This window comes from Actinophytocola sp. KF-1, assembly GCF_054661535.1.
The window spans coordinates 674,432-732,102 of the sequence record NZ_BAAFVK010000001.1 but is presented as its reverse complement, the minus strand read 5'-3'; the positions used below and the strand labels follow the sequence as shown (position 1 = coordinate 732,102).

Below are 57,671 nucleotides of genomic sequence, written 5' to 3'. Positions count from 1 at the left end.
CTGACTCGTCAGTAACATTGATGGGTATGACCTCGGCGGACCAGCTGCGGCTGGCATCGGAGTTCGACACGGCGACCGTGGACCAGTGGCGGGCCATGGTCGACAAGGTTCTGCGCAGGTCAGGCGTGGACGTCGACAGTCACGACGGCCCCGTGGAGGACCTGCTCGCGAGCCCCACCTACGACGGGTTCGCGCTCAAGCCCCTCTACACCGCGGACGACACGGCCCCCGACGCCGGCTTCCCCGGGCTCCCCCCGTTCACCAGGGGCAGCAGGCCCGACGGCGCGGTCGCCACCGGCTGGGACGTCCGCCAGCGCCACGCCGACCCGGACGTCGACACGACCCGCCGCGCGGTGCTCGCCGACCTGGAGAACGGCGTCACCTCGCTGTGGCTGGTCGTCGGCGACGCCGGGCTGCCGCTGACCGCCCTGCCGGACGTGCTCGCCGACGTCTACACCGACCTCGCACCGGTCACGCTCGACGCGGGCGCCGACTTCACGGCCGCCGCCGACGCGCTGCTCGCCGTGCACGACGACAAGGGTGTGCAGGCCAGCGAGGTCCGCGGCAACCTCGGCGCCGACCCGCTCGGCCACCGCGCCCGCACCGGCACGCCCGCCGACCTCGACGCCGCCGCCGCGCTCGCGACCCGGATCGCCGAGCGGTACGCGAACCTGCGGTCGGTGGTCGTCGACGCGCTGCCGTACCACGAAGCGGGCTCGTCGGACGGCCAGGAGCTGGGCAGTGCGCTCGCGACCGCCGTCGCCTACCTGCGTGCGCTGACCAGCGCGGGGCTGACCGTCGAGCAGGCCGCCAGGCAGCTGGAGTTCCGGTTCGCCGCGACCGCCGACCAGTTCGGCACGATCGCCAAGCTGCGCGCCGCCCGCCGCCTGTGGGCGCGCGTGGCGGAGGTGTGCGGGGCGCCCGGCGCCGCCGTGCCGCAGCACGTGGTGACCTCGTCGACCATGACGACCCGCCGCGACCCGTGGAACAACATGCTGCGCACCACCCTCGCCTGCTTCGCCGCCGGTGTCGGCGGTGCGGACGCGGTGACCGTGCAGCCGTTCGACGCGGCCATCGGCCTGCCGGACGCGTTCGCGCGGCGCATCGCGCGCAACACCCAGTCGATCCTCCTGGAGGAGTCGCGGGTCGCCGGCGTGATCGACCCGGCGGGCGGCTCCTGGTACGTGGAACGGCACACCGACGAGCTGGCGCGTGCGGGCTGGGCGTTCTTCCAGGAGATCGAGAAGGCGGGCGGGATCGCCGCCGCGCTCGACGCCGGCCTGGTCGACGAGCGGATCGCGGCCACCCGCGACGCCAGGACCGCGCGGCTCGACGCGGGCGAGGAGGCGATCACCGGCGTGACCGTCTTCCCCAACGAGGACGAGAAACCCCTGACACGACGCCCGGAACCCGCGGTCCCGTCCGGTGGTCTGCCGAGGGTGCGGTACGCGGAACCGTTCGAGGCGGCACTGGAGGCGCGGTCGTGACCATCCCTGACTTCTCCGAGATCGCGCTGGGCGAGCCGGACGCCGGCGCCGCCGCCGACTGGCAGGCGGCCGTGCAGGACGCCACCGGCAAGGGCGCGGACGCGCTGGTGTGGGAGACGCCGGAAGGCATCGGCGTGAAACCCCTGTACACCAGGGACGACACGGCCGGGCTCGACTTCCTGGCGACCTACCCGGGCATCGTGCCGTACCTGCGCGGGCCGTACCCGACGATGTACGTCAACCAGCCGTGGACCATCCGCCAGTACGCCGGGTTCTCCACGGCCGAGGAGTCGAACGCCTTCTACCGCCGCAACATCGCGGCCGGGCAGAAGGGCCTCTCCGTCGCGTTCGACCTGGCCACGCACCGCGGCTACGACTCCGACCACCCGCGCGTCGCCGGGGACGTCGGCATGGCGGGCGTCGCGATCGACTCCATCTACGACATGCGGCAGCTCTTCGACGGCATCCCGCTCGACAAGATGTCCGTGTCGATGACCATGAACGGCGCCGTGCTGCCGATCCTCGCCCTCTACGTCGTGGCGGCGGAGGAACAGGGCGTGCCGCAGGAGAAGCTCACGGGGACCATCCAGAACGACATCCTCAAGGAGTTCATGGTCCGCAACACCTACATCTACCCGCCGCAGCCGTCGATGCGGATCATCTCGGACATCTTCTCGCACACCAGCCGGCACATGCCCAAGTTCAACTCCATCTCGATCTCCGGCTACCACATGCAGGAGGCCGGCGCGACCGCCGACCTGGAGCTGGCCTACACGCTGGCCGACGGCGTCGAGTACATCCGCGCGGGCGTGGACGCGGGCCTGGACGTCGACTCGTTCGCGCCGCGCCTGTCGTTCTTCTGGGCCATCGGCATGAACTTCTTCATGGAGGTCGCCAAGCTGCGGGCCGCGCGGCTGCTGTGGGCGAAGCTCGTGAAGCAGTTCGACCCCAGGTCCGACAAGTCGCTGTCGCTGCGCACGCACTGCCAGACCTCCGGCTGGTCGCTGACCGCGCAGGACGTCTACAACAACGTGATCCGCACGTGCGTCGAGGCGATGGCCGCCACCCAGGGCCACACGCAGTCGCTGCACACCAACGCACTCGACGAGGCGCTCGCGCTGCCGACCGACTTCTCCGCCCGAATCGCCAGGAACACGCAGCTGTTGCTGCAGAAGGAGTCCGGCACCACGCGCGTCATCGACCCGTGGGGCGGCAGCGCGTTCGTCGAGCGGCTCACCCACGAGCTGGCGCTCAAGGCGTGGGGGCACATCCAGGAGGTCGAGTCCGCGGGCGGCATGGCACGCGCCATCGACGCGGGCATCCCCAAGCTGCGCATCGAGGAGGCCGCGGCGCGCACGCAGGCGCGCATCGACTCCGGGCGCCAGCCGGTGATCGGCGTGAACAAGTACCGGCTCGCCGACGCCGACGAGCACATCGACGTGCTGAAGGTCGACAACGCCGGTGTGCGCGCACAGCAGCTGGCGAAGCTGCGGCGGTTGCGGGAGGAACGCGACCAGTCCGCGGTGGACCGGGCGCTGGACGCGCTGTCGGCGGCCGCGAACGGGGACGGCAACCTGCTCGCGCTGGCCATCGACGCGGCCCGCGCGAAGGCGACCGTCGGCGAGATCTCCGAGGCGCTCGGCAAGGTGTGGGGACGGCACTCCGCGCAGATCCGTACGATCTCCGGCGTCTACTCCGAGGAGGTCGGCGCTGTGTCCAATGTGGAGGAAGCGCGCCGGGTCGTCGACGAGTTCGCCGAGGCGGAGGGCCGCCGCCCGCGCATCCTCGTCGCGAAGATGGGCCAGGACGGCCACGACCGCGGCCAGAAGGTGATCGCGACCGCCTTCGCCGACCTCGGCTTCGACGTCGACGTCGGCCCGCTGTTCCAGACGCCCGCGGAGGTGGCGCGGCAGGCCGTCGAGGCGGACGTGCACATCGTGGGCGTCAACTCGCTCGCCGCCGGTCACCTGACGCTGGTGCCCGCGCTGCGCGACGAGCTGGCGTCGCTGGGCCGCGACGACATCATGATCGTCGTCGGTGGCGTGATCCCGCCGCAGGACCACGACGAGCTGTACTCCTCCGGCGCGACCGCGATCTTCGGGCCCGGCACGGTGATCGCCGAGGCGGCCACCGACCTGCTGCGGAAGCTCATCGATGCCACGGGACATTGACGTAGCGGGCTACACCAAGGGCGTGCTGGCGGGTGACCGCGGCACGCTGTCGAAGGCGATCACGCTGGTCGAGTCGCGGCGCCCGGACCACCGGGCGCTGGCGCAGCAGCTGCTGGTCGAGCTGCTGCCGCACGCGGGTGGCGCGCACCGCGTCGGCATCACCGGGGTCCCCGGCGCGGGCAAGTCGACGTTCATCGACGCGCTCGGCACCCAGCTCACCGGCGCCGGGCACCGGGTCGCCGTGCTGGCCGTGGACCCGTCGTCCACCCGCACCGGCGGCTCGATCCTGGGCGACAAGACCCGCATGGCACGCCTGTCGGTGGACCCGTCCGCGTTCATCCGGCCGTCGCCGACGTCCGGCACGCTCGGCGGCGTCACCCGGGCGACCCGCGAGACGATCGTGCTGATGGAGGCCGCCGGCTACGACGTGGTGCTGGTCGAGACCGTCGGCGTCGGCCAGTCGGAGATCTCCGTCGCCAACATGGTCGACTGCTTCCTGCTGCTCACGCTGGCCCGCACCGGCGACCAGCTGCAGGGCATCAAGAAGGGCGTGCTGGAGCTCGCGGACGTGATCGCGGTGAACAAGGCCGACGGCGACCACGAGATGCCCGCCCGCAAGGCGGCCCGCGAGCTGTCGGGCGCCCTGCGGCTGCTGCAGGCGTCGTCGGACGGGTGGACCCCGCCGGTCCTGACCTGCAGCGGCATGACCGGCGCCGGCCTCGACACCCTGTGGGAGCAGGTGAAACGCCACCACACCACGCTGTCGGAGTCCGGTGCGCTGGCGGAGAAGCGCAGGCGGCAGCAGGTCGACTGGACGTGGACCATGGTGAAGGACACGCTGCTGACCAGGCTGTCCGAGCACCCCGGCGTGCGTGCGCTCGCGCCGTCGCTGGAACAGCAGGTCGCCGACGGCACCCTCACCCCCACGCTCGCCGCCGAACGCATCCTGAAGGAGTTCGCGAACTGACCTCGATCGAGACGCTGCTGTCCGAACTGCGTGGCAAGGCCGACGTCCGGCCGTACTACGCCGAGGTGGACAGCTGGGCCGACGAGGTGCCGCGGCTGGAGGAGCTGGGGCACGCGCTGCTCGCCGAGTTCCCGCACCTGAGCGGCCTCTTCGACCGGGTGGAGGCGCTGCTGGCCGCGACGCCGTCCGCCGAGCGCGCGGCCGCGGTGGTCCGGCTGGCACGCGACCTGCCGCCGGAGCGTGTGCGGCGGACCGCGGCCCTGCTCGCGGCCGGGCAGGAGGCCTCGGTGCTGCTGTCGATGGACCTGCCGCTCGAGCTGGGCGCGTGCGTGGTGCACGAACTGGTGTTGCGCGGCGAGCGAGTGCCCGCTGGCTGGCGCTCGCGGCTGGCGGGACACCCGCTCGGCGAACTGCCGCTGACGCCACTGCCCGGGGAGACGGCGGCGCCCACCGCGCGGACGGAACTGATCACCGCGGCGGGCGTGGTGCCGTCCGCGACCCGCAGGACCACGCCGGGAGACGCCACCGCGGCCGTCACCACCTGGCTCACCGAGTCCAACGGACGGGCCGAGGCCGCGGTGTTCACGGTGAGCGCACCCCTGACGGCGGAGGACGTCGGCATCCGAACGGTCGAGTCGCTTGGTCTGGACTGCCTGGCCGGCGACGGGCTCGCGTTGCGGGCCGCGACGCTGTCCGACGTGGTGCGCGTGCTGTTCGACGCGGCCGCGAACGGCGGCGCCTACGACCGGGGACAGGGCGGCGCCTACGGCAGGCTCGCGGCGTGGCGGTCGGTGAAAGCCCTGGCAGGCGGGGGTGTCGAGGGCTGCGCGTGGTGGACGTTCGACGCCGCGAACGACTGGTTCAAGCGCATCGCGTGGGACCTCGGCGTGCTCTGCCTGCGTGCCGGCGGCCGCGGTCTCGCGGTGCTCGCCGCGACCGACGCGGACTGACGATCCGGCATCAATACCCACACGGCCGCTGATCCACTGCGTGCCTTGTCGATAGGCTTGTCGCATGCGCAGCGCCGTTCGACTACTCGTCGTGACCCTCATGGGGCTTCTCGTGGCGCTGCTTCCGGTTCACGCGGTCGCGGACTCGTACCCGTCCGACCGCGAGTACGGGCTCGTCGCCGGGCTACAGCCGACGCCGCCCCCCACCGGTCCGTCCACCGCGACGAGCGCGCCGACCGTGGAGCTCGACCCCGCCGAGACCGAGGCGGACCGGGCGGAGTCGCGCCGCAAGATCGTCATGGGCGTGGCGTCGGTAGTGCTGGTAGGCATCGTGATCTGGGGCCGCAGCATCCGGCGCAAGAGGGCCAAGAAGTGACGTCGGCCGTTGGCCGACGGTGATCGTTTAGCGAGGCTGAAGCCGCCGCACCGTTCGGCGCTTCGGTGGTACCGGCAACCGGTCGACCAGGAAACCTCGTGCGATCCACCACCATCGATGGTGCAGGATTGACCACATCATGAATCACTCACGGGACCTTGGGAGGATCGCGTGACAGTGCTCGACTCGCGATCCGACGTACCCAGGGACGGCGGCGCAACGGCTGCCGCGAACGGGGCCGGCGTGCTGATCACCGACGAGGGCGTCAGTATGCCCAGTGTGGATGACATCGGAGCCGGACGTGGGCCGGCATGGCTCGACGACTGGCTGACGCTGAACGCGCCGGACGTACTCGCCTGGTACCGGCACATCCACGCCAACCCCGAGCTGTCCAGGCGCGAGTACAACACCACCGAGATGGTGGCCGGCCTGCTGTCCTCGGCCGGTCTGCAGCCGAAGGTGTTCGACAGCGGCACCGGCCTGATCTGCGACATCGGCGAAGGCGACCGCTGCGTGGCGCTCCGCGCCGACATGGACGCGCTGCCGCTCACCGAGCTCACCGGCCTGCCGTTCGCGTCGACCGTCCCAGGCGCCGCGCACGCGTGCGGCCACGACGGGCACACGTCCATGCTGCTCGGCGCCGGTCTCGCGCTCGCCTCCGCGCCGGAACTGCCCGGCCGTGTCCGGCTCGTGTTCCAGCACGCCGAGGAGGTCATGCCCGGCGGCGCGCTCGACGTCATCGCGGCCGGTGGCCTCGAAGGCGTGGACGCGATCTTCGGCCTGCACTGCGACCCCCGGCTGCGCGTCGGCAGCGTCGGCACCCGGGTCGGCGCCATCACGTCGGCCACCGACCTGCTCGAGCTGCGCTTGACGTCGCCTGGTGGCCACACGTCGCGCCCGCACCTGACCGCCGACCTCGTGCACGCGCTCGGCACCGTCATCACCGGGCTGCCCGCGCTGCTGTCCCGCCGCATCGACCCCCGCTCGGGGACGGTGCTGGTGTGGGGTGCCGTGCATGCCGGTGAGGCGCCCAACGCGGTGCCGCAGGACGGGGTGCTGCGCGGGACGCTGCGCACCGGTGACCACGAGGTGTGGGCCGACCTGGAACCGCTGGTCGCGGGGCTGGTGCAGTCGCTCCTCGCGCCGACCGGGGTCGGGTTCGAGCTCGAACACCGCCGCGGTGTGCCGCCGGTCGTGAACGACGTCGAGTCCGAGGCCGTGCTCCGCGCCGGCGTCGAGGCCGCGCTGGGCGAGCAGGCCGTGACCGGGACCAAGCAGTCCTCCGGTGGCGAGGACTTCGGGTGGTACCTCGAGAACGTGCCCGGGTCGTTCGCCCGGCTCGGCGTGTGGTCCGGCGAGGGCACCCAGCCCGACCTGCACCAGCCGACGTTCCAGCTGGACGAGCGTGCCCTGCTGGTCGGGGTCCGCGTGCTGACGCACACGGCGCTGGCCGCACTGGCCTGACGGTGGCCCGGGGGTGGGCCCGCCTACCCCCGGATCACCTCGATGACCAGCTCCGATCGCCGCGACGGCTCGTCCGCGATCTCGTAGGCGCCGTCCAGCGACGCCAGCGCACCGTCCACCGCGTCCGGGGTGTCCGTGTGCAGCTCCAGCAGCGGCTCTCCCGCCACGACCGCGTCGCCCGGCTTCGCGTGGCAGAGGATGCCCGCGGCCGCCTGGACCGGGTCTTCCTTCCGTGCCCGGCCAGCGCCGAGCCGCCACGCCGCCACCCCGACGCCCAGCGCGTCGAGCCTCGTCAGCACCCCGTCGCGGGGCGCGGTGACCACGTGCACGTGCTTCGGTTTCGGCAGGTCAGCCGACGGGTCACCGCCCTGGGCGGCGATCATCCGCGCCCACGTCTCGTACGCGGCGCCCGACGCCAGCACCTGTGCCGGGTCCGCCGACACACCCGCGAGGGACAGCATCTCCGACGCCAGTGCCACCGTCAGCTCCACCACGTCCGACGGCCCGCCGCCGCGCAGGACCTCGACCGACTCCGCGACCTCGACCGCGTTGCCGACCGCCCGGCCCAGCGGCACCGACATGTCCGTCAGCAGCGCCGACACCTTCTGCCCGTGCGCGGTACCGATCGCCACCAGCGCCGACGCCAGCTCACGGGCGTCGTCCAGCGACCGCATGAACGCGCCGGAGCCGACCTTCACGTCCAGCACCAGCGCGCCGGCGCCCTCCGCGATCTTCTTCGACATGATCGACGACGCGATCAGCGGCACGCACTCGACCGTGGCCGTCACGTCCCGCAGCGCGTAGAGCTTGCGGTCCGCGGGCGCCAGGCCCTCGGTGGGCGCGCAGATGACGGCGCCGACCGACGACAGCTGTGCCCGGATCTCCTCCGTCGACAGCTGCGCCCGCCAGCCCGGGATCGACTCCAGCTTGTCCAGCGTGCCGCCCGTGTGGCCGAGCCCGCGGCCCGACAACTGCGGCACCGCAACACCGCAGGTCGCGACCAGCGGTGCCAGCGGCAACGTGATCTTGTCGCCGACGCCGCCGGTCGAGTGCTTGTCGACCGTCGGGACCGGCCAGGTCAGCCGCTCCCCCGAGTCGATCATCGCCTGGGTCCAGCGGGCCGTCTCCGCGAACGTCATGCCGTTCAGGAACACCGCCATGGCCAGCGCCGACATCTGCTCGTCGGCGACCTCGCCCCTGGTGTACGCGTCGACCACCCAGTCGATCTGGGCGTCCGAGAGGACACCGCCGTCGCGCTTGGTCCTGATGACGTCGACTGCCGTGTGCTTCACCGTGTCACGGTAGATCAGCCGGGCCGAACGCGTGCGGCAGCACCGACGACATCGGCAGCGGGCCGTCCGGGGTGTCCATGAGGCAGTCCGGACCGCCGAACTCGTACAGGATCTGCCTGCACCGGCCACACGGCATCAGCAGGTCACCCGTACCGGAACGGCACGCCACGGCCACGAACCGGCCGCCGCCGGTCAGCCGCAGCTGACCGGCCATCGTGCACTCCGCGCACAGGCCGACGCCGTAGGACGCGTTCTCGACGTTGCAGCCGGTCACGATCCGGCCGTCGTCGCACACCGCGGCCGCGCCGACCTGCAGGCCGGAGTACGGGCAGTAGGCGGCCTGGGCCGCCTCCACAGCGGCGGCCCGCAGCTTCTCCCAGTCGAGACCACGCACGACGTCAGCCATGATGTTCGCTCCGCCAGCTTCGCTCAGTCACCCTCACCTCGCCTGTAAGGAACACCGTCCGCTGCCGGTGGCCGCAGTCGCTGGGCGGCCAGTGCCAGCACCACCAGCGTGATGATGTGCGGCGTGTACGGCAGGAACTCGGTCGGCAGCTCGTCCGTGGCGAAGTACAGCACGTACACCACGACCGCGCCGATCGCGGCGAACATCGCGGGCAGCCACTTGCGGCGGAACAGCTGCCAGATCACCAGCAGACCGGCCACGATCACCGCCGCGTACAGCAGCGAGTGCACCGTCTCCGGGCCCGACGACAGCCGCAGGCCGTCCGCGTACCCGAACAGGCCCGCGCCCGCGAGCGTGCCCCCCGGCCGCCAGTTGCCGAAGATCATCGCGGCGAGGCCGATGAAGCCGCGGTTCGCGGTCTGGCCCTCCGAGTAGATCGACGGGCTCGAGCCGAGCACCAGCGCGGCGCCACCGATGCCCGCCAGGGCGCCGGACGCGATGACCGCGATGTACTTGTGCAGGTAGACGTTCACGCCCAGCGACTCGGCCGCCACCGGGTTCTCACCGCACGACCGCAGCCGCAGGCCGAACCGGGTGTGCCACAGCACCAGGTAGGTCAGGAACACCAGCAGGATGCCGATGATCAGCATCGGCGACACCCGCGTCACCAGGCCACGCAGCAGCCCGGCCACGTCGGAGATCACCGCGCGCTGCTCCGACTCCAGCTCGCCGAGCCAGTCCGACAGGCCCGGTGCGGAGAACGTCTCGAACCGCTCGATCGGCGGCGAGTCACGCGGGTTGTCCGACAGCGGCTGGAAGATCAGCGTCGACAGGTACTTCGCGACACCGGCGCCGAGCAGGTTGATCGCCACACCGGACACGATGTGGTTGACGCCGAACGAGACCGTCGCGATCGCGTGCAGCACGCCACCGACCGCGCCGAAGACCGCGCCGAACAGCACCGACCCGTACGGCCCGAGCCCGAGGACACCGGCCCACGCCGCGCCCCAGGTGCCGAGGATCATCATGCCCTCGAGGCCGATGTTGATCATGCCGGAGCGCTCGGCCCAGATGCCGCCGAGACCACACAGGAGGATCGGCAGGCCCAGCGTGACCGTGTTCTGCATCGTCGACGACGATGTCAGCGCGGGCTGGCCGGTCAGGTACGAGGTGGTGGCGAGCACGCCGACCACCGCCACGATCCCGAGCGCGAAGATGGCCCAGCCGGGCAGCACCCGCTTGCGCGGGGGCGGCGTCATCGTCATGCCCGCCGGCGCCGACGGCTGCACTTCGACCATGCTCATTTCGCAGCCACCTCCGGCTCGACCGCGGTGCCCGTGGCCTGGCCGACGCGCCGCTGCTCGGCGGCCAGCTCCATCCGCTTCACGATCTCGTACGCGACGACCACCGACAGCACGATCGTGCCCTGCATGATCGTCGCGATCTCCCTCGGCACACCCTCGTTGTCGAGCGCGCCCCTGGCCTTGTCCAGGAACGCCCAGAGCAGCGACCCGAACGCGATGCCGACCGGGTGGTTGCGACCCAGCAGCGCGATGCCGATACCCGCGAAGCCGTAACCCGACGCGAAGTTCAGCGTGTAGGCGTGGTCGCGGCCGAGGATCTCCGGCATGCCGACCAGGCCCGCGACGGCACCGGAGACCAGCAGCGACACCACGATCATCTTCTTGGCGTTCACGCCACCGGCCGCGGCCGCGGTCGGCGACAGGCCCGACGCCTTCAGCTCGAAGCCGAACCGGGTCCGGTTCATGACCACGCCGTAGACGGCTGCCGCGACGACCGCGAGAAACACGAGGCCGAAGAGGACGCCATCGAAGACGATCTCGAAGCCGAACAGGTTGACGTAGATGTTCAGCTCGATGCCGGGCACCTGGCCGGACTCGGCGATCGGCTCGGTCGAGACGTTGTTGCCGATCAGAATGCCGAACTGGTCACGACGGATCAGGTACGCGGCGAGACCGAACGCGATCGCGTTCATCATGATCGTGGAGAGCACCTCGTGCACCCCGCGCGTGACCTTCAGGATCGCGGGCAGGGCCGCCCACGCGGCACCCGCGACGGACGCGACCAGCAGGATCACCAGCCAGTGCAGCACCGGCGGCAGCACCAGCGCGCCACCGACGATCGCAGCGACCACGGCACCGACCCGGTACTGGCCCTCGATCCCGATGTTCAGCAGGTTCATGTGGAACCCGATGGCGGCGGCCAGCGCGGCGAGCATGTAGATGGCCGTCGAGTTGGCGATGTCGACCGTGACGCTGCCCTCTTCGAGCTGGCCGAACATCGCACCGAGCGCGCGGGCGGGGTTGGCCCCCGACACGAGCAGCACGACCGCGCACAGCAAGGCAGCGAAGAGCACCGCTAGCAGGGGCGCCAGCAGCGACGAGCGCAGCCGGGACGTCATGGGTTACCTCCAGTCTCCGTCACCAGCACGCCCGACTCGTCCACGACACCGGCGCCGGTCATGGCGGACCCGAGGTCCTCCGGCGTGACGGTCGCGGGGTCGGCGTCGGCGACGAACTTGCCGCGCAGCATGACCTTGATCGAGTCGGACAGGCCGATCAGCTCGTCGAGGTCCGCCGACACGAGCAGGACGGCGAGGCCCGCGGCGCGGGCGTTGCGGATGTGGTCCCAGATGGCGGCCTGCGCGCCGACGTCGACGCCGCGGGTCGGGTGAGAGGCGATCAGCAGCACCGGGTCGCCGGACAGCTCACGGCCGATCACGAGTTTCTGCTGGTTGCCGCCCGACAGCGAGGCGGCCGTGACGTCGATGCCGGGGGTGCGGACGTCGAACTCCTCGACGATCCGCCTCGTGTCCCTGCGGGCGCCCGCGATGTCGAGGAACGCGCCGTTCGACGTGGGCTTGCGGGTCTGGTAGCCGAGGATGCGGTTCTTCCACAGCGGCTCGGTGAGCAGCAGGCCGTGGCGGGTGCGGTCCTCCGGGATGTAGCCGATGCCCGCCTCGCGACGGGCCAGCGTGCCGGCACGGGTGAGGTTGCGGCCGTTCAGCGTCACGCGTCCGGCCGCGGCCTTGCGGATGCCCATGAGGGCCTCCACCAGCTCGGTCTGGCCGTTGCCCTCGACACCCGCGATGCCGAGCACCTCGCCGGACCGGACCACGAGGTTCAGGTCGTCGAGGATGCGGCGGCCGTCCGGGGTCTCCAGCACGAGGCCCTCGACCTGCAGGACCTCCTTGTCGGTGACCGTGGAGGTGCGGGTCTCCGGGCTCGGCAGCTCGGAGCCGACCATCATCTCGGCGAGCTGGCGGGAGCTGACCGTCTTCGGGTCGACCGTGCCGACGGTGGTGCCGCGGCGGATCACCGTGATCGAGTCGGCGATCGCGCGGACCTCGTCGAGCTTGTGGGAGATGAAGAGGAACGTGTAGCCGTCCGCCTGCATGGTCCGCAGCGTCTCGAACAGCTCGTCGACCTCCTGGGGGACGAGCACCGCGGTCGGCTCGTCGAGGATGACGATCCGCGCGCCGCGGTAGAGCACCTTGAGGATCTCCACGCGCTGCCGGTCGGCCACGCCGAGCCGCTCGACCAGCGTCGACGGGTCCTGCTCGAGACCGACCGAGCCGGCCAGCTCACGCACCCGCGCCCTGGCCCGCTTGCCGATCCCGAACATGTTCTCGGCGCCGAGCACCACGTTCTCGAGCACGGTCAGGTTGTCGGCCAGCATGAAGTGCTGGTGCACCATCCCGATGCCCGCCGCGATCGCGTCCGACGGGGACTTGAAGCGGACCTGCTCGCCGTTCACCGTGATGGTGCCCTCGTCCGGGGGCTGCATCCCGTACAGGATCTTCATCAGGGTGGACTTGCCCGCGCCGTTCTCACCGCACAGGGCGTGCACCTCGCCCGCTCTCACGGACAGGCTGACGTCGCTGTTCGCGACGACGCCGGGGAAGCGCTTGGTGATGCCGGCGAGCACGACGGCGGGCACGGGTCGCGCGTCCGCGTCGGTCGCCGCGTCGACCTCGGTGTCGGTCATGGAGACCCTTCCTCACAGGAAAGACCCGTGGGTGCGCGGCAACGCTCGCCACACACCCACGGGGGTCACACTTTCAGGGCTTCGTCAGCTGCTCGGAGTGTCCGAGACCTTGATCTTGCCCTCGATGATCTGCTGCTTGTACGCCTCGACCCACTCCTTGGTGTCGGCGTCGATCTTGCCGCCGGACTCGGAGTAGCCGACGCCGTCCACCTTCAGGTCGAAGACCTTCGGCAGGCCGGCGAGGTTGTTCGCGGCGACCGCGGAGATGTAGTCGAACACCGCGACGTCGACGCGCTTGAGCATGGACGTGATGATGACGTCCTTGTACTCGGCGACCGTCTTCTGGTTGTACTGGTCGGAGTCGACGCCGATGGCCATCACGTTGGCCTCCTTGGCGGCGGCGAACACGCCCTTGCCGGAGGCGCCCGCGGCGTGGTACACGACGTCCGCGCCCTGGTCGATCAGGCCCTTCGCGGCGACCTGGCCCTTGGGCGGGTCGGCGAAGCCGGTGAGGTCACCCGCCTCGGTGATGTACTTGGAGACGACCTTGGCGTCCGGCGCCACGGTCTTCACACCCTGCTCGAAGCCGGCCTGGAACTTCTGGATCAGCGGCACGTTCACACCGCCGACGAAGCCGATGGTGCAGCTCTCGCTCTTCAGCGCGGCGATGACGCCGACGAGGAAGGAGCCCTCCTGCTCGGCGAAGCCGAGGAAGGTGACGTTCTTCGGCGCGTTCTCGACGAAGCCGTCGACCACCGCGAACTGGGTGTTCGGGAACTCCTTGGCGATCTTGGCGGTGGCGTCGGAGTACGCGAAGCCCACGCTCACGATCGGGTTGCGACCCTCCTGGGCCAGCTGGCGCAGACGCGTCAGCTTGGCGTCCTCGCTCTCCTGGTCGGTGGCCGTGAGCTCCTTGGTGTTCTCCTTCTTGACCCCGATGTCCGAGATGGCCTTGTCCAGGCCGGCCGCCGCCGAGTCGTTGAAGGACGCGTCACCGCGGCCGCCGATGTCGAAGGCCAGACCGACCTTGAGCGCGCTGCCGTCCACCTGTGCACCGGCATCGGTGGTGGTCGTCCCTCCGGACGCCGCCGCCGGCTTGTCCACGGTCTTGCAGCCCGCAGCGCTGTTGTCGCCGCCTGAACCGCCGTTCGAGGATCCCGAATCCTTCGCACATCCGACCACGGACAGCACGCTGGTCAGCGCGATCGCGGTGACCGCGACTCCCCGCTTGAAGCGCAAGGCTTTCTCCCTCCGCCTTCACTTGACACGCCCGGCCGAGCGCCGGACGCCGACTTATTGGCGAGACCGTACTCTGCGGTCGCGGAAGTGCTACCGCCGCGTAGACCCGCGTGACCCAATCGTTCTTCGAGCGCGCGCAGACTAGTACCGAAAGTGATCGCGCGCGTGCGCAGCGGTCATTTGTGACGCCTTTGTTTCTTGATCGCCGGGCCCGTTCGCCCGATTCGGGCATAGGCCTGGGCCACCGCGGCCAGGCCTTCTTCCGCTATCCGCATGGCCAGCACGAAGTCCTCTTCAGTCTTCGCACGTGCAAGCGTGGCACCCGTCGTGTGGTACCGCTCGTAGGCCGTTCGCAGCAACGCCGTCGCCTGCTCGTCGTCCAGTTGTTCGACGCCGTCCTCGACGTAGTGGCCGAGCTGGTGGTACCGCGAACGGGCGGCCACCGCCTCGTCGTCGCTGCGCAGCCGGTGGTCCCGGCCTGCCAGCACCGGCACGAGGGCCCCGGCCGCCACGACCACCACGGCGATGCCGATCCACACCCAGATCACCCGGGCCGCCTCCTCCCGACACGCACGCGCCGCACCCTCTCACGCCGCGTACCACGGAGGACCGACAGTTCGCGGAATCACACCCGGTCGTGCGGCCCAGTTGTCCACAGCCACCCGACTTGTCCACAGATCGGCGCCGGACCCCGGCGCCCGTCGGCCTGCCGGGGCACGATCGACGGCATGCAGCTCACTCCACGACGCGGAACGTCAACCCGGCACGCACCAGCCTGCGGATCAACTTGTCCCCCATGGCAACGGCCGTCGTCACCTGACCCGAGGTCTTCGGCAGGTCGTCGAAGGCGAGGCAGAGCGCCGACTCGGCGAGCATCTTGGCGGTCTCCCCGTAGCCGGGGTCACCCCCGGACACCTCGGTGACCACCCGGCGCCCACCACCCGTGCCGACGAACCGCGCCCGGAACCAGGCCTTGTCACGGCGTTCCTCCGAGGGCCCGTCCCCGGAGGCCATGCGCGACAGCATCCAGTCGCGGGTCGGCGGCACCTGCGCGAGCACGACCGCGGCCCCGACCGCGCCGACGATCCCGGCGGCCACGGGCAGTTTCTTGACCGCCAGGTAGTGCCCGTAGCGGAACGCGGGCCCGTAACGGTCGAGCGCGCGGGCGGACCGCAACACGACCTGCGGGTCGATGGTGGGCGCGGGGAGCACCCACGCCTCGGCGTCCTTCTCGAACCGGGGCCGCCCCTTGGCGCCGCGGACGACCCGGCCACCCTCGGGCCTGCCCTCCACCTCCCGCCGCCTGCGGGCGATGGCCGACATCTGCCGCAACCGGGAGAACGCGGTGATCGCGGAGTGGTAGGTCCCGGCGGAGAAGGACGCCGAGGCGGACACGTAACCCTGCACGTCCAGCGGAACCCCCTCGGGCAGCTGTTCGACGGTGAACAGCACCCCGAGGTCGTACGGAATGGAGTCGAACCCGGCGGAGTGCACGAGCCGCGCTCCACTCGCGACAGCGGCGTCGTGGTGGTCGAGGTACATCCGGTCGACGAACTCGGGCTCACCGGTCAGGTCGAGGTAGTCGGTCCCGGTCTCCGCGCAGACAGCGACAAGTGGTTCCCCGTAACGCAAGTAGGGCCCGACGGTGGTGACGACCACCCGGGACCGCGTGACGACGGCCCGCAGCGATTCACGGTCGGTCACGTCCGCGACGAGCAAGTCGAGATCACCACACAAGGGGTTGATTTCGGCGAGCCGTTCCCGCACCGCCAAGAGCTTCTCCCGCGACCGACCGGCAATCGCCCACCGACAGCCGTTGGGCGCATGCGCCGCCAGGTACTCGGCTGTCAGCCCCCCGGTGAACCCAGTGGCCCCGAAGAGCACGACGTCGAACTCCCGCCCCACTGACATGCGCAAACACCCTCCGCGACCCAACCAACCTACCGACGAGTAACCACCCTACCGACAGAAATGTGAAGCCGCCCAGCGCGCCCACCCCGTAGTTAGGATCCGATCCCGTGGCCTTCTTCAGCACAGCCGCAGAGCTGACCCGCAGATGCGAACAAAACAAGAACGACATCGAGGAGATCTACAAGCAAGGCAAGAAAACCGATGCCAACGTCGAGCGGCTGACAACAGAAGTCGGCAATCTCACGACCCGAGTCGGGAGCGTTGAAACGAAGGTTGGCGACCTCACGACGCGGGTCGGGAGCGTCGAAACCAAGGTTGGCGACCTCACGACGCGGGTCGGGAGCGTCGAAACCAAGGTTGGCGACCTCACGACGCGGGTCGGGAGCGTCGAAACCAAGGTTGGCGACCTCACAACGCGGGTCGGAAACGTCGAAACCAAGGTTGGCGACCTCACAACGCGGGTCGGAAACGTCGAAACCAAGGTCGACAACCTCACGACCCGAGTCGACGAGCGATTCAACCGTCTGGAGCGGATTCTCACGCAGGCACCGATGGAAGACCCGTCATCGCCCCCCGACTTCCTGCCATCCGAACACGAACAGTCGTTGAGGCTCCTCGAGTCCAAGGTGAACCTCTTCAGCCATCAGACGCGAGAGAACACCGATGAACTCGCACGGCTCCGGCAGCTGCACGCCGCCCACGACGAACAGTTCACCAAACTCGACGGTCAGATGGCCGAGGTGCTCGAGATCCTGCGCGGCAAGTCCGCGTAGAACGGTCAGGTCCAGAAGACCGCGATACCCACGTTCACGACGACTAGCCCGACCAGCGACGGCGGCAACCACTTCGGGGCGGGCACGCGGCGGATCACGTACACGAGGGCCAGCACGCCGATCACCAGCAGGATCAGCGTCTTGATGCCGAGCTTCATCCCGTTGTAGTCCTGGTCGGTGGCCGGGGCCAGGAGCTGCAGCGCGAGCCCGGTGATCAGCTGGAGGGCGGCGACGTGCAGCCAGCCCTGGCTCAGCGGCGCGCCCGCGGGCTGCCGGCGCTGGACCAGGAACATCCCGATCAGCAGCGCCATGCCGAGCAGGTGCAGGAACACCAGAAGGAGGCGGACGAACTCCACGAGAACGATCTCCCTTGGTCGGCCAGGCCGCGGGTCAGCCCGTTGGTACGACCAGTTCTAGCAGGCGCGATATGTCCGACTCAGGCCGGGCGGCGATCCACGATCTTCTCCCGGGCCTCCGCGTAGCGCTCGCGCAGGCCTGGGGTCAGGTCACCGTCGACGCGCTGCGTCGCGCCCAGCCGCCAGTTGGGCGGGGCGTTGCCGCCCGCGAGGGTCCACGCGGCCTGGCGGGCGGCGCCGTCGGCCACGTACTCGCCCGGCTCCGGCACCAGCACCGGGCGGCCGAGGACGGTGGGGGCGATGCGGCGGACGGCCGCCGACCGCGCGCCCCCGCCGACCAGCAGCACCCGGTCGGTGCGAACGCCTTGTGCCACGAGGGCGTCCAGTGCGTCGGCGAGGCCGCACAGCATGCCTTCGACGGCGGCGCGGGCCTGGTGGGCCGGGGTCGCGTTCGCCAGGCGCAGGCCGTGCAGCGCGCCCGTGGCCTCCGGCAGGTTGGGGGTGCGCTCGCCCTCCAGGTACGGCACGAGGGTGAGGCCGTCGGCGCCCGGCGGGCCCGCCAGCGCGAGCTCGGCGAACCGGTCGTGGTCGACGCCCAGCATGCGGGCCACCGCGTCCAGCACGCGGGCCGCGTTCAGGGTGCACACGAGCGGGAGGAACCGGCCGGTGGCGTCGGCGAACCCGGCCACCAGCCCGGCGGGGTCGGCGCACGGCTTGTCGGCGACGGCGAACGCGGTGCCGGACGTGCCGATGGAGACGACCACGTCGCCTGGTTCGGCGCCCACGCCGAGCGCGGCGGCCATGTTGTCGCCGGTGCCCGCGCCGAGCAGGGCACCGGCCGGGGTGCGGCCCGCGTCGTCGGACGGGCCGAGCACCTTCGGCAGCTCGGGCACCGTGCCCAGCGCCATTTCGAGGAGGTCAGTGCGATATGTGTTGGTAGCGGGCGAGAAGTACGCGGTGCCGGACGCGTCGCCGCGGTCGGTGGCCAGGCGGTCGAGGCCGCCGCCGGACAGGCGCCACGTCAGGTAGTCGTGGGGCAGGCACACGGCCGCAGTGCGGGCGACCGAGTCGGGTTCGTGGTCGCGGAGCCAGCGGAGCTTGCTCGCGGTCATGGACGCCACGGGCACGACGCCGACCGCGTCCGCCCACGCGGCGCCGCCGCCGAGTTCGTCGACGAGGTCGGCCGCGGCCTGGGCGGAACGGGTGTCGTTCCACAGCAGCGCAGGCCGGACGACCTCGCCGGTCTCGGTGAGGCACACCATGCCGTGCTGCTGGCCGGCGACCGACACGGCGGCGACATCGTCGATGCCACCTGCCCGGTCGATCGCCGACCGCAGCGCGGTCCACCACGCCGCCGGGTCCACCTCGGTCCCGTCGGGATGCGGGGCGGAACCACTGCGCACGAGGGCGCCGGACTCCGCGTCACGCACAACCACCTTGCAGGACTGGGTCGACGAGTCGACTCCGGCCACCAGCGGCATGGTCAACACCTCCGAGATCGAGTCTATGCGGCTTCGGCCCGCGGGCGGGCCTGTCGCACCCGGCTTGCTAGAACCGCAGGTTGGCGAGGTAGTTGTAGCCCGTCTCGGCGCACTTGAGCGCGTCGACCGGCTGGTCGTTCTCGACGATGTACTCCTCGACCTCCAGCGGCCGGGTCGCACGGAAGATCCGCCGGAAGTCGATGGTGCCCTCGCCGAGGTCGGCGAAGCCGCCGTCGGGCGCGCGGTCCTTCACGTGGTACTGCTTCACGCGGCCGGGGATCCTGTAGAACTCGCGCACGGGGTCGGCCCCGCCGGTCACCACCCAGTACAGGTCCATCTCGAAGCTGACGTTCCGCCACGAGGTGCGCTGGGTCAGCACGTCGTACGGCCGCACGCCATCGACGAGCGCGAACTCCTGGTTGTGGTTGTGGTAGCCGAACCCGATGCCCGCGCGCCGGTACGCCTTGCCCGCGGCCTCGAGCCGGTCGGCGAACGCCTCCCACTCGGCGATCGTGCCGAAGTTGGCCCACGCGACGTTGCTGCGCAGGTTGCCGAGGATCTTCGCGTCGGCGATGGCCTGGTCGATGTCACCGTCGATGCCGACGTGCGTGGAGGTCGCCCGGATGCGGCGCGCGTCCAGGAGCTTGCGGAACTCGGTAGCACTGCGCCCGTAGGTGCCTGCGAGCTCCACCTTGCGGTACCCGATGTCGGCGAGCGCGTCGAGCGTGCCCTCGAGGTCGGTCTCGAGGATCGACCGCAGGGTGTACAGCTGGATGCTGATCTTGTCCTTCGGCACGCGCAGGCCCCAGTGCCCGCCCCGCCCGGCCCCCTCAGCCGACGCGACACCGGGCAGAGCCCCGGCGGCACCGACCGCGAGAGCCGCACCGGCGGCACCACGAAGCATGGACCTTCTCGAAATAGCCACGACAGATCCCTCCATTGGGACGGTGGAGATGTGGTGAACAACGAACCGGCTTGTGGCCGGACAGCTTGTACGAGGTTCGGGCGGCCACCGCGGTGGGAGCAGGAGGCGGGGCCGCGAAGCTCAGGGCAGGGAACGCAGGTGGGTTGGAGGGCAGGACATGCGGTTCGGATCGAGGGCGGGAAACGGGTCGGGTCGAAAGCAGGAAGCGTGGATCGGTTCGAGGACGGGAAACGTGGTCGGTTCGAGACCGGCAATGCGGATCAGATCGAGAACAACGCTGCCGATCGGCTCGAGGGGACAGGGACAGGGACGCGGATCGAGGTCAAGACTCATGCAGTGAGCGAGGCTCGCGAGTGAGCGAAACTCGCAGTGGGCGGGACTCGCGTACCGGGCGGAACTCGACGTAGTGGGCGGGACTCGCAGCGGGCGGGACTCGGGTACCGGGCGGGACTCGACGTAGTGGGCGGGACTCGCAGCGGGCGGGACTCGCGCACTGGGCGGAACCCGACGTACTGGGTGGGACTCGCAGCGGGCGGGACTCGACGTAGTGGGTGGGACTGGCAGCGGGTGAGACTCGCGCACGGGGCGGGACTCGACGTACTGGGCGGGACTCGCAGCAGGTGAGACTCGCGCACTGGGCGCGACCCGACGTACTGGGTGGGACTCGACGCAGCGGGTGGGACTCGCGGGGCAATGAGCGGACCCATTGCCCCGGCGGCCTGGGCGCGGTTGTCCTTGAGTTGCAGGCAGGGTGTGGACAACCGCGGCCTGGCCGCCGGGGAATGTCGGTGGGCTGGCGTAGGCTGGAAACCGGGGGCCGGAGGCCGAGCCCTGGTGGGGCAACCACTTCGGCGGCCCCACCAGCCGACCGGGTCAGTCCTTTGTGGAGAAAGCCGCGTCGAAGGCTGCTTCCGGCTTGTCGAAGAGGTGGGCACGGATGAACGTGACCGCTTCCTCGGCGCCGCGGAGGCGGTCCATGCCCGCGTCCTCCCACTCGACCGAGATCGGGCCGTTGTAGCCGATCGCGTTCAGGGCCCGGAAGGACTCCTCCCACGGCACGTCACCGTGGCCGGTGGAGACGAAGTCCCAGCCGCGCCTCGGGTCGGCCCATGCCAGGTGGCTGCCCATGCGGCCGTTGCGGCCGTCGAACCGCTTCTTGGTGTCCTTGCAGTCCACGTGGTAGATGCGGTCGGCGAAGTCGAGGATGAAACCGACCGGGTCCAGGTCCTGCCAGATGAAGTGGCTCGGGTCCCAGTTCAGGCCGAAGGCCTCGCGGTTGTCGACCGCGTCCAGCGTCTTCTTGGTGGTCCAGTAGTCGTAGGCGATCTCCGACGGGTGGACCTCGTGGGCGAAGCGGACGCCCACCTCGTCGAACACGTCGAGGATGGGGTTCCACCTGCGGGCGAAGTCGGCGTAGCCGTCGTCGATGACCTCCTGGCTCACCGGCGGGAACATGGCCACGTACTTCCAGATCTTGGAGCCCGTGAAGCCCACCACCGTGTTGACGCCGAGCTTGGCCGCGGCGCGGGCGGTGTCCTTCATCTCCTCGGCGGCCCGCTGGCGCACGCCCTCCGGCTCACCATCGCCCCAGATCCTCGACGGGAGGATGTTCTTGTGGCGCTCGTCGATCGGGTCGTCGCAGACCGCCTGGCCGACGAGGTGGTTGGAGATCGTCCAGACCTTCAGGCCGTGGGAGGCCAGCTGGTCCAGCTTCTTCTGGACGTAGTCGTCCTCCGCGAGTGCGCGGTCGACCTCGAAGTGGTCGCCGGAGCACGCGATCTCCAGCCCGTCGTAGCCCCACTGCGCGGCGAGCTTGCACACCTCCTCGAAAGGAAGGTCGGCCCACTGGCCGGTGAACAACGTGACTGGTCGACTCATCGTCGGACTCCCTCCGGAATTCCCTGCAACTGCAACAAAAGATCACGTACCTGCGTGGCGGACAGCGCGCCGCCGGGCTCGGCGTCGGGAACGGAGCACAGCAGCACCGGGCCGTCGTCGGCCGAGTCGGGCAGCCTGCCGTGCGAGCCGCGGACCGGGGCCGGGTCGAGCGGCACGACCTGCATCGCGTAGCGCAGGCCTGCCTTCTTCTTCACCAGGTTCAGCCCCGCCTTGGCCTTCGCCAGCTTGTCCGCCGGGTTGAAGAACAGCTCGGCCGGGTCGTAGCCGGGCTTGCGGTGGATCTCCACGCCCCGCGCGAAGTCCGGCGCGCGGTCGTCGTCCAGCCAGTAGTAGTAGGTGAACCACGCGTCCGGGTCCGCCACCACGACCAGCTCACCCGACCGCTCGTGGTCGATGCCGTAGCGCGCCTGCTCGGCGCGGTCCAGGACCTCGTCGACACCGGCGAGCGACGACAGCATGTCCTGCACGCGGGGCAGATCGGCGGGGTCCGCGACGTACACGTGCGCGACCTGGTGGTCGGCCACCGCGAACGCCCGCGACACCCACGGGTCCAGGTACTCCATGCCCGCCTGCGTGTACACCTCGAGCAGGCCCTCGCGGCGCAGCAACCGGTTGATGTCCACCGGCCTGCGCACGTTCGTGATGCCGTACTCCGACAGCGCCACCACCGTCGCGCCCGCGTTCCGCGCGTCGTCCAGCAGCGGCTTCAGCGCCGCGTCGATCTCGCGGGCGGCACGCACCGCCTCCGGTGCGTCCGGGCCGAAGCGCTGCAGGTCGTAGTCCAGGTGCGGCACGTACACCAGCAGCATGTCCGGGTGGTGCTCACGCAGGATCTTCCGGGACGCGCCGATGATCCACTCGCTCGACACCAGCGACGCCGTCGGGCCCCAGTACTGGAACAGCGGGAACTCGCCGAGCGCGCCGACCAGGTCGTCGTGCAGGGCGGGCGGGCGCACGTACGCGTCCGGCGACTTGCGGCCGTCGGCGTGGTAGATCGGGCGCGGCGTCACCGTGATGTCCGTCGTCGCACCCATCGCGTACCACCAGCACACGTTCGCGACCTGGAAGTCCGGGTTCGCGGCACGTGCGGTCTCCCACACCTTCTCGCCCAGCACCAGCTTGTTGTGCTGGCGCCACAGGTGCACCTCGCCGACGTCGCGGAAGTACCAGCCGTTGCCCACGATCCCGTGGTCGCGCGGCATGGCGCCGGTCAGGAACGTCGACTGCGCGCTGCACGTCACCGCGGGCAGCACCGTGCCCAGCTCGGCCTGCCACCCCGTGCGGGCCAGGGCCTGCAGGTTCGGCATGTGCTTCAGCAGCTTCGGCGTCAGGCCGACGACGTCTACGACGACCAGCTGTGTCATCGAACTCCCTCCGGTTCCAGCAGGTTCGCGGCGGCCCAGCGCAGTTCCGCGGCGATCCCCCTGATCAGTGCCGTGTCGCCACCGCCGCCCGCGGTCTCGGGCAGCACGCTCCACGTGTACGTCTCCACCTCGACGTGCGGCAGTGCACCGTCCACAGTAGACGCCAGGGTGGTGATCGCGGTGCGCAGCACGTCCGTCGTCGCCGACAGGGGCGCGGCGGGGCGGGCGTGCAGCGGCACGTGGAAGTGCACGCGCCACGGGTTGCGGCCGGGCAGCTCGGTCAGCGCCTGCGGCAGGTCGTCCGCCGCCAGCACCGCGCCGGACGGCGTGCGTTCCCGCACCTGGTGCAGGTAGCGGGGCTCGGTGAAGTCGGCGAGCGCCACCCGCGCCGGCGCGGTGTCCGGGTCCTCGACCTGCAGGGCCGCCGACGCCTGCACCTTCACGACCTCGAGCCCGGACCGGTAGATCTCGGCGACCGTCGCGGCCGGGTCGGCGAACGACACCGCGAGGTGGCAGGTGTCCAGGCACAACCCGATGTAGCGCGGATCGACGCGCGGGGCGAGCCAGGCCACGGCGTCGGCGACCGTGTCGAGCACGCAGCCCGGCTCCGGCTCGACGGCCAGCCGGATCGGCCGCCCGTTCGCGTCGGCCATCGCGGACAACGCGCTGGTCAGCGACGTGAGTGCGGCGGTCGCCGCCTCGTCGTCCTCGGCCGACCACGGGGTGCGCCACGCGAGCGGCAGCGTCGAGATCGAGCCGTAGGCCGCCGAGTCCGGCAGCAGGTCGGCGAGCACGGTGGCGCAGTCGAGCGTGTACCGCAGCCGCGCCTCGTCCGTCCACTCCGGACGGTAGACGGAGTGTTTGACCACGTCGTCGTGGAAACCGCCGTACGGGAAGGCGTTGAGCGTGTACACCTCGAGCCCTCTGGCGTCCAGTTCCGCACGCAACCTGGCCCGCAGCCCGGGTGCCGCCGCCAGCTCCCCGGCCAGCGCGGCGGGCAGCCACAGGCCGAGGCCGAGCACGTCCACGCCGACGAGGCGCCGGACGGGCTCGGCGTAGCGGTCGAGCTGCGCCAGCACACCCGCGAGGTCCTCGGCGGGGTGCACGTTGGTGCAGTAGGACAGGGGCGTCATGTGTTGCCGCCGCCCCGGAGCACGGAGTTGCCGGAGAACGTTTCAGCGGACGGCGTGAAGCCGGGCAGCTCGTCGAGTTCGAGCCGGTCGGACTGGCCGTAGAACTCGACGGGGTTCTGCCACAGCACCTTGTCGACGTCGGCCTCGGTGAACCCGGCGTCGAGCATGGCGAGCCCGGTCTTGTACGTCTTCAGCGGGTCGGACCGGCCCCAGTCGGCCGCCGAGTTCACGATCATGCGCTCGGTGCCGTACTCCTGCAGGATCGCGACCATCCGCTGCTCGTCCATCTTGGTGTCCGGGTAGATGGAGAAACCCATCCAGCAGCCGGACTCGTGGACGACGCCGACGGTCGGCTCGTTGAGGTGGTCGACGAGCACGCGGCCGGGCGCGATGCCGGACTCCTTCACCACGTCCAGGGTCCGCTTGGTCCCCGCCAGCTTGTCGCGGTGCGGGGTGTGGACGAGCGCGGGCAGCTCGTGCTCGATCGCGAGCGCCAGCTGCCGGGAGAAGACCTCGTCCTCCTCGGGTGTCATGGAGTCGTAGCCGACCTCGCCGACCGCGACCACGCCGTCCTTCGCGAGGTAGCGCGGGAGCACGTCGAGCACCTCGCGGCAGCGGGGGTCGTTGGCCTCCTTGGGGTTCAGCGCGATCGTGCAGTGGTGGCGGATGCCGAACTGCGCGGCACGGAACCGCTCCCAGCCGATCAGTGAGTCGAAGTAGTCGGTGAACGACGCGACGCTCGTGCGCGGCTGCCCGAGCCAGAACGCGGGCTCGACCAGCGCGCGGACGCCTGCGTCGAACATGGCCTCGTAGTCGTCGGTGGTCCGCGAGGTCATGTGGATGTGCGGGTCGAAGATCCTCACGGGCGTGCCTCCAGCAGTGTCACGGCGTCGGCGGGGACCTCGCGGCCCGCCGCCCTGCGTTCGTCGGCGTAGTCGCTGACCATGCGCAGCAGCTCGGCGTCGGCGCGGCTGTCCAGTTCGGCCACCGCGGCGAGCGGCACGCCGACGAACAGGCACTTCAGCACGCCGTGCCGCCAGCTGTGCGCGTCGAGGTGCTTCGCGGCGAAGTCACCCATGGCGGCCGCGACCAGCCGGATGTCGTTGGCGCGCAACGCGTCCTTGACCAGTTCCAGCCCGGTCTGGACGGTCGCCGACGGCAGCGCGGCGAGCCCGCGCAGCACACCGCGGCGCTCGGCGTCGTCGCCGTACCGGTAGAGCTGCGCGATCTCCTCGGCGAGCTTGCCCGCGTCGAGCACCTCGGCGAGCACGGCCAGCAGGCGCGTGCGGGCGAGGTCGTCGACGGTGCCGTGCACGAGGCCCTGCGGGTCGGCCTCCGGGCGCAGCGGCGCGCGGCCGACCTTGCGGCCGACGGCCGGGAACAGCGCGGCGATCGACGCCGGGTCGCGGCGTACTTTCTGCTCGGCCTCGACGAGCCAGGGATGGTCCACCTTGCTCACCCATTCCGGATCGGGGTAATCGCGGTTCTCCTCCGGCGCCAGCGCGTCCCGCAGTGCGCGGAGCGCGCGGGCGGCCACGACCGGCGCCGCGTGGCTGTGCCGTGGCAGCTCGACCGCCGCGACGCCGGTGTAGCCGATCTCGGTCAGCGCGGCCAGGGTGGCGCGCAGGTCGAGTTCGCCCTCGCCGAACTCGAGGTGCTCGTGCACCCCGGTGCGCATGTCGTCGAGCTGGACGTTGACGAGCAACTCGCCCGCGCGGCGGACGCACGTCGGCGCGTCGACCGGTTCGACGGCGACGCAGTGGCCGACGTCGAGCGTGATGCCGAGCAACTCCGGCGCGCCCAGTTCCTCGCGCAGGCGCAGCGCGTCGGACAGGTGCTCGACGAACATGCCGGGCTCGGGTTCCAGGCCGAGCGGCACGTCCACGTCGGCCGCGGCGTCGAGCACCTCGCTGACGCCGACCCGCATGCGCCGCCACGCCGTCTCCGGGTCGACCTCGGCCGGGCGGATGCCGGACCAGAACGACACGGCGTCGGAGCCGAGGCCCGCGGCGATGCGGAGCGCGCGGACGAGGAAGTCGATCCGCCGCTCCGGTTCGTCGGACACGAGCGTGGGGTGGTGCTTGCGGTGCGGGTCGAGCAGGTAGCGGGCGCCGGTCTCGACGACGCTGGCGAGGCCGAGCGCGTCGAGCAGGTTCGCCACGTGGTCGACCTGCCGCGCGAGGTCGTCGGCGTACGGGTCGAGGTGGTGGTGGTCGAGCGTGAGCGCGACGGAGGTGTAGCCGAGGTCGGCGATGATCCGCAACGCGTCGTCGAGCCGGTGGTTCGCGAAGCCGTTCGTGCCGTACCCGAGCTTCATGTCGGGCTCACCTTCTTGGCGAGCCTGCGTGCGACGGGCAGCGCGGCGGCGACCGCGACCGCGCCGAGGAGCGACCCGCGGCGGGCGGCGAGCGCGGCCTGCAGCGGGACCATGCCGTGGATGCCCGCCATGGTCGCCGCCTTCACGGTCGGCGCGGACGGGTCCTGGGTCGCGCCGTACTGGGCGCGGCCGACGAGCCCGGAGTACGCGCCGGAGAACGCGAGCGCGGCGAGCCGGTCCCGCCAGGTGCGGGCGCCGATGATCGACGTGGCGGCGGTGGCGACGGTCCCGGCGAAAGCGGCACGCGCGGTCCGCGGCGACGCCCCGTGCACCTCGCCGCGGGACAGGGCGGTGACACCGTAGGTGTGCCCGCCGACGGCCATGGCGCTGGGCATGGCCGTGCGCGCGCCGGACGCGCCCGCGCCCATGAGGACGTCGAGCGCGCGGCACGCGGCCATGCCCGCCGGGCCGGCGGCGGTCTTCTTGAGGACGGTGTCGTACGCCCAGACCGCCGCCGCGAGGGGCACAGCGATCTTGAGGGTGTCGCGGCCGCCGGCAGCGCGGGCCAGGCCCAGGCCCGCGGCGGTGAGCCCGCCGGCGACCGCGAGCGCTTGGTCGGGGCTGACGCGCCCCGACGGGATGGGCCGCTCGGGTCGCTCGACGGCGTCGAGCTCACGATCGGCCCAGTCGTTGAGCGCCATCCCGGCCCAGTAGAAGGATGCCGATGACAGCGGAAGAAGCAAGCGCCTGCCGCGAAGTGGCCGCCCGGCGGCAGCCGCCCCGGCGACCGTGTCGCCGATGACGGTCAACGCGGCCGGAGCCCTCACGAGCTGCAGAAACGCCTTCACGACGAGGCCCCGTCGGCGCTGTCGTCGCTCGCGCGCGCGTTACCCGGCCCCCACCCGTTCCCGGGGGCGTCCCGCCGTGCCAGTCTACCAGTGGAGGGTGACGGTTCCTCGTTGTTACCGGTCGGTTGTGGATAAGTGGGCTCGTTGTGGACAAGTTCCCGTGCCCACGACGTCAGCATGTCGGTCTGCTGCGCGAAGCGGTGCTCGTCCGTGGCGACCGGGTCCTTGAAGAAGAACGCCAGCGACGCCAGCGGCCCGGACTGGCCCGCCGCGTGCGCGGCCGCCGCCAGCCTGGCCAGGTCCAGCACCAGCGGCGCGGCCAGCGACGAGTCCAGGCCCGTCCACGTGAACTGCAGGTTCATCCGCGCGCCGAGGAAGCCCTCGAACGACACGTGGTCCCACGCCGTCTTCTGTTCGCCCAGGTCAGGCACGTTGTCGATGTGCAGGGGCGCCGTCACGCCCTCGCCGAGCAGCGCCGCGAGGCCGCGGGCCTTCGACTCGAGCTTCCCGGCCGCCTGCACCGGGTCGGCCAGGTTGGCGCCGTCGCCGCCGCCCAGCAGGTTGGTGCCCGCCCACGAGCGAACGCGCAGCGCGCGGGCGGTGAACATCGGCGCCAGCACGGTCCTGAGCAGCGTCTCGCCGGTCTTGCCGTCCGAGCCCGCGTACGGCAGCCCCAGCGACACCGCCAGGTCGTGCAGCACCGGCAGCCGGACCCCCGGCGACGGGGTGAAGTCGACGAACGGGCACCCCGCCCGCAGCGCCGCGTACGCCATCAGCGAGCTGGGCGGGAGCACCGACCGGGCCGGGTCCGCGAGCGCCGCCTCCAGCAGCTCCAGGGACGCGTGCTCGGGGAGCGCGGGCACCGGCGGCTCGGTCGACGACACGTTCACCACGATCACGCGGTCCAGACCGTGGGAGACGCGGAACGCCGTGATGTCCTCGACCAGCCGCGCGACCGCGTCGGCCTGGGCGCCCGTGTGCGTCGCCGGGTGGTAGCCGTCGCGGATGCGGGCGTCGACCGCCCGCAGGCCCGTCGCCGTGGCGGCCAGTACGCGGTGCGGGATGAGGCCCGCGTCGGCCAGCTGCTCGGCACGCTTCTCCAGCGGCGTGTGGACGACGTCGTGGCCACCGACCACGATGTCCTCCCACGCAGGCAACGGCACGCCCGCGAACTCGGGGCGCTCCGTCACGCAGCCGACCGGCTCGACGAGCCGCGCCCGCAACGCGAGCAGACCCACCACGGCCGTCGTGGCCACGGAGCCCCGCGCCCCGACCAGCCACAAACCCGTTCCCGCCATCCCGCAATTCCTTCCTCGAGCAAAAAGGTGACTCCGGTGGGCCGACGACGCCGGCCCACCGGCCGTCTCACCTGGTCATCGAGCCGCCTCGGGCAGCCGCGCCACCCCTTCGAGATCGTCGATGACCGCTTCCGCGTCACGCTTCAGGACCGCGCGCACATCCTCGTCACCGACGAGCGTTTCGTCGATGGCGAGTTGCACGAACGTGCCCAGGTAGCGCGCCGCCCGCGCGTCGTTCCCGTTCGCCTCGGCCTTCGCTGCCTTGGTGAGCAGGCTCTTCAGCTGCTGGTACGCCGACAGCGACAGCCGGTTGGTCGCCCGGAAGCGGTCCAGCAGCTGCCTGATGTCCCGCATGGACGTCGTGGTCGCGAACGTCAGGGACTGCGACGTGACGTTCCCCGCGGTGTCGGTCGCCGTGACCGTGAACCCGTGCGTGCCCAGCGGCAGCTGGTACAGCGCGAGCGTCCGGCCCGACGTGACCGTCTCGCCGTCCAGGGCGCCGGTGACCGAGGCCACACCGGACGTGGCGTCCTCCGCGTGCCACGACAGCACCACGTCGGAGGCGTCGCCGTAGATGTACCCGTCGGCCACCCCGGCCACCATGAGCGTCGGCTTGGTGCCGTCGATCTTGATGGTCGCCGCCTTCGACGGCTCGGAGTTACCGGCCCGGTCCACCGCGTGGTACAGCAGCGTGTGCTCACCGTCGCCGGTCACGGTGACCGTGCCGGTGTAGCGGGTCCACTGCCCACCGTCCAGCTTGTACTCGATGAAGTCGACACCCAGGCCCTCGTCCTCGGCCGTCAGGGTCACCGGGACGGTGCCCGGGTGCCAGCCGGTCGAGGCGGGCGGCGCGAAGGTCGCGGTCGTGACCGGGGCGGCCTCGTCCACGAGCTCCTTGATCTGGATGTTCCGGAACCAGACGTCGTCGCCGTTGCCGTGGTTCTGGATGCCGACGAACCCCTGCGTGAGGTCACGGGCCGGGTCGGTGCTGGTGAAGTCGTTGATCAGCACCCCGTTGAGGAAGACCTTGATGGTCTGCCCCACGACCTGGATCTCGTAGGAGTTCCACTGCCCCGGCGGCTTCAGCGCGCCGTCGCGCGCCGGGATGTCCGCCGCCTGGAACGTGTAGATCGAACCCGTGGTCCGGTCCGGCGCGTCCGTGGCGTCGATCTGGATCTCGTAGCCCTGGTTGACCGCCACCCACGGGTCGTCGCCCGGCTCCGGGTAGCCGACGAAGACACCGGAGTTGTCGTCCCCGGCCATCTTCCAGTCCAGCTTCAGGCTGTACGCGCCGAACTCCTCCCGGTAGGAGAGCAGGCCCATGCCGCCGGTGGACAGGATCGTGCAGTCGTCCTGCTGGACGAACTCACCGGGACCGGACATCTTCCAGTTCTCGAGGCTCGCCGCCGTGCCGTCGTACAGGGCGCGGTAGCCGGCCTCCGGCGTGAACGGCGTGCACTCCTGCGGCTCGGCGGGGCCTGCCACGCCGTCCCCTTCGACCTGGATGTTGTCCACGTCGAAGCCGCCGGAGAACACCAGGTACAGCGGGCCGGTGCCGCCCGGATCGGTGATCGGGGCGGGCGGGATGTCCACGTAGTTGTCCCAGCCGCCCGTGCTTGCCACCTGCACGGTCTGCACGACCGGACCGTCCACCGCGTTCTTGCGGACGGTGATCGTGCCGCCGGAACCGCCGGAGGACACGCGGTAGCCGATCGCGTCGACGCCGGTCAGGTTGACCGGGTCGAACTTGATCCAGTCACCGTTGTCGATGTAGCCGACGCGCTTGCCGCCGCTCGCACCCGCCGCGTTGACGATCTGCACACCGTTGTGCTCGGTGAAGAACTCGGCCTGCTTCAGCTTCGGCTGCAGCACGATCTCGTCCGAGCCGGTCAGCGCCGGGGCGCCGGGCGCGCCGGTGTCGGTGTAGCTCGCGTTGATCACACCGAACACGTCGGCGTCCAGGCCGTGGCCCTCGTCGGCGGGCGTGACGATCTCGCCCTCGCACCCGGTGGCCCGCGACAGCGGGTGCCCGTGGTTGTCGTGGCCGAGGATGTACTCCACGGTCACCTTCGAGCAGTCGATCGACGCGTCCTCCGGGTCGGTGACGGTGACCTTGAACGGCACGGTGTCGCCGTAGCCGAAGAAGCCGCCGTTCACCGGCAGGTCGAGCGTGACCGCCGGCGCGGTGTTGCCCGCCGTGATCACGACGCTCGCCGCGCCGGTCAGCCCGGTCTCGTCGGTCACCGCCAGGTGCGCGGTGTACTGGCCCGGGTTCTCGTAGGTGTACGACTGCGGGGCCGCCTCGGTCGAGTCGGTCGTGCCGTCACCGTCGAAGTCCCACGCGTAGGTCAGGTCACCGCCGTCCTCGTCGGCCGTGCCCGCCGGGTCGAACCGCACGGTCAGCGGCGCGGGGCCGGACGTCTTGTCCGCCTTCAGCTGCACCACCGGGGTCCGGTTGCCCTTGGTGTAGTCGATCCGGTACACCGCCGAGTCCGGCGCGCCGCCGAAGTAGCCGCTGCCGTAATCCAGCACGTACAGCGAGCCGTCCGGGCCGAACTCGATGTTCATCGGCCGGGTCAGCGCCATCGAGTCGAAGAACGGCTCGATCGCGCCGCGCTCGCCATTCGCCCCGACCTCGATGGTCTTGATCCAGCCGCGGTCCCACTCGTAGGCGAAGTTCTTGCCGTCGTAGAACTCGGGGAACTTCGTCGTCGAGTCCAGGTCCGGGTCGTACCGGTAGACCGGGCCGCCCATCGGCGACTCGCCGCCGGTGCCGAACTCCGGCACGGAACCGCCGTCGTACGGGATCCACGCGGGCTGCACGGGCGGCAGGTCCACGAGACCGGTGTTGTTCGGCGAGGTGTTCTTCGGCGCCGCGCAGTCGAACGCCGACCCGGACGTGCCGGTGGCGAAGTCGTAGTCGATGAACGGCTGGTTGTCGCCGACGCAGTACGGCCACCCGTAGTTGCCGGGCGCCTTGATCAGGTTGAACTCGACGGTGCCCGCGGGGCCGCGCGCGGGGTTGGCCGCACCGGCGTCCGGGCCGTAGTCACCGAGGTAGATCCAGCCCGTCTCGCGGTCCACGGCGAACCGGAAGGGGTTGCGGAAGCCCATCGCGTAGATCTCCGGGCGGGTCTTCTCGGTGCCCGGCGCGAACAGGTTCCCCTCGGGGATCGTGTACGACCCGTCGTCCTGCACGGTGATGCGCAGGATCTTGCCGCGCAGGTCGTTCGTGTTGCCCGAGGACCGCTGGGCGTCGAACGCCGGGTTGCGCGTGCTCCGCTCGTCGATCGGCGTGTAGCCGTCCGAGGCGAACGGGTTGGTGTCGTCACCGGTGGACAGCAGCAGGTTGCCCTGGCCGTCGAAGTCGATCTCGCCACCGGCGTGGCAGCACAGGCCGCGGTCGGTGTTCACCCGCAGGATCTGCTGCTCGCTCGCGAGGTCGAGCTTGCCGTCCTCGCCCAGCTTGTACCGGGACAGCTGGTTGTACCCGTGGAACGGCGCGAAGTCCGCCGCGGTCCCGTTCTCCGGCGCGTCCCCGGCCGGCGTGTCCAGCGGGGGCGCGTAGTAGAGGTACACCCACCGGTTCGTGGCGAAGTCCGGGTCGACCGCGACACCCTGCAGCCCGTCCTCGTCGTGGTTGTACACGGGGATCTGGCCGGCGAGCGAGGTCGTCGCCTCCGGCGTGGTCAGCCAGACGCGGCCGTCGCGGGAGGTGTGGATCACCTTGCGGTCGGGCAGGACGGCCAGCGCGATCGGCTCACCGGTGCTGGCCTCGCCCTTCGCGAGGGTGATCTGGTCGAAGTCCGCGTCGGCCGGTGGCTCTTCCGGCCCGCCGTCGTCGGGGGCGCAGTCGGCGGCCTCGAGGCCAGCCGCGTACTTGATGCCGCCCGCCAGCGAGGCGAGGAACTCGGGCTCCGCGTAGGACGCCTGCGTGTGGCCCATGCCGGTGTACCAGGACCGGCCCTGCTCCTGGGCGTGGCACCACATGATCGGGTGGTCGTCGCCCATCGCGCCGCTGCCCGGGTTGTAGCTGGACTCGTCCAGCGTGGCCAGGACCTTCACGTTCGCGCGCGGGTTGGAGCGGTAGTTGTACCACTCGTCGGTGCGGGTCCACTGGTACGGCAACGGCGCGGTCGACGGGTGGTCCCGCGCGGTGACGTCGACGGTGGCCTGCTGGATCGCGGGGTGCGACTGGAAGTACGCGCCGACGAGCGAGCCGTACCAGGGCCAGTCGTACTCGGTGTCGGCCGCTGCGTGCACGCCCGCGTACCCGCCGCCCGCGTTGACGTAGTTCTCGAACGCGGTCTGCTGCTCGGCGTTCAGCACGTCACCGGTCGTGGAAAGGAACACGACCGCGGCGAATCGCGACAGGTTGTCCGCGGTGAACGCGGCGGCGTCCTCGGTGGCCTCGACGTGGAAGCCGTTCTGTTCGCCGAGCGTCTGGATGGCGGCGATACCCGCCGGAATGGAGTCGTGCCGGAAGCCCGCGGTCTTCGAGAACACCAGAACGGTGGTGTCGTGTTGCGCCGAAGGGCCGCTCACCGGTTCCGCCGAAGCGACGCCGATTCCCGTGAGCAACGCCAGTCCGGCGACCGCGAAACGCGATGCGCCGCGTAGTCCCCGCCTCACCCCTGGTGGTTTAACCGCGCTCTTACTCTTACTGATCCCTCGCACTGGTACTTTCTCCTTGTTCTCACCGAAATGGGGACCGCGAGAAAGGGTCGACTCTCCTTTCCGTGATGCGGCGTCGCCTGACGTGCCGGTCGGGCGACGCCGCTTTCTTGTCGGTTACTTGTCAACGAGTCCCGAATAGGTGATCCAGGGCCAGTTGGTCCAATTTCTCCACGTGGGCACCCCGGGCGGCCGCCTCGTCGATGTCGAGTTCCTCCGCGCGCAGGTCCGCGAGGCTCTCGCCGTCACCGAGCGTCGGCACCGACAGCTGGTCCGTCCGTGCCGCGGCCAGCGCCTCCGCGACCTCCGGGTCGGCGCGGAACGCCCGCGCCTTCTCCGCGAAGATCAGGTAGTTGCGCATGCAGCCCTTCGCCGACTCCCACACACCGGACTCGTCCTCGACCCGGCCCGGCTTGAAGTCGAAGTGCCGCGGACCGTCGTAGCCGCCGTGCTCCAGCAGGTCCACCAGCAGGAAGGCGGACTTGACGTCACCGTTGCCGAAGCGCAGGTCCTGGTCGTAGCGCGGACCGTTCTGCCCGTTCAGGTCGATGTGGAACAGCTTGTTGTGCCACAGCGCCTGCGCGTAGCCGGCCACGACCGACATGCCCGCCATCTGCTCGTGCCCGACCTCGGGGTTGAGGCCGACGCGGTCCGGCTCCTCCAGCTCGGAGATGAACGCGATCGCGTGCCCGATCGTCGGCAGGAAGATGTCGCCGCGCGGCTCGTTGGGCTTCGGCTCCAGCGCGAACCGGATGTCGTAGCCCTGCTCCCGCACGTACGCGCACAGGATGTCCAGCGACTCCTTGTACCGGTCGAGCGCCGCGCGGGTGTCCTTCGCGACCGCGGACTCGGCGCCTTCGCGGCCGCCCCACAGCACGTAGGTCTTCGCGCCGAGCTCGGCCGCGAGGTCCAGGTTCCGCAGGATCTTCTTCAGCGCGAACCGGCGGATGTCGCGGTCGTTGGCGGTGAGCGCGCCCTCCTTGAACACCGGGTGGGCGAACAGGTTGGTGGTCGCCATCGGCACGACCAGGCCGGTGGCGTCGAGCGCCTTGCGGAAGCTCGCGATCCGCGACTCCCGGTCGGACTCCGAGGACCCGAAAGGGATCAGGTCGTCGTCGTGGAACGTGACGCCGTAGGCGCCCAGCTCCGCCAGCTTCTCCACCGCGTACGCGGGGTCCATCGGGGCGCGGGTCGCGACCCCGAACGGGTCGACGCCCTGCCAGCCGATCGTCCACAGGCCGAAGCTGAACCTGTGCTCTGGCCGTGGCGTGTAATCACTCATACCTACTGGATCTCCGTCCATGCCGAACCGTTCGCGGCGCTGCTCTCGACAGCACCGAGCACCCGCTGCACTTGGAGCCCGTCCGCGAAGGACGGTGCTGGGTCGATCCCGGTGTGGATCGCGCGCACGAAGTCCACGACCTCGTGGGTGAAGGTGTGCTCGTACCCGAGCAGGTGGCCCGGCGGCCACCAGGCACCGACGTACGGGTGCGTCGGCTCGGTGACGAGGATCCGGCGGAAGCCGCCCTCGTCGTTGCCGTTGGCACCGTCGAAGAACCACAGCTCGTTCATCGACTCGAACTCGAAGCGCAGCGAGCCGAGCGAGCCGTTGATCTCGACGGACATGCCGTTCTTGCGGCCCAGCGCGAACCGGGTGGCCTCGTAGGTGGCGATGGCGCCACTGGCGAACCGGCCGAAGAAGACCGCCGCGTCGTCGACGGTCACGTCGTCGATCTTCTCGCCGGACTCGTCCGGACGCTTCGCGACGAAGGTCTTGGTGAGCGCGGACACCCCGGTCAGCAGGTCGCCGACCAGGTACTGCGTGGCGTCGACGATGTGCGCGCCGAGGTCGCCGAGCGAGCCGGAGCCCGCCTTGTCCTTGCGCAGCCGCCACGTCATCGGCGCGTTCTCGTCGGACAGCCAGTCCTGCAGGTACAGCGCGCGGACGTGCCGGATCTCGCCGAGCCTGCCCGCCTCGATCATCTTGCGCGCGTAGGCGATCGCCGGCACGCGGCGGTAGTTGAAGGCCACCATGGAGCGCACCCCCCGCTCCTTGGCGGCCTCCGCCGCCGCCGTCATCAACTCCGCCTCCTCGACGGTGTTGGCGAGCGGCTTCTCGCACAGCACGTGCTTGCCCGCTTCGAGCGCCGCGACGGCGATCTCGCAGTGCGAGTCGCCCGGCGTGCAGATGTCCACGATCTGCACGTCGGGCGAGTTGACCAGCTCCCGCCAGTCGGTCTGCACGCTGGCGAACCCGAACTTCGCCGCGGCCGCCTTGGTGCGCGCGAGGTCACGCCCACCGAGCACGGCGAGTTCCGGTGTCGCCGGCAGGTCGAAGAACCGGTGCGCGGTCCGCCACGCATGGGAGTGCACCGCACCCATGAACGCGTGGCCGACCATGCCGACCCCGATCCGTCCCCCGCTGCCCTCTGTCATCTCACCCTCCGTCTTTCTTCACGCAGAAGTTCGCCAACACACCCGCTTCGTGGTCCACCGATCAGGAGAAGCCGACGTCCATGTAGTCGTCGACGTTCTCCTTCGTGACCACGGCCGAGTACGTCGTGATCGACGAGGGGATCTCGTGCTCCGCGAGGTCGCCCATGCCCTTCGCCTGGCCCAGCAGACGAGCCAGCGAGATGGCGGACGACGCCATCGAGGGGCTGTAGAGGACGGTGGCCTTCAGGACGGAGTCGTCCGCCTTGATGTGGTCCATCGCGGCCTTCGAACCCGCGCCGCCGACCATGATGAACTCGGAGCGGTTCGCCGAGGTGATCGCCGCGAGCACGCCGACGCCCTGGTCGTCGTCGTGGTTCCACAGCGCGTCGAGCTTGCTGGCGCCCTGCAGCAGGTTCGCGGTCTGCCGCTCACCGGACTCCACCGTGAACTCGGCGGCGACCCGCGGCCCGACCTGGAAGCCCGCCTTGGCGAGCGCGTCCTTGAAGCCCTGGCTGCGCTCCTGGGTCAGCGGCAGCGAGTCGATGCCGGCCACCTCGCCGATGATCGGGTTCGAGACGCCCTTCGCCTTCATCTGCTCGGCGATGTAGTTGCCCGCGTTGACGCCCATGCGGTAGTTGTCGCCGCCGATCCAGGTGCGGTAGGCGAGCGGCGTGTCGAAGATGCGGTCCAGGTTGATCACCGGGATACCGGCGTCCATGGCCTCCTGGCCGGTCGCGGTGAGCGCCTTGCCGTCGAACGGCAGGATCACGAGCACGTCGACCTTGTCGTTGAGCAGCGTCTCGACCTGCGCGATCTGCTGGTTGACGTCGTTCGTGCCCTCGGTGGCCTTGAACGTGACGTCCTCGAACGCCTCGGCCTGCGCCTGCGCGTTCTTGGTGATGGCCGCGATCCAGCCGTGGTCCGCCGCCGGCGCGGAGAAGCCGATGGTGACCTGCTTGCCCTTCTTGGCGTTGTCACCACCGCCCTGCGCGACCTGCTGCGGCTGTTCGGCGCCGGAGGAGTTGGAGGTGCAGCCGACCAGCACGGCGCTCGCGCCGAGCGCGCCGGCACCGAACAGGAACCGGCGGCGGGCCAGGGACGGGTCGATGGACATGGGTACTCCCTTGTACTGAAGTTCTTGCTGTGTCGGGGTTTCGGTTGCAGGCTCTATGTTCGTGCTGACTTGCGCGTGCGCGCGGTGGCGGCCTGCAGCAGCACGGCGGCCACGATGATCACGCCCTTGGCGATGTTCTGGGTGGCGGTGTCGAGGTTGTTCTGCGTGAAGATGCTGTTCACCACGGTGAAGATCAGCACGCCGATGAGGGTGCCGATCAGCGTGCCGCGGCCACCGGAGAGCAGTGTGCCGCCGATGACGACCGCGGCGATGGCGTCCAGCTCGTAGAACTGACCGTTGGTCGAGGCGCCCGATGTGGTGCGGGCGACGACCATGATGGCGGCGATGCCGCAGCACAGGCCGGCGATGCCGTACACCATCGCCGTGTGCAGCTTGACGTTGATGCCCGCGAGGCGAGCGGCCTCGGCGTTGCCGCCGACCGCGAACGTGCGGCGGCCGAACGTGGTGCGGTTGAGCACCACCCAGCCGACGGCGAACACGAGCGCGAGCAGCCAGATCAGCACCGGGATGCCGAGCAGGTCGCCGCGGAAGAACTCGAGGAAGCCCTGCTCGGACACGACCTGGGTCTGCCGGCCGGACAGGCGCTCGGCGAGACCGCGTGCGGAGGCGTACATGGCGAGCGTGGCGATGAACGGCACCACCTTGCCGTACGCGATCAGCACGCCGTTGATCAGCCCGGCGCCGAGGCCGACGGCCAGCGCGCAGATCACCATCACGAACGGGCCGTACTCCTGCGTGGCCACGGTCGTCATCCACACGCTCGCGAGCGCGGTCATCGAGCCGACCGACAGGTCGATGCCGCCCGCGATGATCACGAACGTCATGCCGACGCTGACCACGCCGATCGCTGCGGCGAGGCGCAGCATGATGGAGATGTTGCTCTCGCCGAGGAACGACTCCGGGTTGAGCGCGTAGCCGACCGCGCACAGCGCGACGAGCACGCCGATGAGGATGGCCAGCCGGATGTCCATCCGCAGCCCGCTCGGCGTGCGCACGCCCTTGGTCGGTCCCGCCTGGACCGGTTCCTCCACTGTGGACGGAGTCTTCTCACTCACGTCGCTCATGCCATGACCTCGCTGCCTTCCATCACCATGTCCAAAATGGCCGCCTCCGTCAGCTCGCTCGCGGGCGCCTCGGTGAGCACCCGCCCTTCCCGCATCACGAGCACCCGGTCGGACAGCCCGAGCACCTCGGGCACCTCACTGGAGACGAGCAGCACCGCGACCCCGGTCGCGGCCAGCTCGTGGATCAGCCGGTAGAGCTCGGCCCGCGCCCCGACGTCGACACCGCGGGTCGGCTCGTCCAGCAACAGCACCTTCGTGTCCCGCACCAGCCACCGGGCGACGACCGCCTTCTGCTGGTTGCCGCCCGAGAGCGTGCGCACCTCGCGGCGCGGGTCGGCGGGTCGCAGGTCCAGCCGTTCGAGCGTGGCCCGCGAGTCGCGCAGTTCCTTGCGCTGGTCGGTGAACCCGAGCCTGCTGTACGCGGGCAGGCTCGCCAGGGTCACGTTGTTCGCCACCGACTGGTCGAGCAGCAGGCCCTGGCTCTTGCGCTCCTCCGGCGCGAGCCCGATCCCGGCGGCCACCGCGGCGATCACACTGCCGGGCTTGAGCCGCTTCCCGTTCACCCACACCGAACCGGAGTCGGACTTCCGCGCGCCGTAGACGGTCTCGAGCACCTCGCTGCGCCCGGCGCCGACGAGGCCGGCGATGCCGACGATCTCGCCCGCGTGCACGGTGAAGCTCACGTCCTCGAACTCGCTGCCCCGGGTCAGGTGCTCGACCCGCAGCACCTCGTTGTCCTCGTCCACAGTGGTCACGTCGCGGTGCGGGAAGACGGTCTCGACCTGCCTGCCGGACATCAGGTTGACCAGCTCGGAGGTCGGCGTGTCGGCGGGCAGGTTCGACCCGACCGTGCGGCCGTCCTTGAGGACCGTGACCCGGTCGCCGATGCGGCGGATCTCCTCGAGGCGGTGGGAGATGTAGACGACCGCGACCCCGTCGTTGGTCAGGTCCTCGACGACGCGGAAGAGGTTGTCGACCTCGTCGGCGGCGAGCGCGGCGGTCGGCTCGTCCATCACGATCAGGCGGGCGTCGTGCACGAGCGCGCGGGCCATCGACACCAGCTGCTGGCCCGCCGCGGACAGCAGCCCGACCTCGCGGCCCGGCGGGATCTCCGGGTGGCCGAGACGGGCCATCAGCTCGCGGGCCTTGTTGCGCGCGGCGCGGCGGTTGCTGAAACCGAACGTGGCGGGTTCGTGGCCGAGGAAGATGTTCTCCGCGACCGAGAGCCCCTCGACCAGGTCCAGCTCCTGGTACATGGTCGCGACACCGAGCTTGAGCGCGGCGACCGGCGAGCCGAGCGTGGCGGGCTGGCCGCGCCAGGTGATCACGCCCTGGTCCGGCTGGTGCGCCCCCGCGAGCACCTTGATCAGCGTCGACTTGCCCGCACCGTTCTGCCCGAGCAGGCAGTGCACCTCACCGGCGCGGACCTCGAGGTCCACCCCGTCGAGGGCACGCACGCCCGGGAAGGTTTTCACGATGCCGGACATGGTCAACAGCACCTCAGCGGGTTGACCAGTGTTCATGATTCGCTCCGCTTCTCCGCTACCACGCCGTCTTCCCTCGTCGCGTGCTCGGCGCTAGCGCGCCTGCGCGCGCTCCTCAGTCCAGACGCCGCGCGCTCCGTCGCTCTGCTCATGCAGGCGCCTCCTCTGGTTCCTCGGCGGTCTGGATGACGGGCACGACCGTCGGGTCGTCGAGCACCCTGCGCAGCGACGCCAGCGCGCCGCCGGTGGTCGCCGCGGTGAACCCCAGCCGCGAGCCGACCACCGTGGCGCCGCCCGCGCCGGGTGCGAGCACGTGGGCCACGACCTGGTTGCGGATCGGCTCGACGAGCCACTCCGGCAGCGCGGCGAAGTACCCGCCGAGCACGACCACGGCCGGGTTGAGCAGGTTGACCAGGAACGAGACACCCAGCCCCAGCGCGGTGCCGATCTGGTGGAGCGCGTCGAGCGTGCGCCGGTCGTGCTGCTCGGCGCGGGCGCGGACCATGCGCATCCGCTGGTCGAGGTCCAGGCCGGGGTCGCGGATCGGGTCGTCGGGGTCGGCGCACGCGTGCAGCAGCGCGCCGAGGCCGACCTGCGTCTCCCAGCACCCGCGGCGCCCGCACGAGCAGTAGGGGCCGAGCGGGTCCATGGCCATGTGCCCGATCTCGCCCGCGAACCCGATCGACCCGCGCACCAGGCGCCCGCCCGCGATGACGCCACCGCCGATGCCGAAGTCGCCGGTCAGGTAGACGAGGTCGGCGACGTCGGAGTCGGCCTGCTCGGCGAGCGCGCCCAGGTTCGCGTCGTTGTCGACGACGATCCGGTCCAGCGCCAGCCCGGTGCGCGCGGCGAGCCCGTCGGCGACGGCGACGTCCCGCCAGCGCAGCCGGGGCGAGAAGGTGACGGTGCCGGCGGCGGTGTCGACCAGGCCGGGCACGGAGACGGTGACACCGACGGCGTTCTTGAGCCCGGCCATCGCCTCGATGGCGAGCTGCGCGAGCTGGTCCAGCGTCTTCTCCGGCCCGATGCCGGGAACGTCCACCGCGACGCGCCGCTGGAAGAGCACCTGCCCGCCGAGGTCGGTGACGAACGCCCCGACGTGCCCGACGTGCACGTCGAGCCCGACGCCGCACACGCTGTCCGGCCGCAGGTCGACCAGCTGCCCGGGTCTGCCCTGCCCGCCCGCGGAGATCCCGGCGTCGTGGACGAGCCCGCGCGCCTCGAGGTCGGTGACGAGGCTGGAGACGGTGGCCTTGGAGAGACCGGAACGCACGGCGAGCTGCGCGCGGGACAGCGCGCCGTGCTCGCGGAGGGTACGCACGAGCAGCGCGAGGTTCCCTCTGCGCAGACCGGCCTGGTCTGCCGGGCGGCTCTGGCCCACCGGCGCTCCACTTCGTTGAGGGCCCGATCGAAGACCGGTGCTCTAACTCACAAAGCAGGGTGTCGCAGGGTCCTCATGTCCCGCAATACCCCGTTTGGCGCAACATCTGGATCGATCTTTCGCTTGTTCTGAGCAAAAGTCCTGTCAAACCGACGGGAAGTCAACCCGTTGGACGCGAAGCGTGAAAGAGAACACAGAGTCCTGTGACGGCCGGGGTTGTCCACAGGTGGCGGAGTTGTCCACAGGCCCGGCTCACGCGCCGGGTTTCGTCGGCCCCCACTGGTAGACTGGCAAGGCGGGTCGCCCCCGGGAATGGGTGGGGCTTGACCTACGTACTGGGGTGCCGGATTTCGCTCGTTTTCGTGTTGGTGGTTTTCCCTCCGGGGGTCCTCGCCGGACGGGCTGGTCTCCGGGATGGCGGGGTTTGGTCTCGGGCTGGGTTGGCGAGGACTGGTGTCCGTGGCTGTCTGCCACCCCGTCGATCTCCCGCGGGGCTATCACACCGCGTCAGGAGGGCCCGGCGGCTTGGGCACGGTGTGCTGTGGGTTTCGGGCCCCCTTGACGCGGTGTGATCGGGCTTCGCCAGGTCGACGGGATGGCAGGCAGTCCTTGTGTGGTGGGCTGCGCTCGGCTTCGCGGGCCGGGCGCGCAGCGCTCGGCTTGCCGGGCGCAACCCGCTTCGCTGGCCGGGCGCGCAGCGCTCGGCTTGCCGGGCACAGCCCGCTTCGCTGGCCGGGCGCGCAGCGCTCGGCTTGGCGGGCACAGCCCGCTTCGCTGGCCGGGCGCGCAGCGCTCGGCTTGGCGGGCGAAGCCCCCTTCGCTGGCCGGGCGCGCAGCGCTCGGCTTGGCGGGCGAAGCCCCCTTCGCTGGCCGGGCGCTTCTCGCCCGGCTTCCCGCGTGGCGGTTGCGCCGCGAAAGACCCGACCGCGGCATCGGCCAGTGCTGCGAAAGGCGCGTTCGCGGCGTTGAGTGCCATAACACGCCTCTCGCGGCTCTGGCTCACCCGCTTCGCGGGCCGCCCGCTTCGCGCCCGGCTTCCCAGGTGGCGGTGCGCCGCGAAAGGCGCGTTCGCGGTATCAGCCAGCTTCGCCGGCCGGGCGCTTCGCGCCCAGCTCCCCGGATGGCGGTTGCACCGCGCAAGACCCGATCGCAGCATGCGGCTCGCCCCCGGCGGGGCGTGTCGGGGAGCGAGCCGCGGTCGGACGCGGCGGCGGCCCTGCGCCCCCAGGTCACAGCCCCTTCGAGGTCTCCTCCGCCGATGCGCGTGCCAGCTCGGTCCGGTTCGCCACGCCGAGCTTCGCGTACGCGCGCGCCAGGTGCGTCTTCACCGTGCCTCGGCCGATGAACAGCTCCGCCGCGATCTGTGGGTTGCTCATGCCGCGCACCGCCAGCTCCGCCACCGAGCGTTCCGCCGGCGTGAGGCTCGCCCACCCCGTCTCCGGGCGTGAAGCCAACCGTCGCACCCGCAGTACGCGGTCCACCGCCTGGTCCAGCGTCAACCCGCGGCCGCGGTCCAGCGGGACCTCGACCGTCGGCCGCGCTGCCAGGTAGCCCGTTTCCTCCCGGGCCCTGGCCGCCGCGCCGAACAGCAGGCCCGCACGGTCCGGGGTGCCCGCCAGCGCCGCGAGTGCTTCCAGGCTGTCGACGCAGCCGAGCACCAGCCCGTGCTCGTGCCGGATGCGCAGTGCGTCTCGGTGCAACCCCGCCGCCGCGACCGGGTCCGTCGGCGTCAGCTGGGCGGCTCGTTCCGCCAGGGCTGTCGCCCGCAGCGACGGCATGGCCGTCAGGGTCGGTGACGCCGACGCTTCCTCCAGGCGGCGGCTCGCGGCGTCCACGTCGCCGGCCGCGCGCAGTGCCGCCGCGTGGGTCAGCAGCAGGTCCGGGGTGAACGCGTGCCACTCCCGCTCGCACCAGGTCAGAGCCGCGTCCACCGCCCCGCGCCACAGCGCCACCTGTGCCCGGGTCGCGAACCACCCCGGGACGTACGGCGGGGCCGACGCCTCGTCGATCACCCGCTGCAGCTCGTCCAGGATCGTTTCCGCTTCCGCCGGGCGGCCCCGCAACGCGACCACCCGGGCCAGGGTCCACGCCGCCGTGCCGGAGCGGACGAAGTCGCGCAGCGGCGCGGCCGCCTGCCTGGCCTGCACGGCGGTCTCCTCCGCCGCTGCCAGGTCAGCGGTACTGGCGTGGCCGATGGCCAGTGCGGCCAGGCCCGTGGTCGCGATCCCCCGGTCGCCGCGGCGCAGCAGCGCGGGCGCCGAGCGCGCCAGCCACTCGCGGGCGCTCGCGTGGTCGTCGCCCAGCTGGTCGATCAGGCCCACCAGCACCCCGGACGCGTCCCGGCTGAACGGGTCGTCCGCAGCCTCGCGGTACGTGCGCAGGGCCAGGGCGCGTGCCTCGTCCAGGTCCTTGTGGAGCAGGCCGATCGCCGTCAGTTGCTGCGCCAGCAACCGTGTGCCCTCGTCCCCGCTCAGCGCCACCGCGCGCTCGGCCGCCGCGAACGTGTCCGCGTCCGGGCCCACGACCTCGCCCACCAGCGCCAACGACACCAGGACCCTGGCCTGCAGCGCGTCGTCGTCGCCCGCGTCGAGTGCCGCGGCGCGTTGGAGGAGCTCCCGGCCCGCCCGGTCGCCCGTCAGGTGCCACCACCACGCGGCCGCCACGCACAGTTCGCGGCCCAGGCGCGGGTCGCCGCCGTGCAGGCACCACTCGGCGGCGGTCCGCAGATCCGCGCGGAACTCGTGGACCCGCTCCCGCCACCGGTCCTTGTCCTCCGCCGCCAGCGGTTCCAGTGCGCGCAGCAGCTCGAGCTGCACCTGTGCGTGCCGGTGCCTCGCCGACGTCTCCTCCCCCGCCTCACGAAGACGGGCCAGCGCGTACTCCGCCACCACCGTCAGCATGCGGTACCGCGCCCTCGGGCCGGACACGTCGCACACGACGAGCGACTTGTCGACAAGTCCACGCAACGCGGGGAGCAGGCCGCCGCCCATGGCCCGCACCGCGTCCGCGCCGAACTGCTGGAACGGGGCGAGCCTGCGCAGCAGCACCCGCTCGTCCTCGGTGAGCAGCCGATGGCTCCACGCCATCGAGTCGGCCAGGCTGCGCTGCCGGAACGGGGCCTGCCGCCCGCCGCCGTCGAGCAGCGGGTGGTCGGCGCCCTCGTGCAGCATCTCCGCGATCTCCCGCAGCGACAGCGTGCCCGCCCACGACGCCGTCAGCTCCAGCGCCAGCGGCAGCCGGTCGAGGCGGTCGCAGATCCGGCGGGCCGCGGCACGTGCCTCCGGGTCGTCCGGATCGGCACCCGCTCGTGCCAGCAGGAGGTCGATCGCCTCGGTCAGCACCATCGGCGTCAGCCGCCAGACGCGCTCGCCCGTGATCCCCAGGGGTTCGCGGCTCGTCGCCAGGACCGTCAGCTCGGGGCAGCGGCTCAGCGCGACCTCGACGAACGCGGCCGTGCCCGCCCGCACCTGCTCGCAGTTGTCGATCACGATCATGGCCGGGCCGCCGGCCAGGGTGGCGACCAGCGCGCCAGGGTCCGCGTGCGGCACCGGCACCTCGAGCGCCTCGGCCACCCGCTCGACCGCCTGGTCGTCGCGGGTCACCTCGGACAGGTCCACCCAGACCGCGCCGCCCCCGGACACCTCCCGCGCGGCCCGGACCGCGAGCCGGGTCTTGCCGCAGCCGCCGGGCCCGGCCAGCGTCAGCAGCCTGGTCTCCCGCAGCGCCTGCGTCACCGACGCGAGTTCCGCCGCCCTGCCGACGAACGTCGACAGGTCCCCCGGGAGGCGACCGACCATGGCCGATGAGTCTGCCACCCGGTGCGCGAAACATCTGCCACCTGGCAGACGCATGGTCCCGGCGCCGCGACCACGATTCACGTCATGACACAGACGAACACCAAGCGCACCGTCGTCGCGAGCTTCAGCGTCTCCCTCGACGGGTACGTGACCGGCCCCGGCGGCCCCTTCGACATGAGCTGGGTCGCCAAGCACGCGGTCAGCGACCAGGCCAGGGAGATGATGACGAGCTTCGTCAACCACGGCACCACCGCGCTGCTCGGCCGGCGCAACTACGAGGGGTTCCGCGGCTACTGGCCCGCGGTCGGCCGGGACGAGAACGCCGACCCCCGTGACCGCGCCTACGGGCAGTGGCTGGACACGGTGGAGAAGGTCGTCTTCTCCACGACCCTGACCGAGACCGACTGGACCGGCGCCCGGGTCGTCGACGCCGACCCGGCCGAGGTCGTCCGGGAGCTGCGCGAGCAGGACGGCGGCGACATCATCGTCCAGAACAGCCTGAGCCTGGTCCGCGCGCTGCTCGCCGCCGACGAGGTCGACCGGATCAGCATGGTGCTGTGCCCGGAGCTGTCCGGCGGCGGCGTGCGGCTGTTCGAGGACGGCTTCCCGTCGACGTCGTGGAGCCTCACCAACGTGACCACCACGGACACCGGCGCGATCGTGCTGGTCTACGACCGGCTGCGCACGGCGTGAGCAGGCGGTGCTAGTTCATCGGGGCGAACGCGCGGTCGGTCGCCGACCAGGCCGCGCCCGTCACGCCCGCCAGGTCCCCGAGCTCGGACAGCACGATCGGCAGGTTGCCCGTGGCCAGCGGCAGCGAGCGGCGGTACACCGAGCTGCGGACCTCCGCGAGCAGCGGGTGCCCGAGGCGGGACACGCCGCCGCCGATCACGACCATCCCCGGGTTCAGGAAGCTGACCAGCGACGCGACCACGTGCCCGAGGCGCCTGCCGCCCTCGCGCACGAGGTTCGCCGCCGCGAAGTCGCCGGCCACGGCGGCGTCGCCGACGTCCTGGGCGTTGAGCCTGCCGTGGTCGTTCAGCTTCTCGGCGAGCATCGTCGACCGGCCGGACCTGGCGAGCGTCAGCGCGTCGCGGGCGAGCGCGGCGCCACCGAAGTACGCCTCGAGGCAGCCGACCTCGCCGCACGCGCACGCGGGGCCGTAGTCGTCGAGCCGGATGTGCCCGATGTCGCCCGCGGTGCCCGCGACGCCCCGGTACACCTTGCCGCCGAGCACGATCCCGCAGCCGATGCCGGTGCCGACCTTGACGAAGATGAGGTCGTCGAGCGAGCGGGCCACGCCGGCGTGGCGCTCGCCGAGCGCCATGACGTTCACGTCGTTGTCGACGGTGACGGGGCAGCCCCACTTGCCCGCCAGCTCGTCGCGCACGGGGTAGCGGTCCCAGCCGGGCATGATCGGCGGCGCGACCGGCATGCCGTCGCGGAAGCTCACCGGGCCCGGCAGGCCGATGCCCGCGCCCATGAGCCTGCCCGGCGCCTTCTGGAGCACGCGTTCGGCGAGGTCGACCACGCGGCCGAGCACCGGCGTGGGGCCCTGGCGGACGTCGCACTCCTCGCTCTGGCTCGCGAGCACCTCGCAGCGCGCGTCGGTGATGGCGACGTTGACCGAGGTCGCGCCCACGTCGGCGGCGACGAACCGCAGGTCGTCGGCGAGGTGGACGAGCGTGGACCGGCGCCCGCCCCGGCTCGCGGCGGGGCCGCCGATCTCGACGAGACCCGTGTCGACCAGGCGGGACAGCTCGCCGGTCAGCTTGGCGCGGGGCAGGTCGAGCCGTTCACCGAGGGCGACGCGCGACATGGGGCCCTCGTCGCGCAGTAGTGCGAGCAGCCTCGACTGCTGCCGGGAGGACACCCTCGCCTGCTGTCCGGGGCTCGGCGCGTTCACGTGACCAATCTAGCCCCAAAGGGGTGGGCGGCGGACGTAAACTGCGGCGCCCGCGTCCCCGTGATCCCCACCGCGGCCGCGGCGAACCCACACGTCAGAGCTGACTGGAGAGCACATGGCCGCGAAGTTCGAGATCTACACCGACTCGAAGGGCGAGTACCGCTTCCGCCTCAAGGCGGGCAACGGCGAGGTCGTCGCCACCGGCGAGAGCTACAAGACGAAGTCGGGCGTCATCAACGGCGTCGACGCGGTCAAGCGCGCCGCCGCCGAGGCGGAGATCGACGACCAGACCTCCTGATTCGATTTCACCCGAAAAGGGGCTTTGCCGGCGCGCGCTAGCAAAGCCCTTTTCCCGGCCTTCGCAGAGGGTCGGCGCGGGTGTACGACGCGTAGGTCCTAGGCTTCTCCCGTGCGCCAAGCAGCCACCAGGTTCGTTCCGGCTCTCGTCTTGTCGCTGTGCGCCCTGGTCATCACCACAATCGTCGCCGCTCCCGGTGCCGCGGCCGCACGCTCGGCCCGCCAGGTGGAGCCGACGACCGGTGACAACGACTCCGCACAGGGCGCGTGCCAGAACCGCCAGCTCCCGCCGCCACCCGTCGACACGTCGGAAGAGCCGAAGCCCGGCGAGCCGAGCCCGGAACCACTCCCCGTACCCGAAGACCCGGTCGGGGGAACTCGTATGGGTGAGTGCGGCCTCGTGCAGCCCGAGGGCAGCGAGGCCCCGCCGAAGGTCACCGCGGCCACGTGGGTCATCTCCGACCTCGACTCCGGCAAGGTCCTCGCCGCGAAGGACCCGCACGCCCGCGAGCGGCCCGCGTCGCTGATCAAGGTGCTGCTGTCGATCGTGGTGATCCGCGAACTGCGCCCGGAGACCGTCGTCACCGGCACGCAGGAGGACGCGAACCAGGAGGGCACGAAGGTCGGCATCGGCCCCGGCGGCAGGTACACGGTCGAGCAGCTGCTGAACGCGCTGGTGATGCGCTCGGGCAACGACGCGGCGTACGCCCTGGCCAGGGCACTCGGCGGCACCGAGGCGGCGCTGGCGAAGATGAACGCGCTGGCCAAGGAGCTGGGCGCGCTCGACACCCGCGCGGCGACCCCGTCCGGCCTCGACGGTCCCGGCATGATGACGTCCGCGTACGACCAGAGCCTGATCTTCCGCGCCGCCATGGCGCACGAGGAGTTCGCGAAGGCGGCCAGGACCCGGCAGATCGACTTCCCCGGCTACGGCGGACGCCCCGGGTTCCAGGTCAACAACGACAACCGGCTGCTCGGCGAGTACGAGGGCTTCCTGGGCGGCAAGACCGGCTTCACCGACGACGCCCGGCACACGTACGTGGGCGCCGCGGAACGCGACGGCCGCCGGCTCGCGGTCGTGCTGTTGCGCGGCGAGCGGGAGCAGGAGCCGCTCGCCCTGCAGGGCGCGGCGCTGCTGGACTACGGGTTCGCCCTGGCGAAGGCGGACGTGAAGCCGGTCGGCGAGCTGGTGACCCAGTCACCGGAGGCACAGCCCAAGCCGAACCCGAACAAGCAGGGTGAGCAGACCGAGTCCGATGCCCGGCCGGTGTCGAACGAGGAGCCCACCGAGGCGGAGACGGACCGGTCGGCGTTCGGGAACGTCGGGCTGCCGCTGGTCGTCCTCGCGGGCTTGGCGGTGCTGGTGGTGCTGGGCATGTGGATGCGCCGCCGCCGTGCCCGCGCGGCCCGCGCCGCTCGCTGAGTTGTCCACAACCGGTCCGGTTGTCCACAGATCCCCGGCAACGCCCGGAATTGTCGGTCCCCCCTGGTAGACTGGCATGGCGGGTGGCCCCCGGGAACGGGTGGGGGTTGCCGTACGTACTGGGTGGGGCGTTTTCGCAGGTCAGCGGGGGGTTTGGGCGTCGTTCAGGGGCCTATTCCACCGGGCGCTTCTTCTTGCGCAGCAACAGGCCCAGCACCGCGCCGACACCGACCAGGCTCGCGGCGCTCCTCGCGTCCGGGCCCTTGCGCACGACCATCCGCGGGCTGATCACCGCGGGCGGGGGCGGCGCCGGCGGCTCCTCGATGATGTTCTCGCGCGCGGTCGCCGTCCACGCGGTGATGAACAGCAGGAAGCGGGACACGAAGTTCGCGAACAGCAGCAGACCCAGGATCGGGCCGAACACCGTGCCCGCCGGGGACGTCGTGACGCTCGCCAGGTAGATCGTGAAGACCTGTTTCAGGACCTCGAACCCGATCGCGGCGGCGATCGCGCCCCGGATCGCCGACTTCGCGCTCACGCGTTCACGCGGCAGGCGGGACAGGACCCACAGGAACACCAGCCAGTTCGCGGCGAGCGACAGGACGATGGTCGCCAGCCGCAACAGGAACAGCGCCCACGCGTCGTCGTCCAGGCCGACCAGGTTCAGCAGCCACGAACCGAGGCCACCGCCCACTGCGGACAGTCCGAACGAGATGCCGAGCGCCAGGCCGAGACCCAGCAGCGCGAGGAGGTCCTTGGCCATTGTGGACAGGAACGGCCGCTGCCTGTTCTCCTGGCCCCACTGCGCGGTCAGCGCGTCCCGCAGGTTCGACATCCAGCCGAGGCCCGAGTACACGGCCGCGAGCAGGCCGAGGACACCGACCGTGCTGCGGGACTTGATTGCCTCGTCGACCACGTCGTTGATGGTCTCCCCGAGGCCGGACGGCACCGCCTCGGTGATGCCGTTCTTCATCTCGGTCAGCAGTGTGTCGTTGCCGACCAGGACGAAACCGGCGATGGCGAACGCGATCATGATGAGCGGGAACAACGACAGCACGCTGAAGTACGTGATCGCGGCGGCGTAGTGGTTGCCGTACCGCTCGGTGTACGACTCGCCGGCGCGCACGAGGTGGTCCAGCCACGGCCGCTTCCTGCGCTGCCGGGTCAGGAAGGATTCTTTGTCCGCCACAGACAAACGCTAGCCCCCGCGGGCCGTGTTCGCAGGACGAACGCCTACGCGGGTGTCAGGAACCCGAGCTTGTCGTACGCCCGCGCCAGCGTCCGCGACGCGACCTCGCGTGCCCGCTCCGCGCCCCGCGCCAGGATCTTGTCCAGCTCGGTCGTGTCGTCCAGGTAGGACTTCACGCGGACCTGCACCGGGGTGACGAACTCGACGAGCGCCTCGGCGACGTCCTTCTTCAGGTCGCCGTAGCCCTTGCCGGCGTAGTCGTCCTGGAGCTCGGCCGCGGTGCGGCCGGTGAACGCCGACAGGATCACGAGCAGGTTGGACACGCCCGGCTTGCGCTCCGGGTCGTAGACGATCTCGCGCTCGGTGTCGGTGACCGCGGAGCGGATCTTCTTGGCCGACACCTTCGGGTCGTCGAGCAGCTCGACGATGCCGCTCGGCGAGGACGCGGACTTGCTCATCTTCGCGCCCGGGTCCTGCAGGTCGTAGATCTTGGCCGCGTCCTTGAGGATGTACGGCTCCGGCAGCGTGAAGGTCTTGCCGAAGCGGGTGTTGAAGCGCTGCGCGAGGTCGCGGGTCAGCTCGAGGTGCTGGCGCTGGTCCTCGCCGACGGGCACGTGGTTCGCCTGGTAGCACAAGATGTCCGCGGCCTGCAGCGACGGATACCCGAAGAGGCCGAGCGTGATCCGGTCCTGCGCCTGCTTGGCGGACTTGTCCTTGAACTGCGTCATGCGGCTCGCCTCGCCGAAGCCGGTGAGGCACTGCATCACCCAGCCGAGCTGGGCGTGCTCGGGCACGTGGCTCTGCACGAACAGGGTGGCGCGGTCGGGGTCGATGCCGAGCGCGAGCAGCTGGGCGGCGGACACGCGGGTGCGCTTGCGCAGCAGCTTGGGGTCGTGCTCGACGGTGATCGCGTGCAGGTCGACCACGCAGTAGAACGTCTCGTGCGTCTCCTGGAGGGCCACCCACTGGCGCACCGCGCCGAGGTAGTTGCCGAGGTGGAACGAGTCCGCCGTCGGCTGGATCCCGGACAGGACTCGGGGGCGACGTTCTTGCGTTTCCTGCACGGGACGATTCTCCCAGAGGCGGAGGGGCGTGGCCTCCGGCCCCCTCGAACCACGCTACGGCATGCCACCGACAGTTCCGGCCGGGCGAAGGTGGTTGGTGGGGTGGTTGTCCACAGGTGCCCGGGCTGTCCACAGGCCGCGGCTCGACCGGCCGTTGTTGTCGGTCCCCCTGCGTAGGCTGGCAACCGGGGGCCGGAGGCCGCCCCTCGACGCGGGGGCGACCTTGTGGGGCTCCCCCGGGCACGACGCGAGCGGTCATGACAGCCGGACAATCGCGGTTGCCCAGCGGAAGCGGCAGGTCGCGGAGCCGAACGCATGCGGTCGATCGCGGAGAGGCGAACGCGAAGCCAAGTGGTCGCGAAGCCGCAGCGAACGTGAAGGCCCAACCGCCGAACGACACCTAGACGGGTAATGCGTATGTCGGTCAGTGGTCGTAGGCGGTCAGGGACCGGGTGAGGGGTTGGTTGGTGGCACGGTTGTGCCAGATGGCGGCGGTCAGGGCCAGAAGTCGTTGGGCGATGCGGACTGCGACGCCCTCGATGGTGCGTCCGCCGTGCTGTTTCAGATCCAACTGGCCTTTGAGCGTGTCGTTGACCGACTCGATGAGCTGGCGGATCGACTTGAGCAGCGGCTCACCGGGATGGGGTGTGCGGTTGCGGTAGGACGGCCGGATCAGCAGGACTCCGCGTTCGTGCAAGAACTGGTCCAGTTCACGGGAGACGTAGCCCTTGTCGGCGATGATCAGCAGTCCGGGACGCTCGGTGAGCAGGTCGGGTTCGTGGTCGCAGATCGCCATGAGCACCCGCCGCTCGTCGATCTTCGGATCGGCCAGCGCCCAGGTGACCGGTAGTCCGGCCGGGGTGCAGACCAGGTGCAGGCGCAGGCCCCAGAACCAGCGCGGTAACGCGGCGCGCAGGCGCCGGTTGTAGCCGGATTGACCGGGCAGGTTGCGGAACGCGCCGGGCATCCTGAGGGGTAGGAACCGCAGCCAGCGGGCCTCGGAGGTGAACCCGAGCAATGCCTGGGCCACGGCCAGGGTGACCAGCTCCGCGTCGGTGAGCTTCGGTGGTCTGCCCATCCGACGCCTACCGGCGAGGTGGTCATCGATCTTGACGTGGAGTGCGGTGAGAAGGGTGTTCAGGTCGGTCGTCACAAACTGATCTTGAACACCCTTCGCCGTCACCGGCCACCGCCCCGACTTACGCATTACTCGTCTAGCGGAACGCCCCGAAGACCAACGACCACGATGACCAACCGGACGCGGACACCGAGCGGACGCGGACCGAGCGGACGCGGTAGACGACGGTCGTAGCGAACAGTGGCGGAGCCGAACGCGACAGCCGACCGGTCGCGAACGCCGAGCGGGTGCCCGCGGTCGCCTAACCGAGCGGGAAGCGATCGCCCTGCCCAGCGGAGTGCACGCGATGGCCGACCGCGGACGAGAGCGCCCGAGGGCGGGCGTGGCCTCCGGCCCCCTCGAACCACGTTACGGCATGCCACCGACATTTCCGGCCGCCCGACCGGCACCTGTCCACAGGCTGGTGAGGTCGCTCTCCATCACCAGCCCGCACGGGACGCCGTGGGGTAACTTCGGAACCGGTGCCGCGATCAGGCGGGCACCCCGGACGAGAGCGTGCCGTACCCGGCCAGGCAAAGACGGCGCGCAGCCGACCATGAACTGGATCATTCTCGTCGTTTCCGGGCTGTTCGAGACCGTGTGGGCGATCGCCCTCGGGAAGAGCTCGGGGTTCACCAAGCTGGTTCCGTCGCTCGTGTTCTTCGGTGCGCTCGTGCTCAGCATGGGCGGGCTGGCCTACGCCATGCGCACGATCCCGATCGGCACCGGCTACGCGGTGTGGGTGGGCATCGGCGCGGTGGGGACCGCTGTGTTCGGGATGGTGTTCCTCGGCGAACCGGCCACCGTCGCGCGGTTGCTCTGCCTGTTGTTGATCGTCGTCGGGGTTGTCGGGCTCAAGCTGGCCCACTGACCGCTCAGGCGGCCGCCTTGTCGGCCGGGTCCGCGGCGTCGGCGACGGCGGCCGCGGCGACCACGCGCCTGCGGTGCCGCACGAGGCCGGTCACCAGACCGCCCAGGCCGACCACGATGGCCGCGATGCCGACCGGGCCGATGGGGAACTGCATGCTCGACGCGGCGACGCCGTCCGCCGTGCTCGCGCTCGCCACCGCCGCGCCGGTCACCAGGGCGACCGGCACCAGGGCCAGGACCACACTCACCCGAACCAGCTCGACCACCGCCGAGACAACTCGGTTGCGCACTGGTGCGCCTCCTGCGCTCGTCACCATCGGGTAACCCCCGTTTGGGGGACCGCAGACTGGGAACTCCACACACGGTGGTGTCGAGTTAGCCCAATCGGTACGTCGCGGGAGAGTAGACCCCTCGTTGTGCGGACGATCACTCGGGTCGGGCACCGCCTTGTTGACCTGCGGCGACCCAGCCGTTGCGCTCCGCGCCCGCGATGAGGGCCCGCATCGCCTCTCCCAATGCCATAGACGCTTCACCGATGTGTGCGGTTCTGTCCCGGACGGTGTCGGCTGTGACTCCCGGTGTCAGCCACGTGCCGCCGCCCGCCATCCAGTTGAGCAGGTTGGGCTCGAGGCGGTCGATGGCCTTGGCGAACCTGGCCTCCGGCGTCCTGCGCTCCTCGAACTCGTCCCACAGCGCGCGGAACTCGCGCGCCTGGTCGGCCGGCAGCAGCCCGAACAGCTTGTCCGCGGCGGCCAGCTCGCGTTCGACCTGGTCGGTGCGCAGTCGGTCGTCGTAGAGGGGCGTGTCGCCGGCGTAGATCTCGACGAGGTCGTGCACGACGACCAGCCGGATCGTGTGCCCGACGTCGATGGGCTCGTCGGCGTACTCGGCGAGCACCGGGACCATCAGCGCGAGGTGCCAGGAGTGCTCGGCGTCGTTCTCCCGCCGGTCCGCGGCCGCCAGCGTCGACGCCCGCAGCACCGTCTTCAGCCGGTCGACCTCGATCAGGAAGGCCAGCTGCTGCCCGAGCCGCCCGTCGATGGGCAACGGCCTGCGTTCGGTGAGCAAGGGTTCGTCCACGCCGCGACCCTGTCACCCGCCCGGAAGCGCGGGCAACCCGGTTACGCTGCCGCGTCGTGAAGATCACCGTTCTCGGGAGCTGCGCCGCCTGGCCCGAGCCCGGGCGCGCGTGCGCGGGGTTCCTCGTCGAGCACGCCGGGTTCCGGCTCGTGCTGGACCTGGGGTTCGGGACACTGCCCCGCCTGCTCGCGCTGTGCCCGAACGGGGCCGTCGACGCGGTCGTCGTGACCCACCAGCACAGCGACCACTGCGTCGACCTCAACGGGCTCCTGCGGGTCCGCCACTACGGCGAGCGGACGTTCGACCGCATCCCGCTGTTCTGCCCGCTCGGGGTGGCGGAGCTGGTCGACGGCCTCGAACCGGAGCCGCGGCTCGCCGAGCTGTTCGACGTGCACGAGCTGCCCGCCACCCACAAGGTGGGCCCGTTCGAGCTGACGAGCGTCGAACTGCCGCACTACGTGACCAACGCGGGCGTACGGCTGCAGGCTGGGCACAAGACGGTCGCCTACACGGGTGATACGGGGCCGTCGGAGCGGCTCGCCGAGCTGGGTCGCGACGCCGACCTCTACGTGATGGACGCGACGCTCCAGCACCAGCCGGAGGGCCCGCGCAACGTCCTGTCGGCCGCGGAGGCCGGGCACTGGGCGGCACAGGCACGCGCACGGCGCCTCATGCTCACGCACTTCTGGCCCGGCAACGACCGGGGCGTGTCGCTCCGGCAGGCCGCCGAGCACTTCACCGGCGAGCTGCTCGCCGCCGACGAGGGCCTGGTCGTCGACCTCGGCTAGCAGCTCGTGCCCGCGAGCGGGCGCAGGTACTGCTCGGACACCCAGCGGCCCTCGCCCAGCTTGCGGAAGCCGTTCTTGACCTCCGTCGAGGCGTCGACCTCCTCGCCGCGGGCCAGCTCGTCGACCACGTTCCGCGGGTCGATGGCGGGCGCCGACCGGACCCGCAGGCCGTCGGTGGTGGACTCCACGCGGCAGGCCGCCGTCTCACTGGACGCCGGCGTGTCCCGCTGCTCCTCCCGCCGCTGGTCGGCGCCCTGCACGTACAGCAGCCCGACCCCGGCGAGCAGCACGAGGGCGATCAACGTCCGCTTGCCACTCCACTTGATCTTCACCGGCATGCTCCTCAACGCGCCGTGGCTTCACCGACCTGTATAGCTCAGCTCCGTCGAGATGCACATGATTGCCATGACGAACCACTCTGCCGAAGCAGCGCCGCGGCGGCCGCCGCCACGCTCCGTGAAAAACAGCGGAGCCACGCCCGGCGCGCGGGCGTGGCTCCTCCGGTGTCGCGGAGAGAATCAGGCGGAGGCCATCTTCTTCTGCAGGTTCTCGTCCAGGGTCGCGAGGAACTCCTCGGTGGTCTGGAACTCCTGGTCCTTGCTGATCAGCAGGGCCAGGTCCTTGGTCATCCTGCCGCTCTCGACGGTCTCGATGATGACCTTCTCCAGGGTCTCGGCGAAGCCGATGACCTCGGGCGTGCCGTCCTGCTTGCCGCGCGCCTCGAGGCCGCGGGTCCAGGCGAAGATCGACGCGATCGGGTTGGTCGACGTCGGCTTGCCTGCCTGGTGCTGGCGGTAGTGCCTGGTCACCGTGCCGTGCGCGGCCTCGGCCTCGACCTTGCCGTCCGGCGTCATCAGCACCGACGTCATCAGGCCGAGCGAGCCGAAGCCCTGCGCGACCGTGTCGGACTGCACGTCACCGTCGTAGTTCTTGCAGGCCCAGACGTAGCCGCCCTCCCACTTGAGCGCCGCGGCGACCATGTCGTCGATGAGCCGGTGCTCGTAGGTGAGGCCCTTGGCGTCGAACTCCGACTTGAACTCGTTGTCGAAGATCTCCTGGAACACGTCCTTGAACATGCCGTCGTAGGCCTTGAGGATCGTGTTCTTGGTCGACATGTAGACCGGGTACTGGCGCTCGAGGCCGTAGCGGAACGACGCGCGCGCGAAGTCCTCGATGGAGGAGCGGTAGTTGTACATCGACATCGCGACGCCACCGCCCTCCGGGTAGTTCGCGACCTCGAACTCCATCGGCTCGCCGCCGTCGGCCGGGGTGTAGGTGACCGTCAGCGTGCCGGGGCCGGGGACCTTGAAGTCCGTGGCCTTGTACTGGTCACCGTGGGCGTGCCGGCCGACGATGATCGGCTTGGTCCAGCCCGGCACCAGCCGCGGGATGTTGGAGATGACGATCGGCTCGCGGAAGATCACGCCGCCGAGGATGTTGCGGATGGTGCCGTTCGGGCTCCGCCACATCTTCTTCAGGCCGAACTCCTCGACCCGCGCCTCGTCGGGCGTGATCGTGGCGCACTTCACACCGACACCGTGCTTGGCGATCGCGTTCGCGGCGTCGACCGTGACCTGGTCGTCGGTCGCGTCCCGGTGCTCGATGCCCAGGTCGTAATACTCCAGGTTGATGTCCAGGTACGGGTGAATCAGCTTGTCCTTGATGAACTGCCAGATGATGCGGGTCATCTCGTCGCCGTCGAGCTCGACGACCGTCCCCTGGACCTTGATCTTGGCCATGTGCCGGGATGCTCCTCTCCGCGTCTTCGGTGCGCGCGTGCGGTACGTTCAGCCCCCGCAAACGGTACACGCGTACTGCTAGGCCCGCTCAGGCGAGGCCCGCCACCGCCGCGATGATCTTCCGCGTCACGACCGGCTGCTCGCTGCCGCCCATGTGCAGTGTGTTGACGGAGAACACGACGCGCATGCCGAGGTCCCTCGTGGCCGCCATGCCGTTGTTGTAGCCGGGGCGGTCGCCGGTCTTGCCCCAGAACTCGGTGTTCCCGGCCATGAGGCGCGCGATGCCGTGCCCCAGGTAGGCGTGCTGGTCGCTGCCGTGCAGGTCGACGTCGGGGATCTCGAAGAGCAGGTCGGTCTGCGCCTTCGGCAGGAGCCTGCCGCCCAGCAGCGCCGTGAGGAACCGGTCCAGGTCGGGCGCGTTGGAGATCATCTCGGCGGCGGCCCACTGGTAGGTCGGGTTGGCCGCGGTGATGTCGGTGTAGGTGCCGTCCTGCTCCTCGTAGCCGCGCGCGTGCGGCCCGCGGATCTTGGTGTCGGTGCCCGGGACGGTGGTGGCGGACAGGCGCAGCGGCTTGATGATCCCGTCGCGGATCGCGTCGCCGTACGGGCGGCCGGTGACCTTCTCGATGACGGCGCCGAGGACGAGGTAGTCGATGTTGCCGTACTTCTGGGCGGTGCCGGGGTCGAACAGCATGTCCTTGGCGGTGCCGTTCTTGTAGAAGGCGAGGTCGAACAGCTGCCGCGGCGTCCAGGTGTCGAAGCGGTGTTCGAGGAACCAGACGGGGTCCTTGTGGTCGATGTCCATGCTCGGCAGGCCGGACGTGTAGGTGAGGAGCTGGTCGATCGTGATGGGCGGGAACTCGGCCGGGAGGATGCCGCGGTCGTAGGACTGCACGGTCCGGTGCAGGTTGAGCTTGCCCCTGGCGACCAGCTGCAGGGCGGCGGTGGCCGTGAACGTCTTGGTCATGCTGCCGATCCGGAAGCGGCCGTTGACCGGGACCTTCTGTCCGGTGTGGACGTTCGCGACGCCGGAGGTGCCGCGCCAGTCGCCGTGGTCGGTGCGGACCTGGAGGAGCGCGCCGCTCGCCTCGTCGTTGGGCAGGCCCGCGATGGCGGCCTCGAGCGGGGCGGGGTCGAGCGGTTCCGCGGCGGCCGGGGTGGCGATGGTGGCGAGCGCGGCCGCGGCGGCGACAGCGATGGTCGTGATTCGTCTCATGCCGGAAAGCCTTGTGGGGAAAGCGATCTCCGCCATCGGGGGTGAACCCCTGGATCTCCCTGAGACCGTCCCCCTGGGTGCGCTCGGAGAGCGTCCTGGTCCGGCACGCCTCGCCGAGACCGGGCCGAAGCGGTCCGCCACCAACGGAAAGGCGCCCGCAACAAGCCGCTGACCTGCGGAAACTCCCACCCAGTAAGTCGGGTGGACGGCACCCTCGTGCCGACCCGTGACCCTCGAGTGGCGACGCCGTCGAAGAACTACCGCGAGTCACGGGCCACCAGCCAGCCACAAGACCACTAACGAGCCATCACTCACCGGTGGGCACCGACAATTCCAGCGCGTCGCG

The 57,671-nt window shown here is 70.9% G+C and carries 49 protein-coding genes and 1 riboswitch; of the genes, 13 read left to right on the top strand and 36 right to left on the bottom strand.

Features of this window, described 5'->3' with window-relative positions; genetic code table 11:
- Window positions 1-26 precede the first annotated feature (26 nt).
- From ACYQ77_RS03605 to ACYQ77_RS03580, 6 genes are all read left to right on the top strand, one after another.
- Entirely contained in the window at window positions 27-1,487 is a 1,461-nt protein-coding gene (locus ACYQ77_RS03605; protein ID WP_459707354.1) for a methylmalonyl-CoA mutase subunit beta, read from the top strand.
- Entirely contained in the window at window positions 1,484-3,658 is a 2,175-nt protein-coding gene (gene scpA / locus ACYQ77_RS03600) for a methylmalonyl-CoA mutase (RefSeq protein WP_459707352.1), read from the top strand. The genes ACYQ77_RS03605 and scpA overlap by 4 nt, the downstream gene beginning before the upstream one ends.
- Entirely contained in the window at window positions 3,642-4,625 is a 984-nt protein-coding gene (meaB, locus tag ACYQ77_RS03595) for a methylmalonyl Co-A mutase-associated GTPase MeaB (protein ID WP_459707349.1), read from the top strand. The genes scpA and meaB overlap by 17 nt, the downstream gene beginning before the upstream one ends.
- A gap of 65 nt (window positions 4,626-4,690) precedes the next feature.
- Window positions 4,691-5,575 (top strand): DUF6183 family protein, encoded by an 885-nt coding sequence (locus ACYQ77_RS03590; protein ID WP_459707347.1) that lies wholly within the window; start codon window positions 4,691-4,693, stop codon window positions 5,573-5,575.
- Window positions 5,576-5,639: 64 nt separating this feature from the next.
- Window positions 5,640-5,951: a hypothetical protein gene (locus ACYQ77_RS03585; RefSeq protein ID WP_459707345.1), complete on the top strand. Its 312-nt coding sequence runs from the start codon at window positions 5,640-5,642 to the stop codon at window positions 5,949-5,951.
- 171 nt (window positions 5,952-6,122) lie between these two features.
- On the top strand, window positions 6,123-7,415 hold the full coding sequence (locus tag ACYQ77_RS03580; RefSeq protein ID WP_459707343.1) for a M20 family metallopeptidase: 1,293 nt from the start codon (window positions 6,123-6,125) through the stop codon (window positions 7,413-7,415).
- Window positions 7,416-7,438: 23 nt separating this feature from the next.
- Here ACYQ77_RS03580 and ACYQ77_RS03575 read toward each other — a convergent pair whose 3' ends face one another.
- The 9 genes from ACYQ77_RS03575 to ACYQ77_RS03535 all read right to left on the bottom strand — a co-directional run bounded on the left by ACYQ77_RS03575 (window position 7,439) and on the right by ACYQ77_RS03535 (window position 16,683).
- The gene (locus tag ACYQ77_RS03575; RefSeq protein WP_459707341.1) at window positions 7,439-8,707 is read right to left on the bottom strand and encodes a thymidine phosphorylase; all 1,269 of its coding nucleotides are present in this window, start codon (window positions 8,705-8,707) and stop codon (window positions 7,439-7,441) included.
- Window positions 8,708-8,711: 4 nt separating this feature from the next.
- On the bottom strand, window positions 8,712-9,101 hold the full coding sequence (locus tag ACYQ77_RS03570) for a cytidine deaminase (protein WP_459708134.1): 390 nt from the start codon (window positions 9,099-9,101) through the stop codon (window positions 8,712-8,714).
- A gap of 35 nt (window positions 9,102-9,136) precedes the next feature.
- Window positions 9,137-10,417, bottom strand: coding sequence for an ABC transporter permease (locus ACYQ77_RS03565; RefSeq protein ID WP_459707339.1), 1,281 nt, complete (start codon window positions 10,415-10,417; stop codon window positions 9,137-9,139).
- A complete protein-coding gene (locus ACYQ77_RS03560) occupies window positions 10,414-11,535 on the bottom strand; it encodes an ABC transporter permease (protein WP_459707337.1) in 1,122 nt (373 codons plus the stop codon). Before ACYQ77_RS03560 ends, ACYQ77_RS03565 begins: the two co-directional genes overlap by 4 nt.
- The gene (locus tag ACYQ77_RS03555) at window positions 11,532-13,121 is read right to left on the bottom strand and encodes an ABC transporter ATP-binding protein (protein ID WP_459707335.1); all 1,590 of its coding nucleotides are present in this window, start codon (window positions 13,119-13,121) and stop codon (window positions 11,532-11,534) included. The genes ACYQ77_RS03560 and ACYQ77_RS03555 overlap by 4 nt, the downstream gene beginning before the upstream one ends.
- A gap of 84 nt (window positions 13,122-13,205) precedes the next feature.
- Window positions 13,206-14,360 carry a BMP family lipoprotein gene (locus tag ACYQ77_RS03550; RefSeq protein ID WP_459707333.1) on the bottom strand — a complete coding sequence of 385 codons (1,155 nt, stop codon included), beginning with the start codon at window positions 14,358-14,360 and terminating at the stop codon, window positions 13,206-13,208.
- Window positions 14,361-14,536: 176 nt separating this feature from the next.
- Window positions 14,537-14,908 carry a hypothetical protein gene (locus ACYQ77_RS03545; RefSeq protein WP_459707330.1) on the bottom strand — a complete coding sequence of 124 codons (372 nt, stop codon included), beginning with the start codon at window positions 14,906-14,908 and terminating at the stop codon, window positions 14,537-14,539.
- Window positions 14,909-15,095: 187 nt separating this feature from the next.
- A complete protein-coding gene (locus tag ACYQ77_RS03540; protein ID WP_459707328.1) occupies window positions 15,096-16,271 on the bottom strand; it encodes a saccharopine dehydrogenase family protein in 1,176 nt (391 codons plus the stop codon).
- A 178-nt stretch (window positions 16,272-16,449) separates the two neighbouring features.
- Window positions 16,450-16,683 (bottom strand): hypothetical protein, encoded by a 234-nt coding sequence (locus ACYQ77_RS03535; protein ID WP_459708132.1) that lies wholly within the window; start codon window positions 16,681-16,683, stop codon window positions 16,450-16,452.
- A gap of 139 nt (window positions 16,684-16,822) precedes the next feature.
- On the opposite strand from ACYQ77_RS03535, the gene ACYQ77_RS03530 reads away from it, so the two are divergent.
- The gene (locus ACYQ77_RS03530) at window positions 16,823-17,044 is read left to right on the top strand and encodes a hypothetical protein (RefSeq protein WP_459707326.1); all 222 of its coding nucleotides are present in this window, start codon (window positions 16,823-16,825) and stop codon (window positions 17,042-17,044) included.
- Between the two features lie 5 nt (window positions 17,045-17,049).
- On the opposite strand, the gene ACYQ77_RS03525 is transcribed toward ACYQ77_RS03530, so the two are convergent.
- The 3 genes from ACYQ77_RS03525 to ACYQ77_RS03515 form a co-directional block, all read right to left on the bottom strand.
- Entirely contained in the window at window positions 17,050-17,400 is a 351-nt protein-coding gene (locus tag ACYQ77_RS03525) for a hypothetical protein (protein WP_459707324.1), read from the bottom strand.
- A gap of 80 nt (window positions 17,401-17,480) precedes the next feature.
- Complete coding sequence (gene xylB / locus ACYQ77_RS03520; protein WP_459707322.1) at window positions 17,481-18,881, bottom strand: xylulokinase; 1,401 nt, start codon at window positions 18,879-18,881, stop codon at window positions 17,481-17,483.
- Window positions 18,882-18,948: 67 nt separating this feature from the next.
- On the bottom strand, window positions 18,949-19,785 hold the full coding sequence (locus tag ACYQ77_RS03515) for a sugar phosphate isomerase/epimerase family protein (RefSeq protein WP_459707320.1): 837 nt from the start codon (window positions 19,783-19,785) through the stop codon (window positions 18,949-18,951).
- Window positions 19,786-20,013: 228 nt separating this feature from the next.
- On the opposite strand from ACYQ77_RS03515, the gene ACYQ77_RS03510 reads away from it, so the two are divergent.
- The gene (locus ACYQ77_RS03510) at window positions 20,014-20,163 is read left to right on the top strand and encodes a hypothetical protein (RefSeq protein WP_459707319.1); all 150 of its coding nucleotides are present in this window, start codon (window positions 20,014-20,016) and stop codon (window positions 20,161-20,163) included.
- Between the two features lie 516 nt (window positions 20,164-20,679).
- On the opposite strand, the gene ACYQ77_RS03505 is transcribed toward ACYQ77_RS03510, so the two are convergent.
- From ACYQ77_RS03505 to ACYQ77_RS03435, 15 genes are all read right to left on the bottom strand, one after another.
- Entirely contained in the window at window positions 20,680-21,684 is a 1,005-nt protein-coding gene (locus ACYQ77_RS03505) for a sugar phosphate isomerase/epimerase family protein (protein ID WP_459707317.1), read from the bottom strand.
- Entirely contained in the window at window positions 21,681-23,069 is a 1,389-nt protein-coding gene (locus ACYQ77_RS03500; protein ID WP_459707315.1) for an alkaline phosphatase family protein, read from the bottom strand. Before ACYQ77_RS03500 ends, ACYQ77_RS03505 begins: the two co-directional genes overlap by 4 nt.
- Complete coding sequence (eboE, locus tag ACYQ77_RS03495) at window positions 23,066-24,202, bottom strand: metabolite traffic protein EboE (protein WP_459707313.1); 1,137 nt, start codon at window positions 24,200-24,202, stop codon at window positions 23,066-23,068. Before eboE ends, ACYQ77_RS03500 begins: the two co-directional genes overlap by 4 nt.
- Complete coding sequence (locus tag ACYQ77_RS03490; RefSeq protein ID WP_459707311.1) at window positions 24,199-25,065, bottom strand: TatD family hydrolase; 867 nt, start codon at window positions 25,063-25,065, stop codon at window positions 24,199-24,201. The genes eboE and ACYQ77_RS03490 overlap by 4 nt, the downstream gene beginning before the upstream one ends.
- Window positions 25,062-26,519, bottom strand: coding sequence for an EboA domain-containing protein (locus tag ACYQ77_RS03485; RefSeq protein ID WP_459707309.1), 1,458 nt, complete (start codon window positions 26,517-26,519; stop codon window positions 25,062-25,064). The genes ACYQ77_RS03490 and ACYQ77_RS03485 overlap by 4 nt, the downstream gene beginning before the upstream one ends.
- Complete coding sequence (locus ACYQ77_RS03480; RefSeq protein ID WP_459707307.1) at window positions 26,516-27,367, bottom strand: SCO3242 family prenyltransferase; 852 nt, start codon at window positions 27,365-27,367, stop codon at window positions 26,516-26,518. Before ACYQ77_RS03480 ends, ACYQ77_RS03485 begins: the two co-directional genes overlap by 4 nt.
- Window positions 27,364-28,665: an inositol-3-phosphate synthase gene (locus tag ACYQ77_RS03475; RefSeq protein ID WP_459707305.1), complete on the bottom strand. Its 1,302-nt coding sequence runs from the start codon at window positions 28,663-28,665 to the stop codon at window positions 27,364-27,366. Before ACYQ77_RS03475 ends, ACYQ77_RS03480 begins: the two co-directional genes overlap by 4 nt.
- 75 nt (window positions 28,666-28,740) lie before the next feature.
- Window positions 28,741-33,297 carry a ThuA domain-containing protein gene (locus ACYQ77_RS03470; protein WP_459707303.1) on the bottom strand — a complete coding sequence of 1,519 codons (4,557 nt, stop codon included), beginning with the start codon at window positions 33,295-33,297 and terminating at the stop codon, window positions 28,741-28,743.
- Between the two features lie 166 nt (window positions 33,298-33,463).
- Window positions 33,464-34,621 (bottom strand): xylose isomerase, encoded by a 1,158-nt coding sequence (xylA, locus tag ACYQ77_RS03465; RefSeq protein ID WP_459707302.1) that lies wholly within the window; start codon window positions 34,619-34,621, stop codon window positions 33,464-33,466.
- Window positions 34,622-34,623: 2 nt separating this feature from the next.
- A complete protein-coding gene (locus ACYQ77_RS03460; RefSeq protein WP_459707300.1) occupies window positions 34,624-35,775 on the bottom strand; it encodes a Gfo/Idh/MocA family protein in 1,152 nt (383 codons plus the stop codon).
- A 61-nt stretch (window positions 35,776-35,836) separates the two neighbouring features.
- Complete coding sequence (locus tag ACYQ77_RS03455; RefSeq protein ID WP_459707298.1) at window positions 35,837-36,889, bottom strand: substrate-binding domain-containing protein; 1,053 nt, start codon at window positions 36,887-36,889, stop codon at window positions 35,837-35,839.
- 53 nt (window positions 36,890-36,942) lie between these two features.
- Window positions 36,943-37,881 carry an ABC transporter permease gene (locus tag ACYQ77_RS03450; RefSeq protein WP_459708130.1) on the bottom strand — a complete coding sequence of 313 codons (939 nt, stop codon included), beginning with the start codon at window positions 37,879-37,881 and terminating at the stop codon, window positions 36,943-36,945.
- Between the two features lie 89 nt (window positions 37,882-37,970).
- The gene (locus ACYQ77_RS03445; protein WP_459707296.1) at window positions 37,971-39,497 is read right to left on the bottom strand and encodes a sugar ABC transporter ATP-binding protein; all 1,527 of its coding nucleotides are present in this window, start codon (window positions 39,495-39,497) and stop codon (window positions 37,971-37,973) included.
- Window positions 39,498-39,606: 109 nt separating this feature from the next.
- Complete coding sequence (locus ACYQ77_RS03440; RefSeq protein ID WP_459707294.1) at window positions 39,607-40,839, bottom strand: ROK family protein; 1,233 nt, start codon at window positions 40,837-40,839, stop codon at window positions 39,607-39,609.
- Window positions 40,840-42,068: 1,229 nt separating this feature from the next.
- A complete protein-coding gene (locus ACYQ77_RS03435; RefSeq protein ID WP_459707293.1) occupies window positions 42,069-44,636 on the bottom strand; it encodes a helix-turn-helix transcriptional regulator in 2,568 nt (855 codons plus the stop codon).
- Window positions 44,637-44,720: 84 nt separating this feature from the next.
- On the opposite strand from ACYQ77_RS03435, the gene ACYQ77_RS03430 reads away from it, so the two are divergent.
- The gene (locus ACYQ77_RS03430) at window positions 44,721-45,329 is read left to right on the top strand and encodes a dihydrofolate reductase family protein (RefSeq protein ID WP_459707292.1); all 609 of its coding nucleotides are present in this window, start codon (window positions 44,721-44,723) and stop codon (window positions 45,327-45,329) included.
- A gap of 10 nt (window positions 45,330-45,339) precedes the next feature.
- Here ACYQ77_RS03430 and ACYQ77_RS03425 read toward each other — a convergent pair whose 3' ends face one another.
- Window positions 45,340-46,455 (bottom strand): ROK family protein, encoded by a 1,116-nt coding sequence (locus tag ACYQ77_RS03425; RefSeq protein WP_459708128.1) that lies wholly within the window; start codon window positions 46,453-46,455, stop codon window positions 45,340-45,342.
- A gap of 202 nt (window positions 46,456-46,657) precedes the next feature.
- On the opposite strand from ACYQ77_RS03425, the gene ACYQ77_RS03420 reads away from it, so the two are divergent.
- Together ACYQ77_RS03420 and ACYQ77_RS03415 are read left to right on the top strand one after the other, a co-directional pair.
- Window positions 46,658-46,840 (top strand): YegP family protein, encoded by a 183-nt coding sequence (locus ACYQ77_RS03420; protein ID WP_459707290.1) that lies wholly within the window; start codon window positions 46,658-46,660, stop codon window positions 46,838-46,840.
- A 381-nt stretch (window positions 46,841-47,221) separates the two neighbouring features.
- Window positions 47,222-48,262, top strand: a complete 1,041-nt coding sequence (locus ACYQ77_RS03415) for a D-alanyl-D-alanine carboxypeptidase family protein (RefSeq protein WP_459707288.1) — start codon at window positions 47,222-47,224, stop codon at window positions 48,260-48,262.
- 172 nt (window positions 48,263-48,434) lie between these two features.
- Here ACYQ77_RS03415 and yhjD read toward each other — a convergent pair whose 3' ends face one another.
- The 3 genes from yhjD to ACYQ77_RS03400 form a co-directional block, all read right to left on the bottom strand.
- Complete coding sequence (gene yhjD, locus ACYQ77_RS03410) at window positions 48,435-49,457, bottom strand: inner membrane protein YhjD (RefSeq protein WP_459707286.1); 1,023 nt, start codon at window positions 49,455-49,457, stop codon at window positions 48,435-48,437.
- A 38-nt stretch (window positions 49,458-49,495) separates the two neighbouring features.
- Window positions 49,496-50,515, bottom strand: coding sequence for a tryptophan--tRNA ligase (trpS, locus tag ACYQ77_RS03405; RefSeq protein WP_459707284.1), 1,020 nt, complete (start codon window positions 50,513-50,515; stop codon window positions 49,496-49,498).
- A gap of 424 nt (window positions 50,516-50,939) precedes the next feature.
- Window positions 50,940-51,668, bottom strand: coding sequence for a transposase (locus ACYQ77_RS03400; protein WP_459708127.1), 729 nt, complete (start codon window positions 51,666-51,668; stop codon window positions 50,940-50,942).
- 443 nt (window positions 51,669-52,111) lie between these two features.
- Window positions 52,112-52,181: riboswitch (guanidine-III (ykkC-III) riboswitch) on the top strand.
- A 7-nt stretch (window positions 52,182-52,188) separates the two neighbouring features.
- Here ACYQ77_RS03400 and sugE point away from each other — a divergent pair.
- A complete protein-coding gene (sugE, locus tag ACYQ77_RS03395) occupies window positions 52,189-52,503 on the top strand; it encodes a quaternary ammonium compound efflux SMR transporter SugE (RefSeq protein ID WP_459707282.1) in 315 nt (104 codons plus the stop codon).
- Between the two features lie 4 nt (window positions 52,504-52,507).
- On the opposite strand, the gene ACYQ77_RS03390 is transcribed toward sugE, so the two are convergent.
- Window positions 52,508-52,750, bottom strand: a complete 243-nt coding sequence (locus tag ACYQ77_RS03390) for a hypothetical protein (protein WP_459707281.1) — start codon at window positions 52,748-52,750, stop codon at window positions 52,508-52,510.
- Between the two features lie 178 nt (window positions 52,751-52,928).
- Complete coding sequence (locus ACYQ77_RS03385) at window positions 52,929-53,582, bottom strand: HD domain-containing protein (RefSeq protein WP_459707279.1); 654 nt, start codon at window positions 53,580-53,582, stop codon at window positions 52,929-52,931.
- A gap of 56 nt (window positions 53,583-53,638) precedes the next feature.
- Here ACYQ77_RS03385 and ACYQ77_RS03380 point away from each other — a divergent pair, with 56 nt between their 5' ends.
- On the top strand, window positions 53,639-54,370 hold the full coding sequence (locus tag ACYQ77_RS03380) for an MBL fold metallo-hydrolase (RefSeq protein WP_459707277.1): 732 nt from the start codon (window positions 53,639-53,641) through the stop codon (window positions 54,368-54,370).
- Here the strand turns inward: ACYQ77_RS03380 and ACYQ77_RS03375 are convergent.
- The 3 genes from ACYQ77_RS03375 to ACYQ77_RS03365 all read right to left on the bottom strand — a co-directional run bounded on the left by ACYQ77_RS03375 (window position 54,367) and on the right by ACYQ77_RS03365 (window position 57,325).
- Entirely contained in the window at window positions 54,367-54,702 is a 336-nt protein-coding gene (locus tag ACYQ77_RS03375; RefSeq protein ID WP_459707275.1) for an SH3 domain-containing protein, read from the bottom strand. The two genes, ACYQ77_RS03380 and ACYQ77_RS03375, sit on opposite strands and share 4 nt — an antisense overlap.
- A 186-nt stretch (window positions 54,703-54,888) precedes the next feature.
- Window positions 54,889-56,109 carry an NADP-dependent isocitrate dehydrogenase gene (locus ACYQ77_RS03370; protein WP_459707273.1) on the bottom strand — a complete coding sequence of 407 codons (1,221 nt, stop codon included), beginning with the start codon at window positions 56,107-56,109 and terminating at the stop codon, window positions 54,889-54,891.
- Window positions 56,110-56,197: 88 nt separating this feature from the next.
- On the bottom strand, window positions 56,198-57,325 hold the full coding sequence (locus ACYQ77_RS03365) for a serine hydrolase domain-containing protein (protein ID WP_459707271.1): 1,128 nt from the start codon (window positions 57,323-57,325) through the stop codon (window positions 56,198-56,200).
- Window positions 57,326-57,671: the final 346 nt, after the last annotated feature.

What these genes read in the sequence shown, in the direction of transcription:
- ACYQ77_RS03485 (WP_459707309.1), bottom strand. Translation starts at nt 26,519, where the DNA reads ATGAAGCTCGGGTACGGCACGAACGGCTTCGCGAACCACCGGCTCGAC.
- ACYQ77_RS03435 (WP_459707293.1), bottom strand. Translation starts at nt 44,636, where the DNA reads ATGGTCGGTCGCCTCCCGGGGGACCTGTCGACGTTCGTCGGCAGGGCG.
- ACYQ77_RS03450 (WP_459708130.1), bottom strand. Translation starts at nt 37,881, where the DNA reads ATGGACATCCGGCTGGCCATCCTCATCGGCGTGCTCGTCGCGCTGTGC.
- ACYQ77_RS03430 (WP_459707292.1), top strand. Translation starts at nt 44,721, where the DNA reads ATGACACAGACGAACACCAAGCGCACCGTCGTCGCGAGCTTCAGCGTC.
- ACYQ77_RS03530 (WP_459707326.1), top strand. Translation starts at nt 16,823, where the DNA reads ATGGAAGACCCGTCATCGCCCCCCGACTTCCTGCCATCCGAACACGAA.
- ACYQ77_RS03515 (WP_459707320.1), bottom strand. Translation starts at nt 19,785, where the DNA reads ATGCTTCGTGGTGCCGCCGGTGCGGCTCTCGCGGTCGGTGCCGCCGGG.
- ACYQ77_RS03460 (WP_459707300.1), bottom strand. Translation starts at nt 35,775, where the DNA reads ATGACAGAGGGCAGCGGGGGACGGATCGGGGTCGGCATGGTCGGCCAC.
- ACYQ77_RS03585 (WP_459707345.1), top strand. Translation starts at nt 5,640, where the DNA reads ATGCGCAGCGCCGTTCGACTACTCGTCGTGACCCTCATGGGGCTTCTC.
- ACYQ77_RS03415 (WP_459707288.1), top strand. Translation starts at nt 47,222, where the DNA reads ATGGGTGAGTGCGGCCTCGTGCAGCCCGAGGGCAGCGAGGCCCCGCCG.
- ACYQ77_RS03445 (WP_459707296.1), bottom strand. Translation starts at nt 39,497, where the DNA reads ATGAACACTGGTCAACCCGCTGAGGTGCTGTTGACCATGTCCGGCATC.
- eboE (WP_459707313.1), bottom strand. Translation starts at nt 24,202, where the DNA reads ATGACGCCCCTGTCCTACTGCACCAACGTGCACCCCGCCGAGGACCTC.
- ACYQ77_RS03420 (WP_459707290.1), top strand. Translation starts at nt 46,658, where the DNA reads ATGGCCGCGAAGTTCGAGATCTACACCGACTCGAAGGGCGAGTACCGC.
- ACYQ77_RS03455 (WP_459707298.1), bottom strand. Translation starts at nt 36,889, where the DNA reads ATGTCCATCGACCCGTCCCTGGCCCGCCGCCGGTTCCTGTTCGGTGCC.
- ACYQ77_RS03555 (WP_459707335.1), bottom strand. Translation starts at nt 13,121, where the DNA reads ATGACCGACACCGAGGTCGACGCGGCGACCGACGCGGACGCGCGACCC.
- ACYQ77_RS03370 (WP_459707273.1), bottom strand. Translation starts at nt 56,109, where the DNA reads ATGGCCAAGATCAAGGTCCAGGGGACGGTCGTCGAGCTCGACGGCGAC.
- sugE (WP_459707282.1), top strand. Translation starts at nt 52,189, where the DNA reads ATGAACTGGATCATTCTCGTCGTTTCCGGGCTGTTCGAGACCGTGTGG.
- ACYQ77_RS03560 (WP_459707337.1), bottom strand. Translation starts at nt 11,535, where the DNA reads ATGACGTCCCGGCTGCGCTCGTCGCTGCTGGCGCCCCTGCTAGCGGTG.
- xylB (WP_459707322.1), bottom strand. Translation starts at nt 18,881, where the DNA reads ATGCCGCTGGTGGCCGGAGTCGACTCGTCGACCCAGTCCTGCAAGGTG.
- ACYQ77_RS03365 (WP_459707271.1), bottom strand. Translation starts at nt 57,325, where the DNA reads ATGAGACGAATCACGACCATCGCTGTCGCCGCCGCGGCCGCGCTCGCC.
- ACYQ77_RS03500 (WP_459707315.1), bottom strand. Translation starts at nt 23,069, where the DNA reads ATGACACAGCTGGTCGTCGTAGACGTCGTCGGCCTGACGCCGAAGCTG.
- ACYQ77_RS03505 (WP_459707317.1), bottom strand. Translation starts at nt 21,684, where the DNA reads ATGAGTCGACCAGTCACGTTGTTCACCGGCCAGTGGGCCGACCTTCCT.
- xylA (WP_459707302.1), bottom strand. Translation starts at nt 34,621, where the DNA reads ATGAGTGATTACACGCCACGGCCAGAGCACAGGTTCAGCTTCGGCCTG.
- ACYQ77_RS03425 (WP_459708128.1), bottom strand. Translation starts at nt 46,455, where the DNA reads ATGTCGCGCGTCGCCCTCGGTGAACGGCTCGACCTGCCCCGCGCCAAG.
- ACYQ77_RS03475 (WP_459707305.1), bottom strand. Translation starts at nt 28,665, where the DNA reads ATGGCGGGAACGGGTTTGTGGCTGGTCGGGGCGCGGGGCTCCGTGGCC.
- ACYQ77_RS03565 (WP_459707339.1), bottom strand. Translation starts at nt 10,417, where the DNA reads ATGAGCATGGTCGAAGTGCAGCCGTCGGCGCCGGCGGGCATGACGATG.
- ACYQ77_RS03540 (WP_459707328.1), bottom strand. Translation starts at nt 16,271, where the DNA reads ATGTCAGTGGGGCGGGAGTTCGACGTCGTGCTCTTCGGGGCCACTGGG.
- meaB (WP_459707349.1), top strand. Translation starts at nt 3,642, where the DNA reads ATGCCACGGGACATTGACGTAGCGGGCTACACCAAGGGCGTGCTGGCG.
- ACYQ77_RS03605 (WP_459707354.1), top strand. Translation starts at nt 27, where the DNA reads ATGACCTCGGCGGACCAGCTGCGGCTGGCATCGGAGTTCGACACGGCG.